The sequence below is a fragment of the Gilliamella sp. B3172 genome (assembly GCF_026536465.1).
Classification (GTDB): Bacteria; Pseudomonadota; Gammaproteobacteria; order Enterobacterales; family Orbaceae; genus Gilliamella.
The window spans coordinates 346,030-403,700 of sequence record NZ_JAFNOA010000001.1 but is presented as its reverse complement, the minus strand read 5'-3'; the positions used below and the strand labels follow the sequence as shown (position 1 = coordinate 403,700).

Here is a 57,671-nt window from a genome sequence, read left to right as displayed (position 1 = left end):
TTCTTAACATGATCTTTTTAAAGATCTTTTAATTTAATAAAAGGATCTCTCGACAACCGTCATCATTATATATGATCTGATAAAATTGAGGTAAATTGAAATTTACCGAACTGCTAGTGGTAAAAGTAAAACGATCATCAGATAAAACGTAAAAATCATTAATCGCTTTTACCATGTTTTCTTTGGTACCATTACAATTACGATATATTTCAACTTGATTATGTTCATTGAGAATATAAAGGTCAAATCCTGTATCAGTATCTTCAAAAAAGAACTGAATAATCCCTACATATGCGACAGTATCTATCTCTTTTGGCAATTCATTAGTTTCATCGAGCATATTTAGAGGTCGTCCCTGAACTTTATTATTGGATACTGCACCATAAAAATCAATAGCGTTTTCAAATTGATGAAACGAAACCCCAAGCCGTTCAAAAAATAGATACCAAGATTGACCATCGATTCTAAGCGGTTTAACTTGCGTTAGGTTATTTTGAGTTGTTGTCAAACGCAAATCAATACACTCATCCATTAATTTTTTTACCTGCGTTTTAATTTCATCACTTAAAAATTTGCTATAACAAAAGATTTCGATTGAATCAGGTAAATCAGCATCTTTATGCATGCGATTAAGTAGCGCTTTAATTGCTTCAAGTACACACAGTGCACCATTAAAATGTAGTACCCGTATTTCATTCCATGAATTTCGATATAATAAATCAATCGAACCAATCAAGCTTAATTCTTCGGTGCCATAATTTAACACATTTGTGCCGATCTCATTTTCAAATGCAAGATTTGAAGTTGGATCATTTTCAAGATTTAACATAATGGCTAAATGGCGGATTTCACAAGGCCCGTAAAGCTGCTCTTCGGTTGCTGCCGGCACATCAATTGGAAAATAAGCTTTTAGATCTGCAATTAATTGGGTAATTTTTCCATTATCTCGCTCATCACCGTCGTAATAATAAAACTCAGTCGAGTCAGAGATTAAACCATTGAAATAGCACCAGCCGACAAGCTTAACTAAATACTTGCTATACTCTAAATATTGATGCCCAATAATCGATTCTAAAACAGGCTGTTGCTTAAAAATATACCAACCCGCTCGATTTATTCTATCTTCTTTAACATGAATAAAGGTTAAAACATTTTCTTGCAAATTATCAGAAATATTGAGTTTTAACGCTGTAATTTTACCCGGCAATACCTCAAATGATGCATACAGTTTGCGAGTAAGTATGGCCAAATCTTGCGGGCTTATGCGTGAATCTAAATTATTTCGACGACCAAAATTGAGTAAGTTACGATACCCTGTCATCATTGTGTGTAAAAGCACTTCATGGACTTCACGCACTTGCTCGATTTTCCACGATTGATAAGCATCTAATTTAGCAATAAGCGGTTTTCCCCAGCCCCATTGTTTGACTAAATCATCGAGCACTTTTCGCCGCCAAGATGCCGTTTGCGTTAGAACGGATAAACTTTCATTCACTTTTAAATAAAAGCACTGTCTTACTAGTTCCAATCGTTCGAAATCTTTCAGTTCAATCAAATAATCAGAGATCCTTTCTAACAGCAATAAGTAAGAATCTAAGTAATTCCCTTTATGGGTTTGAGACTGTTGTATACACTCTCGCATTTGAAAGGCAATAGGTCTATTTTCGGGATAAATCCAAGAATAGGCTTCAAGTAATAACGTTTTCAACACCGCTTTGAACGGCGAATCAATACTTTTATAAAGTTGCCATAAGCTAGCACCAAAATACTCTTCGGCTGATAATCCGGTTAATGGTCCAAAATCAATCCACTCTTCACGTTGAATAATTTTAGAATCAATTAAGCCTTGCACGCAGGCTTCATAAGTTGGGTATTTTGTATCATTGATCGTAAAATTAGCAGGAACAGCAAACCATAATAAAAATTTACCCGCAAGCAAATTGGCAGAGCGGTAAAACTCTTCAAGCAGTAATATATGTTGTGCTGATCCACAATTTTCACCCATTAAACATTCATGATGCTTATTAATAAAACGATCAACATCAACCACAAAGAGTGTCAATTTCACATCAAGTTCTTGAGCCCATTGCTCTATCAAACGACATTTTTGGATTAAAACTTGCTTTCTTTTTTCAGATAAATTATTTTCTACACAAACCCAAATATCGAGATCAGATGTAACTGATTGACCTATTGAGCAAGTACTGCCCATTGAATATAAAGCCGATATGTCAGAGCGTGGATTTATTTCAGTTGCAGTAAAATTGAAATCAACTTCAAGTTGCTCAGCCGTCTTATCAGGAATTTGATAGTAAGTAATGCCGGACGGTACTTCTTGATTAATGTAGCCGGGTAAATTTGGATGATGATAATGAAAAAGAGCCGGTAGTAAAGAAAATACTCGTTGGAATTCCACCGACATACCACTTCGTGCTCGTTCGTGTTTCAGTAAAGCAAGATCTTTAAGTTCTTTTTTTATGTTTTTAATATAGTATTGCATAGCATTATTCAGGTGAAACACATTTACTACTAACGAACAACTTCAATCTAATATTTGCCTATTATAACGTAAAAACAATGTAAAATTAAAAATAAAACAAAATAAATATTATGATCTCAATCGAAAAAATAGCTCACATTTTAAAAAACACCAATTTTCAAAAAGAAATCAATCATAAAGCAGCAATATTGATTCCAATTGTTGAGATCGATGATCAATTACAATTGCTGTTTCAAATTCGATCCAAAACGCTAAAATGGCAGCCGGGCGATATCTGTTTTCCGGGTGGAAAAGTGGAAAAAAACGACTTAACACCCCAAGATACCGCAATTAGAGAAACCAATGAAGAGCTCGGCATTAGTACCAATCAGATCACAATTTTAGGTCAATTACCAAAATTTATAGCCAGTTTAGGAATGGTTATCTATCCCTTTGTTGGTAAAATCGATTCTATAAATAATTTACAGCTCAATACAGATGAAGTTGAAGATATTTTCACTGTACCTATTCAATGGTTTATTAATAATTCCCCGAAACAAGCAACCATGTTAGTCGGTCATAAGCCGGCTAATGATTTTCCTTTTGACTTATTACCTAATCGATCAACTGATTGGCAAAAAAGATCTGAACATCGAGTCTATTTTTATCAATTCCATAATCACGTTATTTGGGGATTAACTGCTCAGATCATCCAAAATTTTATTCAAACAATTAACACTAATCGATAAAATTTGGTTGATTATTAGACAGTATTTTTCCTTGAAAATCACTTAAATTATCTGTAATTTTTTTGCAATTTATGCGAAAAAACATTTTTTTAATATAAATATCTTGATTTTTAGCCTAATAATCATATATATATAATATAAGTTGTTTAACAATTCCCTCATGGACAACTTATTGTCTAACGCTTTTTATAAGTAGACAAAGACAAAATCCGAGAGTACTTAAAGTAAATCTCTCTCCTTTTTATGCCGTAATATCTGCCATTAAGTAAGCGTTAAAGATTGATTATAATTTTAACCTAAATATGAAGGATACTAACATGAAGCATCTTAATAAATCATCTATCGCTCTAGCCTTATTATTATCTTTACCTGTTGCAAATCTTTATGCCGCAGAGCCTTTAACTGAGCAACAAAGTGAAAACTTAATTCCATTAAAAGAAATTTCAGTGACAGGTTCTTATTTACAAGCACAAAACGCAGCTGATGACATTTCTAGAGCAGCTGATGAAGCAGGCGCAAAATATTATCATATCAAAGCGATCGAAAGCGCATCTGCTGGCGATTCATCTGATCGAGCCATTGTTTATGCCGACATCTATTTACAAAATGCCCCTATTGCCGTTAGTAAAGAGCCAATTACACATAATAATGTCGTAGTTTATTCTCGCTCTAAAGCCCTTTATTACCTTCCATTTGAAGTTGTCAAATTCAAAGGCAATTACAACAATACATCTGAAATTATGGATGAAGCAAGTAAGCTTGCAACTGAAAAAGGTGCTTACGCATTTTATGTAGATTCAATTTCAGCGGCGGATACCAAAAACCGTGCACAAGATGTTGATGTATTACTTTATAAAAAAGATGCACCAGTAAGAAACTTCATCGTAACTAAAGCAATTGCAGGTCAAGATGCTTACGAAATTAGCAGTGATGCATTTAAAACAATGCAACCTTATGAAACCATTACTTTCCATGGTGTCTTTAATAACACCAGTGAAATAAGCGCTGCTGCTCAAAAACATGCTATTGCTAACGGTGCCCATTTCTATTATGTCAAAGAAGTTTCAGCCAACCGCGCAGGAACTGCACAAACAGTATATTTAAATTTATATAAATAAGTTTAAATAAACAAACTCCACAAGCGACATCAATAAATATCGCTTGTGGACTTTTTTAACGCAATTTAGGTTTATCTATCAAATCCGCTCGTATATTCCTACTCACAAAGCTTCTTCATTAATTAACTTTCATCTGTCAGCCTATAAACTCAGTCCGATCATGCATCAAATCCAGATAAGTAATAATGAACTTATTCGATACCTAAGTTATTTGAACTATGCTTAGTTTGCCTAAAATTAGCGATATCCTATTCGGACCAATACAGAAATATAAAAAGAAGGTTGAGTAATAATTGTATATTGAGAGATTCAAAGCAGATTAGAAAATATTTGCATGTGGTAAAAATGGCTGGGGTACCAGGATTCGAACCTGGGCATGGCGGGATCAAAACCCGCTGCCTTACCGCTTGGCTATACCCCAATTATAATGGAGAAGAGATATCTGGTACGGGTAGTGAGATTTGAACTCGCACACCTTTCGGAACTAGAATCTGAATCTAGCGCGTCTACCAATTCCGCCATACCCGTAAAGGAATAACCAAGAATGTATAAAGCAAAGACAAAACAGATTAGCTAATAGATATCAAAATATGCAGATTGGAATGGCTGGGGTACCAGGATTCGAACCTGGGCGTGGCGGGATCAAAACCCGCTGCCTTACCGCTTGGCTATACCCCAATAAGGATAAACATTAAGATTAAAATGGTGCGGGTGAAGGGACTTGAACCCCCACGCCTCGCGGCGCCAGAACCTAAATCTGGTGCGTCTACCAATTTCGCCACACCCGCATTATATACTTTTAATAAAGTAAACTTAATCTTAATGGTGGCTACGACGGGATTCGAACCTGTGACCCCATCATTATGAGTGATGTGCTCTAACCAACTGAGCTACGTAGCCATTTCATTCGCAACGTCATAACCAACACTGCGAGGCGCATTATGCTTGTGTTAAGCCAAATCGTCAACCCTTTTTTTTAGATATTTTAAAAAAAAGTCGCAACTGATTAAGATGCAATCAAATCCAGTTTAATAACGCTTCAATTCGTCTTTTTTGTAACTCAACTTGAATAAACTTTCCTGCAAAGCCTTCTGCAATAATATCTTGCACATTGACACTACTAGCGATTTTATAAGCGTCTTTAAGATATCGAGCTTGAGTAAACTCCTTGCTGGTTGCATAAGCTTGGCCAGCAGCAATCAGTTGATTAAGATGCGCCGGATTTCGCCAAACATCAATACTATTGAATAAATCATTAAGTTGTTGCGCTGTCAGTTTGTCAGCACAAACGGCACGATTAATGTTTTGTTGCACCATAATAGCTGTCTTAGAAAAGTTATTTGGCGCTTTAATGTGTGAACATAATGCCTCAACAGATTGACGTGTTGGCATCTTGGCACATAACACAGCAAAACGCACCACAAGTTCGTCAGTAATTATAGCTGATTGTTTCAATGCCGCTAAATTCGCTTCAGAGAGTGTTAAAGGTGTAAACAAGATTGATAGCGCCCCACACTGTTTTAGAACTTCAAAATAGATTTGTGGATTTTGGGTCGCTAAAGCCTTTTCGGTCTCTTTCCAAACACGTTCGGGTGTGAGGGAATTAACCTCGCCCCCCTGCACCATCTCAACCATTAAATCTTTAGTCTCTTGAGCAATGGTAAAACCTAAATGAGCATAACGAGCAGCAAAACGAGCAACACGTAAGATACGCAAAGGATCTTCTCGAAAAGCGGGGGAAACATGGCGTAATAATTTATGATTGAGATCTTCAACACCATGGTAAGGATCAACTATATTGCCGTTTTCGTCCATTGCAATAGCATTAATGGTCAAATCCCGACGAATAAGATCTTGTTCTAGGGTAATTGTTTTATTGAAATCACAGATAAATCCGGTATAACCTTTACCGGATTTTCTTTCGGTGCGAGCTAAAGCATACTCTTCTTTTGTGACAGGATGTAAAAAGACAGGAAAGTCTTTACCCACTTGCTGGTAACCTAATGATAAAAGCTCATCGGGTGTTGCACCTACAACCACCCAATCACGATCCGTCACCGGTAGATTTAACAATCTATCCCGTACAGAGCCACCAACAAGATAGATTTTACTCATTTAGCGCATCCACCGATCTTTATTGCGTCGACGAGGAATAATATGAGGTAAAATAAGCCCCAAAATTAAACCGCCACCGGCAACAAGCCCACCATAAGTGAACCATGTGACAATCAGATCACGGCGCTTGTCATCAACTTGATTTAACATTGATTCAAGTTGACTTTCAAGCTGTTTTGATTTTGCTTCAAGTGCTTTATTTTTATTTTGCAACGTCTCAACTAATTCATCAGAAACTTGCAGTTTTTCAACATAGCTTTTAACCATATCTTGTTGATGTTTCTCTGCATTTTCGACTTTATCTTTATATTCAGCAAGTTGGGCTTCTAATTCAGGAAAACGCTCTTTATAACTAGGATTTTCGCTCAATTTTGCTGACTCGATCCAAGCAGAACCACCATTACGAGTCTGAATTCGTGTATATTTACCGTCAGCACTTTTTTCTAATTCAACAACTTTATCGCCAGCTTTAACCGAACCTGAGAAAGCATAATTAGAGCTCGGTCCTCGACGTAAATAAACATCCACATTGTCAGATACATATTTATCGACAGCATTGGCACTAAACACTAATGTTAAAAGCGAAGCAAAAGTAATAATATTCTGTTTTTTCATGATATTTCTGCTATTTATTCATAATTGTTACATAATAACATAAAAAATAGGCTTTTCGCATAACCATTTAGAATAATTATGAATAAATAGATAATAAGTTTTCACTTAAAAAATGAAACCGATTACATTTTATGAGATCTTAATCACAAAATTAACAATTAATAATACTATTTTAGTTCAATTTTCATTATCTTATACCCGTGATGTGATTAACTTTGGGAGAAGACATGAACTATCATCTTAGAAATAATAATATCGATATTATCTTACGCACTAAACCTTATGCAGAACTTTGTTATTTTGGTAAACGGTTACATGACATGTCACCGGATGCGATAGATATGTTTATACCTGCGGTGCCTAATGCGCGTATTGATGTTGACGTACCTTTTACGCTTAGCCCAGAAGAAGGCTTAGGTAATTTTAGTACTCCCGGGCTTGAAGGACATCGAAATGGTCAAGATTGGTCCCCTGTTTTTGTCACCAAAGAAGTTAAAACATCCGGTAATGACATCACCATAATCAGTGAGGATAATATTGCAAAACTCCGGTTAACTAGCAGATTAATTTTGGATGATAGCGGCGTTTTGCAGTGTCAAAATAGTCTGACTAATTTAGCAGATGAACCCTATCAAGTTAGCCGTCTATCAGTAACACTACCTATTCCGGAACGAGCGCAGGAGCTAATGGCATTTAGTGGGCGGTGGATTAAAGAGTTTTTCCCACATCGAACAAAAATAGAACATTGTGGATATTTACAGGAAAACCGTCGTGGGCGCACATCGCACGAATATTTTCCGGGAATGGTTGTAGGCGCAGAAGGATTTAAAGAACAGACTGGCGAAGTTTGGGGAATTCATTTGGGTTGGAGTGGTAATCACCGAATTCAAGTCGCCGTAAAAAGTAATGGTAAACGTTTTATTCAAGCAGAAGCTCTCTACTATTCAGGTGAGATATCTTTAGCTAAAGGAGAAACACTCAGCACGCCTTGGCTATATGCGACTTATAGCGATGAAGGCTTAAATAAAATGAGCCAAAATTTTCATCAATTTTTACGCCAAAATATCATTAAATTTGTACAAAATAAACCACGTCCGGTGCATCTTAATACTTGGGAAGGGATCTTTTTTGACCATAACCCGGATTATATTATGCAAATGGCAACCAAAGCAGCTCAAATGGGCGTGGAACGCTTTATTATTGACGACGGTTGGTTTGGTAAACGAGACGATGACTATCAAGCATTAGGTGATTGGTATTTAGATGAACGAAAATACCCAAATGGTTTAGAGCCTGTAATCAAACATGTGAAAGATCTCGGTATGGAATTTGGTATCTGGGTCGAACCGGAGATGATCAATAAAAATTCTGATCTTTATCGGGCTCATCCGGATTGGTTACTCGAGTTACGAGGTTACAATCAACCAGAAGGGCGACATCAATATTTACTCGATTTACAAAATCCAGCCGTTTTTGATTACCTATTGGAAAGATTGACTTGGTTGCTCAGTAGTTATGATATTGATTACATTAAATGGGATATGAATCGTGAAATCGTTCAAGCTGGTCATGAAGGCTACCCGGCAATTGTCGGACAAACAAAAGCACTTTATCGATTGATTGATATCTTACAACAAAAATTCCCTCATGTTGAAATTGAATCGTGTTCATCAGGTGGTGGGCGTATTGATTATGAGATTTTAAAACGAACTCAACGTTTCTGGACTTCAGACTCTAACGATGCCTTAGATCGACAAATTATTCAACGTGGTATGAGTTATTTCTTCCCTCCAGAGGTAATGGGGGCGCATATTGGTGGTGCATTATGCCATACAACTTTCCGTCAATTACACATGAATTTACGGGGCTTAACAGCGTTATTCGGACATATGGGCGTTGAACTAGACCCGGTTAAAGAGTCAGACGCTGAGCAACAAGGTTTTGCGCACTATATCAAATTACATAAACAACTTCGGCCATTACTGCATAATGGTAACAGCGTTCGTTTAGATGTGGACGATGCGCCAGCTATGCAAAGTTATGGGGTTGTCAGCCAAGACCAAAAACAAGCCGCTTTCATTGTCGCACAATTAGCACTACCAACTTATGCATTAAGTGGTAATTTACGTTTAACAGGTTTATTACCGGATAAACAATATCACATTGAAGTGTTAGATATGCCGGATAATATTGATCCAAAAATTAGTGGTCATGCAATGAAAGTATTACCAAAATGGATGGAGCAACAAACCATATTATCTGGAGATTGGTTAATGAATATCGGATTACCATTGCCAGTTCTAGATCCTGCTACGGCAATGCTGATAAAAGTAACAGCTAAATAATATGACTTAAAATCCATAACTTAGCATTTATGAAAAAAAGGGGAAAAGGTGAAAATATCCACGTCCCCTTTAATAACTTATTTTTACTGAAACGATTCAGGATTAGATAGGGTTTGGCAAACTTAACGTTTTGCCTTATCATGCATAGTGAAGTCACATATTTGGAGTAATATGTTTTACAAACAGAATCAACTTTAGGATGCAAGTAAAATGATTCAAGTGCAGGTTCCCCTTCCGCTTTACTAGCCCTTTTTGTTTTTAATCGTTGGTAGTCTACAAGCTCTATATTGACAAATAATATACATAAAAACATAATTTTATAAGAAGTAATTAAATAAAGGGTCTTTTTTATGGCGACAATAAAAGATGTTGCACAATTAGCTAAAGTATCTGTTGCAACAGTATCAAGAGTGATCAATAACGCAGACAATGTCAGTGATAAAACACGTGAAATTGTGAAAAAAGCCATGGAAAAATTAGACTATTATCCAGATGCTAATGCACGTGCATTATCCCAGCAAAATTCAAATACAATCGGTATTGTCGTTGCGGATGTCTCTGATCCTTTTTTTGGCGCTATGGTCACAACAATTGAGAAAGTGGCCAAACGAACAGGAAACTTTTTATTAATTGGTAATGGATATCACCAAGAAGAACAAGAATACAATGCTATCACACAGCTCATTGAACACCGATGCTCATCACTGGTTGTCCATGCTAAAGTTTTGCCAGATTCTAGATTAATAAAGTTAATGCAACAAGTGCCGGGCATGGTTTTAATTAACCGAATAGTTAAAGGTTTTGAAAAACGTTGTATCGCTCTTGATGATCGCTATGGGTCATATTTAGCGGTTAAACATTTGATCCAAAATGGTCATCGTCAAATTGGTTATTTATGTTCTAATCATGAAATATCTGACTCATCAGATCGATTACAAGGTTATAAAGAGGCATTAGCTGAACATAATATAAAAGTTGATGAAAATTTAATTACTTTTGCATCACCAAATGAAGTCGGTGGCGAGCAAGCAATGATGTCATTACTTGAACGCAATCGTCAGATTACCGCTATAGCTTGCTACAACGACTCCATGGCAGCTGGTGCAATGTCCGTACTTTATGACAACGATATTAAGATCCCTAACGAAGTTTCGATTATTGGTTTTGATGATTTATTACTGGCAAGGTACTTACATCCCAAATTAACCACTGTTCGCTATCCGTTACAAACTATGGCTGAGCAAGCTGCTGAACTTGCCTTGTTATTAGCTAAAGGCGAAGAGCCTCCGACTAATCTAGTTAATGTATTTGTACCAACATTAACCAAACGCTATTCAGTTAATTTTATACAAGAATAAGTTTAAATTTTCCTATTTCCTAAAATATAAATATCATCTGAACAATTTGAGCAAAGCAAATTAACCTTGTCATTGTTCAGATGAAATTTTTTTGATTTTAGCCGTAATGACTAAAACCAAACTTCAGTTTGAACACCAAAACTCAATTGATGATCTTTACCGTTAAAATCAAACTTACTTATATCATTTTGCAACGATTCAATATAAGAGACATAAAAACGGATATCCGGTCTGGAAGATAAAATACTTTTTCCAACTTTAAAAGAGTGATAAAGCGTTGTTTTATATCCTTCCTCTCGATAAGTGTTGTTACCCGCTTTATTCTTCTGTTTGAAATAACCAATCTCTACACCACTTTGATTATAATTATCCCAGATATAAGCAGGTCGAATTGCGGATTTGAAGCTGCTAAAATCGGTGTGCGGTAGGTTAAGATCATAAGAATAAACATCATTACCTGTGGTTAATGCTATTGCATGAGCAACAATAACATCATCACTTAAATAAGCCTCGCCTTCAGAGACTAAACGGTACGCTTTACCGCCCGTATGTGTACCAATATAGTCATTATCGGCATTAGCTGCAAACTCAGGGTTATTCGTATTAATATTAGCAAAATGCGAAGCAACCGAATTGGTAGCCGTTTGTAAAGTAAACTGATTAAACCCACCAAAGAATTGATTTTGGCGTAAAACTAAACTTGCTAACCAAGCATTTTTGACAGACACACTATCTTGAATTTTTGATTTATTCGGCGCTGAATAACGTGCATTAACACCGAGCGTTGCATCATTCCACAGCGGGATATCACGGTAACGAATCTCTATTTCATTCAAATCAACTTCTTCTTTTTTATATTGGGTTAATTCATTCCCCTCACTATCAGTTCCAATTACTTCTTTTTTGCCATTTCTAACATTCACATCCGCTCGAACTAATGCTAAATCAAGTGCGCCGACACCCACTTTGAGATTTTCGATACCGATACCACCACCGGCAGGGGTTTTTTGTGTTTTCCAGTCTAACATCTGGATTTCGTTATAAGGTAGAGAGTGTTTACCCACCCAAAGTTTTGCTTCAGGAAAGAAAGGGACAAATCCTGTAGTTTCCAAATAAATATCAGAAAACTGCATAATATTATCATCTTGAGTATTAAATAGCCCTGCTGCTTTATTCGTTGCCACATTTCCGTCAATCATAACAATGGCATCAACTCGCCTTGAATCTTGATCATACACTTTTTGCTTAAAGATAAGATCATACCAACCACCATACTCATTACCAAATCGACCTAATGCCCCTTCAGCATAGTTTTTAGGTTTTCCGTTTCTGGAAGTTGACCATCCACCACGAAAATAGCCGTTATAAGAAAAACCAATTTCTTCTTTAATATAATCTTTAAATTCGTCTAGAGTGAAAGTAGTTTTCACTGGTTGATCTACTTGTTGTGTAGCTTCGCCATTGTTACTTACAATAATAACTTGATTGTTATCAATAACCTGTTTGGGTGGGTTAACTGGCGTTTGTTGTTTGACAATCTCTGTTGATTGGCTATTTTTAAGGGCTTTTTTCTGATTGTTTATCACTACTTGTTGTTTTTGTAGATCGCTATTTAATTTTGCAATTTGTTTATTTGATGCTATTACTTGTTTTTTTAAATCATTAGACTCTTCACTAAGTGCTAATAATTTCTGCTCTAATACAGCAAGCCTTGCTTCTAACTCATCTTGAGTAGCAGCCATAGCATTTGGCAAATAACACAAACTAAGCAAAGTCACTAAAACGATTCGTTTAAGTTTTACTTTACATACTGTTTTTGTTGAATTTTTCATTTTTCCCTACTCATTTATTTTGCTGAACAATTAAAAGCCCCGTAAATTTGGGACAAAAAAAAACCTAAAGAACAGTTTTCGCTGTTCTTTAGGTTTTGCCCGATAATATATGCTCGGTAACAATCCAAATCCATTTATGGACGCTTTTTAATATAACGAATAAAAATGGTTATTCAAAAACTTATTGCCAATATTGTGAACTATATCACAGTAATAATTTTTTTGTTGTTAGCAAAAACCGGAGGTGTAATCGCATATTAATTTTTAAGATAAAAAACAACTAATAATCTTATTTAATAAATATGTATGCGATTACATAAATGTTAAGTTGATCACTGTTTTTGAACGTTGGTTATTTATAATTAAAGAGATTTAAAAACGTATATGAATTAACCCAAAATTGATAGCTTAAGAATAAGTGGAGAATATATGAATCCGTCTTTTAATGAAATTATAAACCGACATGATTGGAATAATTTATCCGTTTTGAGTATTAACAAACTTGATACGCACCCCTTATTCCATAGCTGGCGAGACAAACAAAGTGCGAAAAACAATAGCCATAGTGATGCAATAATATCGTTAAATGACGATTGGTTTTTTAGCTATTTTACTAGTCCAAAACTTGTCCCCGAATCGTGGTTAAAAAAAGAGCTCGATACCACAACCATACCTGTACCCTCTAATTGGCAATTACAGGGTTATGATTCACCGGTTTATACTAACATTCGTTACCCTTTTACTTATAATCCTCCCTTTGTGCCCGAGGACAACCCAACAGGCTGCTATTCAACCTATGTTGATATAACAAAACAGTGGCTAGGTGAAGGTGAAACAAGAATCATCTTTGACGGTGTGAGTTCAGCTTTTCACCTTTGGTGTAATGGTCATTGGGTTGGTTATTCACAAGATAGTCGAATTGCCGCTGAATTTGATTTAACACCATTTTTAAAAGCAGGTAAAAACCGCATTGCGGTATTAGTTTTAAAATGGTGTGACGGTAGTTATCTTGAAGATCAAGATATGTGGCGATTAAGTGGTATCTTTCGTGGCGTTTCATTACTTAATAAACCAAAATCGCATCTTCGAAATATTGAAATTCAAACTCAATTTGATGATTGTTATCAAAATGCTAATTTATCACTACAAATTGATGTTAAACATCACGGTGATAGCGAGTTATTAAAGGTCGATATTGAATTATGGCAAAAAAATACTTTAATTGCCGAACATCAGCAATCAATCGGTACACCGTCGATCGATGAAAAAGGCGGATATAATGACCGTTTATATTGCCGCATCCCCGTTACCAAACCGCAGATATGGAGTGCTGAAACGCCCAATCTTTACCGTGTGGTTGTCAGCTTATATCACAAAAAGAACGGATTAATCGAGTCAGAAGCTTATAATGTTGGTTTTCGCACTATTGAAATTAAGCATGGGCAACTTTGTATAAACGGTAAACCATTACTGATAAAAGGAACTAATCGACACGAATTTTTTCCGGATATGGGTTATGCACTCACCGAAGAAGCCATGTTGCAAGATATTAAACTCATTAAACAGCACAATTTTAACGCTGTTCGCTGTAGCCATTATCCCAACGATCCTCGCTGGTATGAACTTTGTGATCAATATGGCCTGTATTTAGTAGACGAAGCAAACATTGAAACGCATGGTATGTTTCCAATGTCCCGCTTATCTGATGACCCAAGGTGGCTTGCCGCTTACAGTGAAAGAGTCACTCGCATGGTACAGCGAGATCGCAATCATCCATCTATAATCATTTGGTCGTTAGGTAATGAATCGGGACATGGAGCCAATCACGATGCACTTTATGCTTGGATAAAAAGTCATGATCCCACTCGTCCGGTTCAGTACGAAGGCGGTGGTGCGAATACAGCTGCTACCGATATTATTTGCCCGATGTATGCAAGAGTCGATCAAGATCAACCACACCCTTACGTCCCTAAATGGGCGATAAAAAAATGGATTTCAATGCCTAATGAAAAACGCCCTTTAATACTCTGTGAATATGCCCATGCTATGGGTAATAGCTTAGGCGGATTTTTTAAATATTGGCAAGCATTCAGACAATACCCTCGATTACAAGGTGGTTTTATCTGGGAATGGGCTGATCATGGTATTCGTTGTCATACTCAATCTGGTGACAGCTACTGGGCTTATGGCGGTGATTTTGGCGAAGCATACCATGACAGACAATTTTGCTTAGACGGTTTAGTTTTTCCCGATCGCAAATTACACCCAAGTGTCATCGAGGCAAAAAAAATACAACAACCTTTTCAATTTAAATTAATTAATCAAGAACCACTAATAATTGAAATTACCAGCGAATACCTATTCCAACATAGCAATAATGAAGTTTTGCACTGGGAATTATCGCTAAATGGCAAGAAAAAAATAAGTAACAAAATTAAACTCGATATTAAACCAACTGCCAGCGTATCGATCACTTTATTAGATAAATTACCTCATGATCTTAATGATGAAGACTTACATTTAACCGTACAGGTGATACAAAGCAAAGCGACATCTTGGTCACCCGCTAAACATATTGTTGCATGGGAGCAGTGGAAATTAAAGAATAACTACATTGCACCGATCGCATTTGTACCGAATAAAAATCAACTCAAATTGAGCGAAAATCAAGATCAGTATGTGATCAATTTTCAAAATCAAGTTTGGCAATTTGATAAACAAACCGGGCAATTAAGTCAATGGTTAAAAGCCAATAAACCATTATTAGCCTCCCCTTTTGCTGACCAATTTATACGAGCTCCGATTGATAATGATATTGGTATTAGTGGTGATTTTGACAGTAACAATAACCCGTTTGCTTGGGTTGAGCAATGGAAAGCTTCGGGTTACTACAATCTTTCCCACCAATGCTTAGGTATTGATGTTACTCAATCAATTGATAAAATTGTTATTGAAGCTTTGCACGGCTACTATGTCAAAAACCAGCGAGTCATCCAAAGTAGGTGGTTACATCAATTTGATTCACAAGGTAACTTAACAATATCGGTGCATGTTGATATAAACAATGATATGCCGGCACCTGCCCGTATCGGTCTGACCTATCAATTAAGACAGATACCAAAACAGGTGAAATGGCTAGGTTTAGGACCTCATGAAAATTACCCTGACCGTAAAAGTTCGGCTATTTTTGCCCAGTGGTCATTACCATTTTCAGCACTCTACACCCCATATATTTATCCATGCGAAAACGGTTTACGTTGCGATGTGAAGAAATTGCAACTTAATGACATGATTATCACCGGTCAAAAGTTCAAATTTAATATTAACCAATACGGTACCAAACAACTAATGGAAACATCACATCGCCATTTACTCGAACCGCAAACCACCGCTTATGTGAGTATCGATGCTTATCATATGGGTATTGGCGGGGATGACTCGTGGACACCTAATGTTCATCAAGAATATTTACTCACGGATAAACATTATAGTTATCAACTGGTATTTAGATGTTGAGATAAGCCGATTTTGACCAAATAAAAAGGCACAATTTTTGTGCCTTCTAACTACCTTTTACAAATCTACCACTTGATCATAACGAAGAGCAAACTATAAAAGATATTGGGAAAAATAAAAGGATATTGGTTATGTCAGCACTAAAATAATAAGTGAAAATTAGTGCATACACTCAGTTTTTTTAACAATGCGAATCTTGACCGTCAAATAGCTCATCAAGCTTTTCAATAAACTGTTGATGAGGTAAATGGAAGAAAACACCGTGTTCAGGCATTCCACGCAAAAAGAGATAATAAACACCACCAAAATGGTCTTGATAGCGATAATTCGGTAAACGGCTTTTTAAAAAACGGTGTAGCGCCAAACAGTAAAGTTGGTATTGCAAATCATAGCGATGTTCACACATCACTTGTTTGATAGCATTTTGATCATACGCTTGTTCGTTTTCACCCAACCAATTTGATTTATAATCGATGATATAGTATTTCCCTTCGAACTCAAACACTAAATCAATAAAACCTTTTAGCATGCCTTTAATGGTTTCAAAATCAAGTTCGGGGCACTGCAATGATAACTCGTCATACTGTTTACATAAGTTATCAAATTGCTGGCTGGTTACGGCTTGACGTATCGGCAAATAGAACTGTAATTCATTGATGCATTTACCATTTAATAGATTCATTAAAGTAGCACCTTTTTGATGAAGTTCAGTGGTTAACATTCGTTCAATCCAAGTGGTTATGACCGGCAACCAGTTGTCTTCTAAATTAAGTTTTTTGAGCATATCACCGCACAATTGGTTGATATTAGTGGGTGAAATATTTTCCATGATTTTATGTAACAAAGTACCAACATAGGCACCCTTAGGAAAATGGTGAATATCCAACTGCATCTCTTCGTAGGTAAGATTGTCGATTGATTGTTCTTGATCTAAATCCCAATTACTAATCACATCTGAATTATATGGTAAAACCGTATAGTGTTTTTGCAACTCGCTATAGCTAGTCACTCGCCAGTTAGTTGTAAATTTACGCTCAAAAACATTTGCGGATAATGATTCATTCAATGGTTGAGTTGAAATAAATTGCTCAGTTGAAATTGGCAGTTCAACATTAACCAAATGAGCAAAATTACCTACTGCATTTAAGTCATCTTTCAATAGATAATTGATTGCAGATTGGCTTTTTTTCAAAGGGGCTAAACCAATACTACAATGATAAACCGATCTTGTCATAGCAACATATAACAGTCGTAAATCTTCAGCTAAGCGCTCATCTTCTATCTGCTGTTTAATTTCATCGGTCAACTGCCAGGCATAGGTTGCTCGATAGTCGTTAGATTTATCATGATAAAAGCGACTGTCAGAGACTCGAAATTGCGCAATAAACGGTAACCATACAAGCGGAAATTCTAAACCTTTAGACTTATGAATGGTAATAATTTTGACCAGATTTTCATCACTTTCCAAACGCTGTTCATGATTTTCGATATTAAAATCCGGATTAACAATTTGTTTAGTCAGCCAACGTACTAAGGCGTAAGGGCTGTCTAATTCATCTGCGGCTTCTTGCAATAATTCGCCCAAATGCATAAAGTTAGTTAATATTCGTTCACCACCTTCACTTGCCAAAATATTTTCAGCCAAATGGCGTTTTTTCATCATACGGCGTAACATAACTAAGACGCCATAATAGTGCCAAATAATCTGGTATTGCTTAAACTCCTCAATTAAGCTTTCCCATTTATCTTGATCATCGCTAATTTGCTCAAGTTCAGCCATGGATTGCCCGAGTAATTTGGTCATTAATGCTAAGCGTAACGCTGATTCATTTTCAGGCATGAGCACTGCTTGTAATAAGCATAGAACTTGTTGCGCTTCATCGGATAGAAAAACGCTAGTGCGATTTGATAAATAGACACTTTTGACACCACTTTGATGCAACTTTTGTTGAATAATTTCAGCTTCTCGCCCGGTACGAACTAAAATAGCAATATCAGCTGTCGATACTCTACGTGGTGCAGTTCCATCATGAATTGATATCGATTGATCAGTTAACCACGCCACAATTTGCTTAGCACAGCACGATGCCATATATTCCTGATATTCGGTTTTCGTTGTCACTTGTTCAGGCAATAAATAGGCAGTTAACGCATTGGTTGGTTGACTATCGATAAGTAGCGCTTTTTGCCTATTACGCTCAGCACTATCCATGTTTAGAAATGGGATATTTTCAAAAATAAAAGGATTATCATGATTGGCAAACAGCTGATTTACCGCTTCAACCATTGATGCTGATGAGCGATGATTGATGTGCATTGTAAAATGATTTTCACCAGTGGATTGCTTCGCTTTGAGATAGGTAAAAATATCAGCCCCCCTAAAGCTATAAATCGCTTGTTTAGGATCGCCAATAAACAGTAAACCAGTATCTGAACTATGTTTAGGATAGATATAATCAAAAATTTTGTATTGCACCGGATCGGTATCTTGAAACTCATCAATCAAGGCAACACAATATTTGCTGGCAATACTTAATGCTAATCGCTTACCATTTTTAGCGCGTAAAGCTCGATGAAGTTGCCATAGCAGATCATCAAAACTCATTTCTCCACGTTTAATCTTTTGGTAATAGATCCCTTTTTGAACAATTTTTACTATATCCATTAAGATTAAACTACGTAAATTAAGCACACTATTGCACAGCGCTTCAATCTGTTCAAAAATTGGATGGGTCGGTGCTGTTTGGCCTTGATTGGTTTTTTCTAACAAAACAGATTGGCAAAATTTTGAAAGCTCTGTTGGTAAGCCAAAGGTTTGTGTAGCTATTTGTGCCCAAGATGTGATCTTATTTAACCAATTAGGTAAATATCGACTACTGTAAGATTTCTTATTTACCCCGGATTGGGTAATAATATCCGACAATTGGTTAACCGAAGTAAGCCACGCTTTTTTAATAGCATCAATTTTTGCAAAATTTTGCTGATAAAACGCTTTGATCTTCTCAATTAGTTCCAGTTCTTCATCATTTGAATCATCAAACTCAACATTTAAATAAGGCGTTAAATCGGTTAATAGTGCCGTTGGATCTTGCCATGTTTCAAGCACTAAATAAGCTAGCGATTTATCTAGTGGTATAAAATATTGGCGCCAAAAATCTTGAATTACATTTAATTTTAGTTCGTATTCATCGGCAATCAAAGATTGTTCAAAAAGAACACCCGATTCAAAAGCATGGCTGGTTAATATACGTTGACAGAAGCTATGAATAGTATAAATAGCCGCATCATCCATCGATTGTTGCGCTTGAGTCAACTTTTCGATAGCAATATGTTTATTTTCAATAAGATCGATTAATTGTTGATAAATCGGATCTTGATGCTTGCCTTCAATTATGGCTAGTTTTAATTCCTGAATATTTTGTCTGATACGTGAGCGTAGTTCTTGTGTTGCCGCTTTGGTAAAAGTCACCACTAATATTTGACTAACATCGAGCGGTTTAGGATAACTGTTTTCCCCAATACCAAGCAACAATCGTAAATAGATGATTGCAAGCGAATAAGTTTTACCCGTACCAGCCGACGCTTCGATCAGCGTTCGACCAGTTAAGGGTAAATCAAATAGATTGAGTTTTTTTATTCCGGTTGATGAAACCATTCAAGTTTCCCTGCCGCATTTGAAGATAAATCAACGCAAGCAATAGCTGCTGTCGGGAACATCGGAGGCGATACTTCTGGACACAGTTCATTAACCAAATAGCCCACTAATGGCAAATGCGATACAACCATAACATTTTGGCATTGAGTCGATGCAAGAGCAGTTAATAAATCAGCGATATATGACGGATTACCTCCCGGCACTAAATTCTTTTCGGTTTCATTTTTTGCCACAAAAACTTGAGAAGACAATTGTGCAAAGGTCTGCTGAGCACGTAAATACGGGCTAACTAGTCCAAGATCAAAACTAAAGTCCTGCTGTTTAAGCCAAAGACCAGCTTGCTTTGCTTGCTTTTGACCAAACTCGGTAAGTGCACGGCTAGCATCTGATGAAGCAGAAAAACCTGCTTCACCATGTCTGATAATACAAACTTTCATTTATATCTGATTAGCGTAATTTTAATTGAAAAATTAAACACTCAGCGCCACAACAAAAGGTGAACTTAGCTGTTAATTTAAAACCATTTTCAACTTTATCAATGCTGCTATTGATTTCGCATGGTTCTGAGGCAACATCATTAGCAGCTTGAGTTAATGATGCCAATTTAGCTTCAGCTTCTGATTGCGTTGCAAAAACATGCTCGTACTCAGCGCTACAATCTTCATTATCAATGATTGTACCCACATCAACACAACAACACGCTGGCGTGTCGTTGGCTTTACATTTATTTAAAGAATCTGTCATGCTATACCTCTGTTATACCGATTAATTTGCTATTAGTATACTCTCAATCAAATCTAAGGGCAAAATTCTCAAGTATTTTACCCTATCAATTTGTTTGCTTATTAGCGTGGAAGATTGCCAAAAATTGGCTTAATCGTGCCAACCAAAAAATAGTCCAACTAAGCGCAATTAAATATCCTATCGTGTATAAAGAAATTAAAAATCTCGTTCTTATTACACAAATTTTTTGTACTATATAACGATAGTTATTTTTTATTAGTGAACATATGCAGCAAAATAATCATGTCCGAAAAATGGCGATTTTAGTCGCAGCAACATTTTTTATGGAAAACTTAGATGCCACCGTCATCACAACGGCTATACCGGATATGGCTAAATCTTTTTATGTTAACCCGCAAGCGCTTTCAATAGGCATTAGTGCTTACATGCTTGCTTTAGCTATTGGCCTACCCGCCAGTGGTTGGCTGGCAAATCGTTTTACCGCGCATCGAGTATTTTCCATTTCGATTGTTTTATTTATGTTAGCTTCATTATTTTGTGCCCTTTCAACTAACCTGACAATGTTCACCATAGCAAGGTTATTGCAGGGATTAGGCGGATCATTAATGGTACCGGTTGGGCGAACCGTTGTTTTAAGCCGTACCGAAAAAGACCAACTGGTTAATACTATTTCGATTTTAGTTTGGCCAGGTCTCATTGCGCCTGTTATGGGACCTTTGATTGGCGGATTTTTTGCCCAATATCTCACATGGCATTGGATTTTTATTCTTAATATTCCGCTAGGGGTTATCGCACTATTTTTTGCAAGGAAATTAATTCCTAAAGAGCGACCACAAAAGCGGGCGTTTGACGGAATCGGTTTTATATTGTGCGGTTTAGGTTTACTGCTTTTTGTTTACGGGCTGGAGATGATTTCACACACCGAAAACAGTATCTGGCTGTGCTTATCGATTGTTTTTTCCGGCAGTATGATATTGACCATAGCTTGTTATCATTTAACCCACTCAAATAACCCATTAATTAGCTTGCATGCATTTTCAAAACGAACTTTTCGAACCAATTTTTTGGGTGGATCATTAATCCGCATTGCCTTAAGCAGTGCACCTTTTCTGTTACCGCTTATGTTTCAAGTTGCATTTGGCTGGTCACCATTATTGGCCGGATCGCTATTATTGGTTTTATTTGCTGGTAACATCACACTTAAATTAGTCAATACAAGTTTGATCCGTCGCTATAGCTTTCGTCATATCTTAATTATAAACGGCCTATTGTTATCACTCAGTTTTTTCTTATGCGCCTTTTTTACGGCACAAACGCCAATGATATGGATGATAGCCGTATTGTTTTTATCCGGAGGAACAAGATCAATTCAATTTACAACGCTAAATACTTTAGGCTTTTCGCAAATTGATAAAAGTGAAGTACAAAGCGCTAATATACTTTCAACTATTGCGCAACAAATCAACAATGTTTTGGGGGTAGTATTAGGGGCATTATTCTTGTTTATCGCAGCTTGTTTTCATGGGCATAATAATACCAATTTAACAGTTGAAGATTTTCGTTGGGCATTATTAATGGTTGCCGGGTTAACTCTTATCGCTATGATTGATTTTATGACACTTCCTAAAAGTGCCGGTGAAAACATTCGAGGTAATCATTGATAAAAAAAACCTCTGCCATTAAGCAGAGGTTTTGACAATTAAAACTTAGGTGCCGGCGCACGACCACGTTTTTTTGTAAAGCCTTTCTCTTTCGATTCAACTTTACTACTACCACGACGACCACGCTTAGCATCAGAAGATGCGCCATTGACTAAACTCATCTTCATTGGTTGATTAAGGACTCTCACTTTTTCAAAGTGTTTTAAGATATCCTTAGGCATCCCTTTTGGTAATTCAACGGTTGAATAAGTATCATAAAGTTTGATATTACCAATATAACGGCTACTAATATCCGCTTCATTGGCAATCGCTCCCACAATGTGGCGAACTTCAATACCGTTTTCTTTACCAACTTCGATACGATACATATCCATTTCACCAACATCACGACGTTCACGGCGTTTCGGTGATTCTCGATTATCGCCACGTAAACGACGCTCGCCATTACGTCCATCACGATCACGCATATCGCGAGAAGGTTTGAACACCGGATCAGGTGGTAAAATTAATGGGCGTTCACCTTGAGCTAATTTAAGTATAGCCGTCGAAATAGTTTGAAGATCAGCGCCACATTCTGTTTGAATCTGGTTTAATAGTGCTTGATACTGATCCAAATCACTACTTTCAAGCTGTGCTTGTACTTGTTGAGTAAACTTAGCTAAACGACGTTTTTCTAACAACTCTTTTGACGGTAAACCCACTTCCGGAATTGGTTTTTTAATCGTTTGTTCTATATTTTTAAGTAATCGACGTTCACGGCTATCAACAAATAAAATTGCACGGCCGGCACGCCCTGCTCGACCAGTACGACCAATACGGTGAACATAAGATTCAGAATCTAAAGTAATATCATAGTTAATCACTAAGCTAATACGTTCAACATCAAGACCTCGTGCCGCAACATCCGTTGCAATAAGGATATCTAATCGACCATTACGCAAACGATCAAGTGTTTGTTCACGTAACTGTTGCGTCATATCCCCATTTAATGCTGCACAACTATAACCGTGTTTTTCAAGGACTTCAGCAACATCTAAAGTTGCAGTTTTAGTACGAACAAAAATAATGGCAGCATCAAAATCTTCTGCCTCTAAGAAACGAATAATCGCTTCATTTTTACGCATACCACGAACTAACCAGTAACTTTGATCAATATCAGGAGCGGTTTGATTCGTACCCTTGATTTGTACCTCTTTAGGGTTATGCATAAAACGCTTAGTGATACGACGAATTGGCGCTGGCATCGTCGCTGAAAATAGTGCTGTTTGATGATCTTCCGGAATGGTTGCCATGATACTTTCAACATCATCGATAAAGCCCATTCTTAACATTTCATCGGCTTCATCGAGTACTAATCCTTTAAGATTTGAAAGATCAAGCGTTTTACGATTTAAATGATCAAGTAAACGACCTGGCGTACCAACGACAATTTGAGGTCCTTGTTTTAAAGCACGTAATTGCACATCATAACGTTGACCACCGTACAGTGGTAATACTTTAACGCCTTTCATATATTTAGCGTACTCTGCACAAGCATCGGCAACTTGAATGGCTAATTCACGAGTTGGCGCTAAAACTAAAAGTTGTGGTGCCTTTAAATTGACATCAATATTCATCAAAAAAGGAATTGAGAAAGCGGCGGTTTTACCACTACCTGTTTGTGCCATCCCTAAAACATCATTTCCAGCTAATAAAAGTGGAATACATTCAGATTGAATAGGTGATGGTTTAGTAAAACCTAGATCATTTAATGCATTAAGTATATCTTCGGATAAACCAAGATCAGTAAAAGAAACTTCTGTTGTCATGTAAACTCGCTTTGAAAATTTGAAAACCAAAACTGACTTTTTATGCAATAACAATTCCGATGATTATCAATAACGATAACCCTCAGTCAGGTTTTTTAAAGATGTATTGCTTTTAAAAAAAGAAAGTTTAATCAATTTATGCCAGCTCACTAAATGGAAAATTTACAACTCACCCCAATAACTAACTGCCGATACGCTTTAAGGCTATTCGAATTTTTGCAACATAGTTATATCGGTACAATCTTTATGAAAGATAAAACGGATTAACAGCATCATCAAATAGTTGTGTATATAATTGGCAAATCAGAACTACGCTATAACAATATTTTCACTTTTAAACTGGCATGACCCTTGTTACTTTTCATCAAGTAACTTTAATTCGTAAAGTGCCTGTTGATGTTCAACAAAGTTATAAATATTATTGGCTAAAGCATATTTAAATAACATTTTGGCACGCTCGTTGTCACCTTTACTCTGATAATATTTACCTAAGTAAAAGTATGTTTCACAAAGGCGCTCAGCTAACTGCCGATTATTTTCAACGCCTTGTTGAAGATTTTGCATTAATTTAGATTGACTAATTTTACCTAAATAAAATGCAACGATATCGCTACTATAAACAGTTTTATCACTAATTTGATCGTAACGTTTTTGTAGCATTTTTTGTGCGGCTTGTTTATCTGCCTCTTTTTCAATCAGATATAGCCACAAAATTCGGATTGGTTCATTCACATCATATTGATGGAATTTTATTGCATCTCGTTGAGCTGTTTGATAATGTCCGGTACGATACAACGCAATAGCACGATTGAAATAAGCAAAAGCATAAGCAGGATCGAGCTCTAAAGTCGTATTAAACAACATTATCGCAGTATCAAATTCCCCATCTCTTAAGGCATAAGTACCTAAAAAGTTATAGAGATCTGCAACATCAGAGTTCATACTTAATAAATGATTAAAATCACTTTGTGCAAACGCTTTAAAACCTAATGAATCGTAAACAATACCCCGTTCAAAAATAAGCTGCATTCGTGTCACAGGGTCAATATCTTTTCGTGATAACTGTTGGCTGAGCTGAGCAATTTTCAATTCGTCATCATAAGAAATTTGCTCCGGAACAGCCAATACAGTAAAAGAACTACTACAACCTGATAAAATAGCAACTGCCAATAAACAGGCTATAATTTTCAGGTTGAATAGTCTCATATTGAACTCCTGATGAATAATCTTTTATTCTGCTGTCGTCGGAGCAACGTCTGGTGTTGATTCGACGGCGTCTTTCATACTTAAACGAATGCGCCCTTGGCGATCTATTTCAAGAACTTTTACATTCACTTCCTGCCCAACTTTCAAATAATCTGCCACTTTTTCAACTCGGTGGTCAGCAATTTGTGAGACATGAACAAGACCTTCTTTGCCACCGATAACAGAAACAAACGCACCAAAATCAACAATACGTGTCACTTTACCGGTGTAGATTTTGCCAATTTCGACATCAGCAACCAGATTATTAATGCGAGCCATAGCATCTTTGGCTTTATTGCCGTCAGAAGCTGCAATTTTCACTGTACCGTCGTCCGATATCTCAATTGTTGTACCTGTTTCTTCGGTTAATGCACGAATAGTTGCGCCACCTTTACCAATGATGTCACGGATCTTATCAGGATTGACATTCATAGTGTAAATACGTGGTGCAAATTCAGAAATTTCTTGACGAGGCTTGTTAATCGCTTGCTCCATTACGCTTAAGATGTGTAAACGAGCACCTTTTGCTTGGTTTAGCGCAACTTGCATAATCTCTTTAGTGATACCTTCAATTTTGATATCCATTTGTAAAGCACTCACACCTTCACGGGTACCAGCTACTTTAAAATCCATATCACCAAGATGATCTTCATCACCTAAAATATCAGAAAGCACAACAAAGTTATCACCTTCTTTCACTAATCCCATTGCAATACCGGCAACAGAAGATTTGATTGGCACACCTGCATCCATAAGCGCTAATGAAGCACCACAAACAGAAGCCATTGAAGATGATCCGTTTGATTCAGTAATCTCAGAAACCACACGAACAGTATATGGGAACTCTTCTTTACTTGGCATTACAGCAGCAACACCACGTTTAGCTAAACGACCATGACCAATTTCACGACGTTTCGGCGAACCAACCATACCAGTTTCACCTACTGAGTAAGGCGGGAAGTTATAGTGTAATAAGAATCGTTCAGTATACTCACCGGTTAACTCATCAATAATTTGAGCGTCACGTTCAGTCCCCAATGTTGCTGTCACGAGTGCTTGAGTTTCACCACGTGTAAATAAAGCACTACCATGCGTTCTTGGTAATACATTGGTACGAATATCCAGCGCTCGAATCATATCTTTTTCACGACCGTCGATACGTGGTTCACCGGCAATAACACGTTGGCGAACAATTTGGCTTTCTAAATCAACAATAATATTGAAAACTTCGTTTTCATCAAGCTCTTCATCTTGAGCCTGTAAAGTTGCTAAAACCTCTTCTTTAATCAGATCGATTTGTGCATAACGTGCTTGTTTTTCAGTAATACGATAAGCTTCACCTAAACGGGCTTTAGCCAATTGTGAAACGGCGTCATATAAAGCTTCGTTTTTAGCTGGTGCAACCCAATCCCATTTTTCACGATTTGCTTTAGCAACAAATTCGTTAATATTATCAATTACAACTTGTTGTTGCTCATGACCAAATACCACTGCCGCCAACATTTGATCTTCAGTTAAAATATCCGCTTCTGATTCAACCATGAGAACAGCGCTTTTAGTTCCTGCTACCACTAAATCTAAACGACTGCTGGCAAGCTCTTTTACTGAAGGGTTTAAGACAAATTCATCGTTGATAAATCCAACTCGTGCAGCACCAATTGGACCATGAAATGGTACACCAGATAGACAAAGCGCAGCAGATGCACCAATCATAGCAACTAAATCAGGGCTTACTTCAGGATTAACTGAAACAACGGTTGCAATAATTTGAATTTCGTTAACAAATCCTTCCGGAAATAACGGGCGTAATGGACGGTCAATTAAGCGTGCAATTAAGGTTTCACCTTCACTTGGGCGTCCTTCACGTTTAAAAAATCCACCCGGAATACGACCAGCGGCATATGTACGCTCTTGGTAGTTAACCGTTAACGGGAAAAAGTCTTGACCTTCTTTAACTTTTTTATTCGCAACAACGGTTACAAATACAGCAGTATCATCCATATTAACCATAACGGCAGCTGTTGCTTGACGTGCCATAATTCCTGTTTCTAAAGTAACAGTATGGCGACCATATTGGAATTTTTGATATGTCGGATTAAACAAAATAATGTCCTCTTGTTATATATGCTGAAGTTTGATATCTCGACAGGAAGCAGCATCAAGCTGAACTTAGGGATATTCACTTCAACAATGTGGGGGTATTCAACAAAAGATTATTTCACTGTCACGACTAATGACAAATCTATAAATTATAGAGCTCTCATTAGTCGCGCGAAACATGGAGACAATCTTTTACCTTATTGATTTACTCTTAAAAAAATTAACTTAATTTTTTGCGCTCAGTATTATATCAGAGCCCAAACTTTTCACAACGAAAAAGAGGCCTAAGCCTCTTTTCAAGTAGATTAGTAATTAGCGACGTAAACCTAGTCTTTGAATTAATTGGTTATAACGATCGAAATCTTTACGACGTAAATAATCTAATAATTTACGACGGCTAGAAACCATACGTAATAAACCACGACGGCTGTGGTGATCTTTTTTATGCTCAGAAAAATGACCTTGTAAATCATTGATACGTGCAGTTAAAAGAGCAACTTGAACTTCAGTTGAACCAGTGTCGTTAGTTCCACGACCATATTCAGCAACGATTTTCGCTTTAGCTTCTACAGTTAGAGACATAATAAACCTCTTAAAATTAAAATAAAAAATGGAATGACCGATCTCTAATTCAGACACTCCTCGGCATTCATATAATCAATATATGAATTGTGCGCAATTATACTTGAAATTATTGAAATAGCAATGCGATTTATTCCTTTAATAGCAAGCTTATTTAAGTTTAAAACCGTACTCTTCTTGAATCAATTTTTTAAGTGCTTGTATATAATTTTGCGCCGACTGACTTAATTGCGCTTTTTGAGAGGTTATCCAACCTATTAATATCTTTTCTTCAACATCAAGCGGAATCGATAAAATATCAGAACCATTTAAATCAGTACTTAAAACACCGGTACTAATTGTATAACCATTTAACCCATGCAATAGGTTAAACAACGTCGCTCGGTCACTGACATGAATGCTTTTTTTATGATAGACGGTACTTAAAATTTCTTCTGAAAAATAGAAAGAGTTATATTCTCCTTGCTCAAAAGAGAGATAAGGATAATCTTCTAAATCGTTAAGCGTGAGCAATTTCATTGCAGCTAAAGGATGATGAGTACTAATGAAGACATGAGGATCAGCTTCAAAAAGCGGATTAAAAGTTAAACGATGCTCTTTAAGCAAACGTAAAATCACTTTTTGGTTAAAATCGGTTAAATATAAAATGCCTACTTCGCTACGCAAATTAGCGACATCGGTAATAATATCATAAGTTCGGGTTTCTCTAAGGGTAAATTCATATTCATCGGTATGATTTTTTTTGATGAGATTAACAAATGCATTAACCGCAAAAGCATAATGTTGAGTCGATATACTGCAAAGCTGTTTAGACGGCTCTTTTTTTGCATAGTGCTGTTCTAATAATTCAGCCTGATCCAAAACCTGTTTGGCATAACCCAAAAACTCAACACCGTCGGTTGATAGCGAAACGCCTTTTGAAGTTCGCACAAAAATCTCAATGCCAAATTCAGCCTCCAACTCCTTGACCGCAGTAGATAAACTGGGTTGGGTAATATACAAATTTTTAGCCGCTTCATTAATCGAGCCTGAGCGGGCTATTTCTAAAATGTAACGTAATTGTTGAAGTTTCATAATATTACAAGCGACCGAAACTAATCTTAATTCAAAATATAAGCTACTATAAACATTGTAATAATAATTGTACAGAAAAAGCAAAATAGCATTTTTGTGCTATCGAGCACAGAGATTTTAGAGCTTTAAAAAACTTATAACTCAACTTTTGGGGCTTTACAGCCCTAAGGTTACTTCACTAATTTACTGTGCTACAGCGATGTTTTTAAACGGCTTGTGCGGCTGTAAAGCGTCTTGCTGGGTTTTAGCGACAACCCCGACCTTTCTAAACAGCCTATGCGGCTGTAAAGCCCACATTCTGGACATATTATAAGTGGTGTTCTTTCTAAACAGCCTATGCGGCTGCAAAGTAGAATCTTACATACTATAAACATCGTTTATAAAAACACAAAGGGCAATTTTAGGTTTAAAAACCCTTTTTTTAACGCTTATGCAATACATTGATTTTTAATGTTTTTATTTTTAGCTAAAAAAAGGGTTTATAAAGTTTGCATTACAAACCCCACGACTATTTCTAAACGACTTACCATTACCTTTCACAAAAACAAACAAGTGCCCCAGATTGCACCTTAACAAAGCGCCGACAACTGAGTGAGGTTAGCACGCCAAAAAAGGATGTTTGGCGAGGCGCTGCTTTGTTCGGAACAAATCAGCGCCGGTGCGTTAAGACCAAACGAAGGCGGAGGGCAGTCGAAGACCGCTTTGGGTGGTGCTGCGAGGGGGTATAGGGGGATTTCGCATAAAATCCCCCTATTCGGACGCAGACACCGAAATAAAAATATCAACCAATTCACAGCGTCCGAAACCTACAAACCAAAAACCCGCAACTTTCAAAGAAAGTAAAAAACCTTGTCAAAAAGTTTCAGAAAATATAGGTGTTTAAGCAAAAAACACAAACCCTTGCCAAAAACTTTCAGAAAACACCTACGTTTTAGTATAAAAACAAAAGTTTTACATATTTCAAAAATATCCTAAACCCCTTATGCAGCTGTAAAGATGATAGATAAAGCTTTTGGTAAGAGTTCTGATTTTTAAACGGCTTATACAGCTTTAAAGCGAGCCCCAGCCGATCGGCGGAGCTATTCTACTTTCTAAACAGCTTATACAGCTGTAAAGGCGCAGATACCAACGCGCTATTAATCATGATATTTCTAAACAGCTTATACAGCTGTAAAGTAGAATCTTACATACTATAAACATCGTTTATAAAAACATAAAGGGCAATTTTAGGTTTAAAAACCCTTTTTTTTAACGGTTTTGCAATATATTGATTTTTAATGTTTTTATTTTTAGCTAAAAAAAAGGGTTTATAAAGTTTGCATTTTAAACTCCACGACTATTTCTAAACGACTCACCATTACCTTTCACAAAAACAAACAAGTGCCCCAGACCGCACCTTCACAAAGCGCCGACAACTGAGCGAGGTTAGCACGCCAAACAGGGATGTTTGGCGAGGCGCTGCTTTGTCCGGAACAAATCAGCGCCGGTGCGTTAAGACCGAACGAAGGCGGAGGGCAGTCGAAGACCGCTTTGGGTGGTGCTGCGAGGGGGTATAGGGGGATTTCGCATAAAATCCCCCTATTCGGACGCAGACACCGAAATAAAAATATCGACAAATTAACAGCGTCCGAAACCTAGAAACCAAAAACCCGCAACTTTCAAAGAAAGTAAAAAAACTTGTCAAAAAGTTTCAGAAAATATAGGTGTTTAAGCAAAAAACACCCCCACCTTGACAAGAACTTTCAGAAAACACCCACATTTTAGTATAAAAATAAAAGTGTAAGATATTTCCAAAATATCCTAACTCCCTTATGCAACTGCAAAGGAAAAGGTTATAAGCCCGATTTTATGAGCGTATTTCTAAACAGCCTATGCGGCTGCAAAGAGCTGGTTGTCGTTGGTGCGGCGGCGCTGCTGTTTCTAAACAGCCTATGCGGCTGCAAAGGCCCAAGTCGCATCAGCTATCTATCGCTCACATTTCTAAACAGCCTATGCGGCTGCAAAGGCATTGATATGATTTTATGCGATCTGCCGTATTTTCTAAACAGCCTATGCGGCTGCAAAGTTTTTGCAGCTAACGCCTTTACTGCTTCTTCCTTTCTAAACAGCCTATGCGGCTGCAAAGTAGAATCTTACATACTATAAACATCGTTTATAAAAACATAAAGGACAATTTTAGGTTTAAAAACCCTTTTTAACAATTTCACAATATATTGATTTTTAATCATTTTATTTTAAGCTAAAAAAGAGTTATTAAAGTTTGTATTTTGAACTCCACAAAATCCCATTCCTCAACTTTTTTGCTATGAAACAGCCCCAAAAAACTGCTTAGTTTAAAGTAAATTTACGGCAACATACCAAGGTATTTTTTGTATTTGAAAAAAAGCTTTCTTCAAAAAATTTTGAAGCTTATCTTACTGAGCATCATAAAAAGATTTAAGGGCATTATGAAAATACCCTTAATACTTAATTAAAAATCAGGAATGGTTGCTGTTTTGCTTAGTCCATAACTGTTAAATATACCCTGCACAGGTGTTGTACATTTTTCTTGTTTTATCCACATGATAAAGTTTTGACCAGTGCTTTTGCTAATGAAATGAAGATGAGGATAATTCAATTGAACGCTACCCCACTTTTCAATCATTTTATTTTTTACTTCATCTGACCATTTACCTTGTGCGGTTAAACGTTTTTCAGCTCGTCTTAAAGCGCTTTGCCCTTTAGGATTAACGCGAATTAAACGTAGGTAACCTTTAATATTAGTTGGAACCGGGGTTATTGGTAAGGCGATAGTATAATCACTAACCACCGTCTGCAAGGCAGTTTTAAATTGTTGTAACTGAACTTCATCACCAAATAATCGAATAATTCCGCCTAATGTGCGATTAACATTATAACAAGGAAAACTGACCGCAATATTACCTTGATAATTAACCAAAACTTGATGAAGTGATTGCATAACTTGATTAATCACTTCTGTTTCGGTTATCTCAAGTTGTGGGATTGCTCTTAGTTCAAAATAGTGAGTGAGCATAATAATTACTCCTTACCACTTGCACCAAATACACCACCGCGAATCAGTACTGCTATGACATAATGTTGTTGTTCAAGTGATGGCTTTTCCCCTTTTAGTACCCAGTTATCAAATAGCGTGTAAAAGTCATGTTTTTGTTTAGGTTGACGGAAAGCATGCCCCATAGTTGTGACGGCACCATAAGGCTCGATAGCAATCGGAAACTCAGCTTTGTCATCATACCAGGTATCAATGGTTCGAATAGCATTGCTGATTTTTTGCGAGTGCATTGCTGCTTGTTCATTTTTTTCATAAAGAACTTTGCTCTTTTCTTTACCGGTATCCAATATTAATTCTTGTGATGGATAAACTTCTTGCCCAAGTCCCATTTTTAATTTGGCTTGAATATTGAAAATAACAAACTCTTCGCCTAAAAGCCCTGCTTCAATAAGAGAAGTAAGCTCATTTACCGATTTATCATCATAATCAAATGAATTAAGTTGATATTGTTTAATATCATTAATTTCAATAATTGGCTTATCATTATCTTTACGATAGATTGCAATACTGATTTGCTCCGCAGCCATACGGTTACGCCATAACCAACGGCCGTTTAGTATGTTGATAGCATAGCGTTTAGCTAATGTTTTCATCCCTACTGATTTAATATAGCTTTGCGTAATTTTTGTTAACTCTTCTTGGTAATTAATATCATTACAAACTGATGGCGCCCCTAAAAAAGGTAATACTTTGCAACTCCATTTAACCACTAGGGTATCTTTATCCGCATCCAGTGCTGCTACATCTACAGTTTGTAAATTAGGTTTTTGAATTTCAGTGTCTAATTTAGCTGGATCATTTGCTGTCGCATTTTTAAGCCGATTTGAAATAGTACCTCGTACTGATTTTTGTGATAGTAGCACAGGGGTTAATTTTTTGTCATCCTGGCTATTTTGCTGGGCAAAAATAGCGTCGGAAATATCTAAACTACGTTCAAATGCTAATACTGATGCGGTAGTGATTTTATCTTTACTCATAATTAATTCCTTTTTAATGCTAACCTTGTTTAATTAATCTTGATTAATAATATAAATATCTGCGCCATTGGATTGCAGTTCACTGCAATTATAATGCCAAAACGCTTGTGAGAAGTTATCTTGTAACTTTAATGGAAAAACCCACTTGCCTAATCCATAAATACACTCAACAAATTGTGCCGGATGTTCATTATTACGTGCATGTTCTACCTTTCCTGGCTCAAATAGAGGGGAAATAGCTTGATAACCAAGGGGTATCGGAACTAACCATCCTCTACCTTGTTTGACCGACCTAGTTTGCCAATGATCTTTTTCTTGAGGTTGATGATGCAACATGGCCATTTCAACTAAAGCATCAAGCATAGTTGCATCAGGATCATGTTGCTGTAGCTCGGCGGTAATATCATGTAAATCTTGCTGCGCTTCAACTAAGACAAAAGCAGGTAATAATGCTTTAATTAAATCATCGTGAGATTCTGAGGCTGAAAATAAGCCTACAGATTCAATATCAATAACTTGACCACCGGCAATACGCTGTTGATAAAACTTTTTCGTTATTTGTTCAATAAATCTTTTTTTATCATCAGCATCATCAAGTGTTTCGCGATCTTCTATTTTTACTTCAACAACCAAGGAAATATCTAGATGTACACGCCCTTCTTCAATAATTGAACGTGTATCGCCATTTTTACCGAGTGGGTTACGAGTTAATCGAAAAGTATAATCGCTAAAAGCGTTAGAACGATAGATCTGTGGGTCACATTCATGGCAAGCGATCAATACGCCATCTAGGTAAATAGGTGTATCTGATTCAATTTTTCGATTTAAAGCATGAATTGCACCTAAAAATCCTGATATTGCTGGAAATCCATAAGTTAATGGGCTCGATATGGTATTAGCATTATGGATTATGACATGATCAAAAAATAAATAATAACGTAACGATGCCATTAGAAAATCCCCTCTTTATTGCGCTTACTTGCTTTAACTACTGCACAAAATTCTCGACGCCACTCACGATATTCCGCATCGGAAAAATGTTTATTACCGTTTTTGAACTTTTCTTTCAGTGCATTTTGAATCCACGAAGCGAAATCAAGCTCTAACTCGACTAGCCAGTTACCTAGCTCGTATTGAAGTTTGAAGGATTCTTCACCTTCAAGTTCAGCCCGATTCGGATCAAGCCAGAGTTTTTGTGACATTGGTAATGAATAATCACGACTCCAACCAGTAGGCAAGGTCGTTTGAATATGCCTAGCAAATTTAAGCAACAATGTTAAAATTATCGAGATAGCCTCTTTGCGATTATTTCGTTCTTCAACAACATTTTTGGGTTCGACAACCATATCGAATAGTAAACGAAAACCAAATCGACAAAAATATTGGAGGGCATTATTAAAAATCGTTTCTTGCCTAATACTTATTGATGGATATCTGGATTTTATAAATTTAGGCGGCATTGAAGGTAATAGATAATTTTTACCATTTTGCGATTGAACTAATTTACTTACATTAAGAGGTTTAGTTCCTCCAAGTTTTAATATAGCTAAATCTTTGAAAGAAAAATAAGGTTGATGTTCAACATCTTTGGTTTTTCGCAATTCACGGGCTTTTTTATTCTCTTGCGAATATCGTCTTTGGATCTTTTCATAAACTAGATAACAAAGTGAATTAGGATACAGTGGAATAAGTAAGCGATAGTTATGTTCTGAATGTGATAGATACGAACCATCACTATTTGGCCAAAAAATTTGTTTATTGAGTTGGGAAGCGTTAGGTTTCTGGAAATCATCAAAAATTGCTTTTTCCAAACATTGCAAATAATGATTTGCCATTTCGTTATCATCTGATAAAGCTCGCAAAATTTCAGGATGATTATCAATAATGAGTTGTGATACGGTAATATCATCTTTAACTATCTGATTAAGAAAAGCATAAACACTTCCAACTCTAGCAGCGTTATTAGTACAATCAAATGGTAAAATATTAGGCGTGGCAGACGAGACAAATTGATAATTTTCAGGTTTAGCTTGTAAGTTATAGTTAATGTTACAATCTCTAATTCCCGAATGAATCCCCTTTGCGGAGTGAGTAACAACTGCAACACCTTCTAATTTTTGGCTAATAAAATTTTCAATCCACGTGTCAAATTCAAAGTGTTTAGTTAACTCTTGAATTTTAATATTAATCAGGTTAATTGCAGCGCTATCATCTAAAGAAATTGCTTTTTCTAGGTTTAGTAGTTCATTTGCATATTCCGAACTATACATAGTTGCAAGACTATGTGTCATCCCCTTTCTAATATCTTGCCAAGAAATATTATTCATTGGCCCTCCTTGTACACATTTTTACTCTATTGCGATTATCGGTTTTTATATTTAAATTTTTTAAATATAATTAGTAATATCTAATTTGAACTATACAATTTAATATAAATTATATTAACAATAGTCACTATATATGAAAAAAACAAAAAGTCAAAGTCGCTTAATCAGAATATGGATGATATTTAATATTTTATTTACAAAATTTTTAACCACTGAAAGATTTTTAAAAAATAAATATTATTTTCTGAACCGCCTATACGGCGGTTAATTAAATCGATAACATTTAATCAGAATATTTTTTAAACTGCCTACACGGCAGAGCAACCAAGTATAAAGTAAATACCTAGACATTACTAGCATGGAGATAGCTAAACTAATTACCTTTGCTCTTAAAAGCTATCTTTATAAAAACCAAAATAAGGGTGGAAGCACCACCGTGTTTCGCTATTTAAGTTCACAGTACAAAATTCATTGGCCAATCGATAATGATTTTTATACGGAATATATTCAGCTATTTGCGCAAGCGCTTGTTCAACAGTATTGGTTAACCAAGGCTGAATCAAAGGATTATTAAACTGCCAATTTTTATAGTTAAAATTACTATTTTGCAGATCACAACTGAGTTCATTTGGTGTTTGCCAAGCTATTTCAGCATAACTAAATTGATGTTCGCCTTCTTCATCTAATTGGCAAATATATTCATCTTGTGATTGTTCTTGCATTCTAAATGGCGAAATTAATTGAAGGTGAACACAATGATGATGAGCTAAATTGGGTTGCCAATAGCTAGTGACATAATTACATTTTTGAGCATTAACTGGAAACAAGTTAGCCATAACATAATGTTCTAATCCAGCAAGAGTTAACTCATTTTGATTATCTGAGATAATACGGGGAACAGCATTAATATTCATTAATTGATCGGATGTTATCAATTGGTCAGTTTTATGCGTTTTTAATAAAAAAAGTGATTTTTGTTCAAAACCTGGCTTTGTGAAACAAGGATTATGAATACCTAAATTATTTCCATACTTTATCGATTTTAAATTGCTACCTAATATAGCCACATTCGCTTTTTGGGCTATTTTTTCTGGTCTGTGGCGCCATACTCGGCCGACTAATTGAATAATTGAACGCATTGAAGATGGCTCTATAATTGCCCAATCATAATCATGATCACGCCCAACTTCAGTAACTGGAGTACCTATTACAATAAAAATTTGATTCTTTTTATCACTGTTTGCTATAGCGGTACGGATTTCAAGTTGTTCAAATAATTGGTTAGGATCAGTCCGGTTTAATATTCTATCCAGCTTTTCCTCTAATTGGCTACGTAACAATAATAATTGTCTAGCATGATAGACTACCAAATGAAATTTGACATCTGCCGGTAACTCGGTTTGATTATAGAATTGTTTAGTCAGCAACATTACATCATCTATATGCGCAAAGCGCATTAAACCTATACTGATTTTCTTGCTTGATTTCTCATCTTGTTGATGATGATCTAAATGAAAGTGGTAGGCTTGTTCTAGTAACTGTTTTGCCAATAAAGCATATCCCTGATCTAAATTTTCTTTTTTATCTAATGAATAATTTAATAATTCCAAAATCTGCCCTTGACGACGACAAACTCCTTTTTCAAGTTTTTTTACTCTTTGTTCAACAAATTGATTATGATGATCTCTAAAATTATTAGTATCTAATATTTGTTCAATTGATTGTTGATATTCATCAAACCACCCGCAGACAATGCTACTATCATGTTTTCCATTATTTTGATTAAATATTTTCCTTCCGGCTTGATAGGCATCAAACAAGCCAACAATTAAATCAGGCGTTAAAGTAGCCGATGAAAGAAGTACTTTACTGCCATAAAGGCCAGCTAAATGAACTAATCTTGCTAAAGCAGGTAAATCTTGCTGATCAAAATCATCGGGTTCATCTAAAATCAAATCAGAAGTAAGCAGTCTTAAAGTAGGTGCAATATATTTGCCACCTCGAACACATTCGCTCGCTTGCATCAGATGATCAACGGTACATGTGACAATTGGCGTATAAATTAATTTACGAGCTTTACTATTTTCGATAATCGTACCTAATTCATTATCAGCAATACCGCTTTCTGCCACATCAATAAATTCATCGACTAATGATTCTATCGACTCACAACCAAGGCTATCTAGATTAGCTTTTCGTTTATTATCTGAAGTTTTGTTTTGATTTTCTAAATCAAATAAGGTTTGGATTGCTTTGCCACCAACTAAAATAGCCAAATGTTCATCGGTCAAATGCAATCTTTCACGTAATGCATTGCCAGTTTGTAGCGTCAATACCCTTAAACCTAAGGCAATGGTAAAACGCACTCCACGTTGGGGGCTTGACAACGCATACATAATACGCCCATTAGCTAAGGTTTTACCACAACCGGTAGATGCCATATTAACGCCAAAAAAACCATTATTATCGCTCAATTGTTGATAACTTCTGGACAAATCAAAAGCATGGTTTTGCCATTGAAAGCGTTTATTTGTCGTTCGTTTGGTAAATGGCTTATGCTGATTGATTGCCGGTAATTCTTCACTCAATTTGGGTAATAGGCGAGCAAACCTTGCTGTAAGATTAGCAACACCAATTAGATGATCATCTAAACGTTGTTTTGTTTTTGGACCTTTATTGGTATTAGCAATAAGTATTGCAGTATCTTCATCTGCTTCTTTATCATAACATGGTAAACTAGAATAGTTATGATCTGCAACCATAAGGCTTAATCGGGATAGGTGTAATAATAATGTATCAACTTCTGTGAGTTGCATTAAAGGGGCGTGATTAAATGCTTTACTTGCATAGCGACTTAATTTTTTTAGCCAAGTTTGACTTAAGGTGATATCACTTTTCAATTGCCAAAAGTGCTCAGGGAATGGATGTTGACTATCGCTATTTTTAACCCATTTTTCAACGGCTTTGAATGTTTTAAAAAAGCTTTTTGTTGTTAGCTGAGAAATATCAAAGTCATCTTTTTGTTTTTCTTGACAATCTTTGTATTTAATAGGCATTAAGAAAGGCATACGATGATGTGATACAATTAACCAACCAATCCATTGTGCGAATAATGGCAATTGAGAAAGATCACATTTTTCAATCTTCGATAATTTCAGATACCAATCTGGCTTTTGCTGTTGATAATCGGCAAAATTAGCTAAACGTGTTAGTACCTCTTGATTTGTACTACAATCGTGAATCATCAGTAAAAATAACTGTAATGAAATCCACTCATGTCGATATGGATCTCCAGTTATTGAAGCTTTACGTAATTTATCTTGAAAACCAACTGTCGCTTTACCTAAATCATGCAATAATGCAGCAATAGTTGCAATAAGTTGTATGGATATAGCATGTTGCCAAGAATTTTCGTTATCACTTCGTAAAATATTTCGTTTTGTACGATTAGTCGGCACTCGTCCTTGCTGGTTAAATTGGCTTTTATCGCCGACAATCCAAAGGAGATCAGTTAGATTTTTTCCATGTGTCCAGTAGCAAGCAACAGCAGTATTTTTTCGAGCGGTTTTACGTAATAATTTATAAAGCGTTTGTAAACCGGCTGAAGTCATCGGTGTTTGCCAAGTTCGTTCACCACAACGCTCAGCAAATTGATCGATGATTCGACGGGTTTCTGTTAATGCTCTTTTTTTGCATTGGCTCACAAGTAAAATATTCATGTTTTATCCGCAATTTGTTTTAACGTATCAATAATCATATCGAGCGCGCCTAATTGCGCGAATTGTGAAATACAAGATTGACGAAATGTTTTCTCATCATCACCTTGCATAGCAGATATAAAAGCTTGAGGTAAAACCATGCCATCTTTAATAATATCAGCAGCATCAAAAACTAAGCCGCCACGTCGAGTTTTGCCATGTAAAATAGCTAAACCATGTGGCAAACCCAATACCCAACAAGCCGTAGCACCTAAACCATAAGCTAAATAATTACCATGATCTAAAAATTGATTAGCAGGATCATGGCTTTTATTTCGAGTGGCATGCTCTCTTTTAAATTTGTCATCTTGCAACGTTAATTGATTTGCCATTGCATACAATCTTTTGCTAAATCGTCCTTCTGCTGTTAACAGAGATTGGCTATTTTCAGCCGTATTAAACTGTTCTTTAGCATCGTTGATAATGTTAGTTAATTGATTTTGATCTACTGTCCAATCAAATTCTAACCAACTCGATTGAATGATGTTAAGTCGATGCTGTTGTAACATTTTAGCGGCTTGTAATCGGCGCTGATCATCAAACCAAAATTGGCACCAACTTTGTAAGTATTCAGTTGCACGATACTCACTTTGAGGTGAAAAAAATTGACAAGCAAACTCTGACTCGGTCGAAGCAAATAGTGGTGTTCCGCCGCCACCACAAAATCCAATCATTACCCCGGCTCTTGAAAGTTCACGGACAGCAGCTTGCGTTAATGAAGTACCGGTATTAAGCAAAATGCAGGTGGTGTTAGCTATCGGAATGTTCCAATACAATGATTGCTGCCCTTGATCGGTGACATACTCAACTCGACCACCATTGACTAAAACCCGGCAGTGTTCTAAATAATAAATATTAGCACGCTTGGAATGTAAAATGGTTTTAAGATCAGAAGAGTGAATCAAATCCATGATTATAAGAAAATAAATTCAATTTTTACATAATGACAAATTAACACTGTTTTATGTAAAAAACGAGCTTTTTTAAATAACAATTTTTATAAAAGCTAATTCAATAAATCGCTTTACTAATTATAAGATGATAAATTATTAACCAGTTTAAGATGATCGTTGTTTAAATAAAATACAATGACAATTCCAGCCATTAAAATCAGAGCATTTTAAAACGCAAAAACCCCGCTCCTCAAAAAATTTTCAGGAGCGGGGTTTTGTGATTAATCGTAAGTATCTTTTTATTCTCTAAGAGAAGAAGTTTTCATAGATGAGTTTGATACTCATAATAGTGGAAACGGTAATAAGCATTGGCCTTATCAATTTTCGTCCTTTAGCGATAACCATTTTTGCCCCTAATCTTGCGCCAATAAATTGACCAACAAGCATAACAAGACCAATTGACCATACCACTTCTCCACCAACAATAAAAAAGATTAAGCCCGCTAAGTTAGAGGTAAAATTGAGTACTTTGGTATGTGCAGTGGCTTTGGTTAAATTAAAACCGGCAAGGGTGATATAGGCTACTGCGTAAAATGAGCCAGCTCCGGGCCCAAAAAAACCGTCATAAAATCCGATAGCTAATGCTGGTAATAAGGCGAATTGGATTATGGTTAGGCGACTTTTACGGTCATTTTCCCCAATGGTCGGGGAGAGTAAGAAATAGAGCCCAACACTAATAGTTAAGATCGGTAAGAGTAATTTTAAGAAGTCAGCTTGTATATGCATGACGGATAATGTGCCAAGCGCCGAGCCAATAAAGGCACAGGTAATTGCGAATTTTTGCTGTTTTAAATCAACCATGCGTTCACGAATAAAGTAAAGGCTGGCAGAGAAAGATCCCCCAGTACTTTGTAATTTATTGGTGGCTAAAGCGCTGGCTGGCGGTAAGCCTACCGCCAAAAGAGCCGGTACCGTTAATAGCCCACCGCCACCAGCGATAGAATCAATAAAACCAGCCAACATGGCTATAAAAAAAAGTAAAGCCAGTAATTCGTAACTCATGATTATTTTACATCACTACATTGTGCAAGGTGTCGAAGATAATGATCCATTAAAACAATTGCAACCATTGCTTCAGCAATTGGTACTGCTCGGATCCCCACACAAGGATCATGTCGACCATGCGTCGATACTTCAACGCTATCACCATAAACATTAATCGACTGCCCGGCAATTTCAATACTTGGCGTAGGTTTTAAAGCAATACTTGCCAAAATGGTTTGCCCGGAGCTAATACCGCCTAAAATACCGCCAGCGTGATTAGATAAAAAGCCTTCAGGGGTAATTTCATCACGATTTTCACTGCCTCGCTTATTAATTACCGCAAAGCCGTCACCTATTTCAACGCCTTTAACCGCATTAATGCTCATTAAAGCATGGGCAAGTTCTGCATCTAATTTGTCGAACACAGGTTCACCCAGCCCAACAGGAACATTTTGCGCAACCACACACACTTTTGCGCCGATTGAATCACCCTCTTTTTTAAGCTTTCTCAGTAAACTGTCAAGCGCTTCAAGTTTGCTTTCATCAGCACAAAAAAACGGATTTTGTTCAACTTGTTGCCAGTCTTTAAGCTCACACTCAATATCACCCATTTGCGCTAAATAGCCTCGAATTTGTATACCAAGTTTTTCGTATAGATACTTTTTAGCAATAGCACCAGCAGCAACTCGCATAGCAGTTTCACGAGCAGAAGCACGACCGCCGCCACGGTAATCACGGATACCATATTTTTTTTGGTAGGTGAAATCAGCATGACTTGGTCTAAAAATATCTTTTATTTGACTATAATCTTGTGAACGCTGATCGGTATTTTCAATTAATAAACCAATACTGGTACCGGTTGTGATGCCTTGAAAAACACCAGACAAAATTTTCACCTGATCAGGCTCGCGTCGCTGAGTAGTGTAACGGGAGGTGCCCGGCCGGCGACGATCAAGATCGTGTTGCATATCCGCTTCGGTTAAGCTAAGACCAGGAGGCACGCCGTCAACTATGCAGCCTAATGCAGTACCATGCGACTCACCAAAAGTCGTCACTTTAAATAATTTTCCGATTGAGTTTCCTGACATAATATTTTTATTCCGATTAGAGAAAAACTTATTTAAAAATAGTGATGATATTTAATCAGCTCTTCACGTGTTATGGAAAAAACACCCAGTCCTCCACGTTCAAATTCAATCCAATTAAACGGCACATCGGGATATTGTTGTTGTAAACTGACCCAACTATTACCAACTTCACAAACTAACACGCCGTTTGGTGCTAAATAATTAACGGCATCACGTAATATTCTTTTTGCTAAATCCAAACCATCATCACCAGCTTCAAGCGCGAGTTTAGGCTCATACTCAAACTCTTCCGGCAGATCATTCATATCTTCATCATCCACATAAGGTGGGTTTGACACAATAAGATCGTATTGTTTAGTTGGAATATCGTTAAACAGATCGGACAAAATAGGCGTGACTTGAAACATCATTTGATGCAAATCAATATTGGTTTGGGCAACATCGAGTGCCTCTAAAGAGATATCTGTTATATCAACATGTGCTTGTGGAAAAGCATACGCACAAGCAATACCGATACAACCACTTCCGGTGCATAAGTCTAAAATATTTTGTGGCTGAGTTGTTAATAGGGTTTCAAATCGATTATCGATTAACTCGCCAATTGGCGATCTGGGTATTAATACTCGCTCATCGATATAAAAACTATGTCCGCAAAACCAAGCTTGATTGATCAAATAAGGCGTAGGTACCCGATCATTAATTCGTTTATTGACTAAATCAATGAGCTGAAGTTTTTCGTCATTAGTGAGATTAGCTGCGTAAAATTCAGGAGGAATAAATAATGATAAGCCTAAAGTAGATAAAATAAGTTGCTTCGCTTCATCAATAGGGTTATCTGTTCCATGCCCTAAATAGATATCTGACAGGCTAAATTGCGAAGTAGTCCAGCGAATAAAATCCTGAACAGTACGTAAGTTTTCCATATTGGCTCCGAATGATCAAGGAGAGGAAGGGTTTACTGGTTACTCGAGCTTATTTACCACAGAGGCTTTACCAAAGAAACGTCGAAAGTTCCAACTGGTAATTAAGTTTAAACCAGTGGTGCGCATCCTTCTGTGATTAAATCAATATAATGGCGGTGAGGAAGGGATTCGAACCCTTGATACGTTGCCGTATACACACTTTCCAGGCGTGCTCCTTCAACCACTCGGACACCTCACCTTAATTTAAGAGCCTGCATTTTGTAGCAGGCTGCATACTATAATGATCTCAGCACAATTAATCAAGTATTTTAATTCATACAAACAATCACGCCAAATGCGGCAATAATTGATAGAATAAGTACTGTCGCAATTAAACCGTATTTTAAATCTGTATTCATATTCTCTCTCCAATTAATTTCTTAATTCTAATTTATTCACTTTCAATTGGTCCATCAAGTGGCAGAAAACCCCTTAATGACTTATTTTCCTCTATTTCAGGATAGTTAGGCGCCAAATCAAGAAGCATTTCTACAGCTTCATCTAAAAAAGGATCGGGCTTTTTATAATCCTTAGGTAAATCACTTAATTTAGCAATCGGCTTGAGACCTTCACGACTTAATCGCTCATTCATGCGTTTCAAATCACGATCTTCATCTCTTTTTTGCTCGGTTTCCCGTTCTTTTCTATTTAAGGAAACGATATATTGACGATCTTTTTTATCATTCAATCGTTTAATATCTTCCTCGATATAGATAAACTCAGGATTCTTTTTAATACGAGCAATATGCTTCGATTTTAATTCCGGCAACAATGGTTTAATATTGGCAACCGTTAGATAATCTGCTGACGCAATTTTATCCCATGGCAATGCATTATCTAAATAACGCTCACCTGTTTCATCAATATATTTTGATTGAGTCATATCAATATCGGGATCAACCCCTTTTAGTTGGGTACTTCCGCCATTGATACGATAGAATTTTTGTACTGTGTACTGAGCGCCACCTAACTCTGGCCAATCAGGATGTAATCGTGCATCAGCCGGATAGGAGATATTACGAGAAGTCTGTACTGTACCTTTTCCGTAAGTTGTTTCACCAACGATTAAGGCTCGCCCATAATCTTGCATTGCTGCTGAAAAGATCTCAGAAGCCGATGCACTATAACGGTTGATCATCACAACAATTGGTTTACTAAAGCCAATGCCTCGATTTTTGTCATCATAGGTCGTCACTTTTTGCAAATTGTCGCGAACTTGAACAACTGGCCCAGTGTCGATAAATAGACCGGTTAATTCAATAACTTCGGCTAATGAACCGCCACCGTCATCACGTAAATCAATCACTAGTCCTTGAAGATTTTCTTGATTGGCAGTGATGAGTAATGATTCAACCTTTTTGGTTAAACCAATGTAGAAACTTGGTATTTCAAGCACACCAACTTTACCGCGTTCATTATTAATGATCTTTAATTTAGCTTCACGATCTTCAAAATGAATTTTATCACGAGTGATCTCAACAACTTTAGGTTTACCATTATTGTCTGCCGGTAAAATTTCTAATTTAACTACAGTGCCTTTAGGACCACGAATTTTATCTACAATGTCATCTAAACGCCAACCAACGACATCTTCGATAGGCGAATTACTTTGACCAACGCCAATAATTTTATCACCGACAGCGAGTGATTTGCTTTTTTCAGCTGGACCACCGGATACAAATGACATAATCTCAGTATAATCATCTTTTTGACCCAATGTCGCCCCTATTCCTTCAAGAGATAAGCTCATATCAGAGTCAAAATCACGCTTTTTACGTGGTGCTAAATAACTGGTGTGGGGATCAATTTCTCGAGCAAAGGCATTCATAAAGACTTGAAAGCCATCTTCATTATTCGATTGGATGATTGTTTTTATAACCCGATTATATCGTTTGGTTAATGCTTCGCGGATTTGCTCTTCATTTTTTCCGGTCAACGCCAAATTAAGCTCATCGTATTTGACACGTTTGTTCCAATATTCATCAAGCTCGCTTTCGGTTTTCGGCCAAGCTAAATCTTCACGTTTAAAGTTGATTTCATCTTTAGCAGAAAAGTCCATAGGACGTTTTAATACATCAAGCGCATACTTATAGCGGTTGTAGCGTTTTTGTAATGAAAGATTATAAATATCATAAGCTGTTTTTAGATCGCCATTGATTAGCTCTTCACCTAACAACTCTTGTCTGCTTCGAAAACTATCAATATCACTTTGTAAAAATATCGCTTTATTGCTATCTAATAGCTTAAAATAGCGATCAAAGATTTGAGCTGAAAAAGCTCCATTGAGTGCAAAATCACGATAATGTGATTGTGTAAAAAAGTTCGTCACACGTTTTGCGACAATTTGATGTATATCATCTTGTTTTAAAACAGGAACTTTTTCATAAACTGGCGATGTTGCCTGAACATTTGGACTTACAACAGATAAAATAAAGCTTAGACTAATAATACCTTTCAATAACTTATTCATTCAAATTCTCTACTTAGTAATGATATGTTCTGGTTTAACAGTTAACTCCATACCAGACCCAACTTTAACTTTGATATGTTCTTTCTCTAACTTAATAATCTGCCCTTTTACAGGTTTGTTACCCAAAGATAATTTAACAAAATCACCGATTTTTAAAGTTCTCGGTTTTTTGACAGGTGCTTTAGATGACTTACGTTTCTCTTTAGCTCGAGCTTTCGCTTTATCTTTGCTCTCTTTTAACTGTTGCTGCGCATGTTCCATCTGTTCTTTGGTGATAATGTCATTATTGTTTCCGTCCAAATCAACACGATATTCACCTTCTTTAATACAGTATAGATAACGCCAGCTCATGGTATAAGCACGCAAAGCTACACGTAATTTGGTTTTGCTTAAAAGTTCATTGCTATCAATTTGAGAAAGGATATCTTGGAAAATTCCAATCTTTAATGGTTTGGCTTCCCCTTCAATTGTAAAACAATTTGGAAACTGTTGGGCTAAATAAGCAATAATCTCTTTACTATTTGTTAATTGAAACTGATTTTCCATTAGTAATTCCATAGCATCTAAATTTCAGTGACGTTAAAGTATATATCAGCTTATACAATAACACTAACTATCTTTTTTGTGTTTGTTAATAAATGACATAAAATCTTTAATACCATTGCGCATTAACCACGCAGTAACAATTGCTTGCTCATCAGTAGATAATTGTTCAAAAGCCGTGATCCAAAGTTGTAAGGGTTCAATCGGTGAAACTAAATATGAGGCACTTACCTCTTCAATAGATAACGCTTTTTTAACCTCAACAGAAAAACTACTAATATGGTATTCCAGTGCTTTACCACGTACTCCAGCTCGTTTACGGGCAGTCCACTTTTCAGCTCTTGCTTTTCGATTGATACCTTGTATCGTTGACGGCATCCCTGCAATGCTTAATAGCTCTTTCGATGAGAACCACTCTTTCATTTTAATAATCCTACATTTAAGAAACAAGAAAAAAGTTATAGAAATTAAATAAACTTTGATACAATATTAAGAAACAAATTTTTACTGTAACTAAAGTTAAATTATAAACTTACTGGTTTTAATAACAGGAAAGAATAACATAGATATTAAAGGTTATAAACTAAGAAGGAATAAAAAAATGGAAATTAACTCGAAGGACTGGCATAAAGCAGATATTATCGCTGCATTGAAAAAGAATGGCACAACACTTGCAGCACTATCACGCCAATCAGGATTAAGCTCATCGACATTAAGTAATACGTTAGTTAGGCCATGGACAAAAGGTGAAAAAATTATAGCGGATGCTTTGAATGTTAAACCTTCAGAAATTTGGCCAAGTCGTTATATTAATCCATCTACCCAAAAACCGATCAAGCGTGTATTAAGAAAAAAAAATAATTTAAAAAAGATTCACAACTAAAATAACAAACAGATTTATCAACTCAATATCAACATATGGAAACATAGAGAAATTAATATCAATGTTTCCATATTTCGCCAATTCACCTTCACTGTCCCAAATCGATCTTATTTTAGAACGATACTTTTAACGCTATCTTGAACGATATCAAACATATGCTATTATCATTGGCTTCAATCAAGACTAATTTATTATGTAAGGGCTGTAACACAATGAAAAAAGTATCCAAAATTCTTATCGTTTTATGTTCACTTGTTGCATTATCTGCTTGTACTCAGAAAAATTTTTCTGAGCAAGGCACGCCATTGAGCCAACAAAAAGTCAATAAAATTATTGAGGGCTCGACTACTGAAATTCAACTATTGTCGCTTTTTGGTGAGCCAACCACCAAAGTAGCGCTTAAAAACAATGAAACCCAGTATACCTATGTGTATTGCAAAAAAAGTTCAACCAGTCACCCTATTATTGGCGAAACACAGTACGATATTTTAGAAGGAAAACTTGATGTTATCACTTCAAATGGTATGGTAATTTGGTTTAATTATAATGAGAATATTAAACAGAAAAAATGGTAATCGGCTTTTAACCTCAATTTGCTAGCACATAACTAAATTGTGCTGGCAACATATCTGACCCAATTCATTTAGCTCAAAACGTTTTCAAACGCCTATACTTTACCCGTCTATCGTTTAAACAATCAGACAACACTGGACAAAATTACACTTTCAGTTATACTCGTTTGCGAAATTAACCAGACAATCGCTGCTTTGTTGTTGTCTTTTGTAAAAGGGAGACAAACAGAGGGGAGGAAAGTCCGGGCTCCATAGGGCAGAGTGCCAGGTAACGCCTGGGGGGTGTTGGCGAGAGCGAACATTCACGACTAGTGCAACAGAGAGTATACCGCCGATGGCTTATTATATAAGATCAGGTAAGGGTGAAAGGGTGTGGTAAGAGCACACCGCGCAACTGGTAACAGTTGTGGCACGGTAAACTCCACTCGGAGCAAGGTCAAATAGGGATTCATTGGCGCGGCCCGCGTTGAATCCGGGTAGACTGCTTGAGCTAATGCGTGAGTATTAGCCTAGAGGAATGATTGTCCACGACAGAACCCGGCTTATCGGTTAATTTCACCTTTTACTTTTTGCTCGCCTCGTTTGCTATACTCTTAGCTTTCTTTTTGTTATTTAACCAGCGCTTAACTGCCAGTGCGATAGAGAAGATAAGGCCAATAACTAATAAAAACACCGGTATTAACATCAGTAAAGACATAATTTGTTTTTCATAGGCTTTAAATACTGGCGATAGACCAAATAAATAACCTAAGGTAACAATCAAAAATATCCATAAAGTTGCACTAATCCAATTATAGATATGGAACTTTTTGCTATGTAAACCCGATAGACCCGCCATCATAGGTAAGATTGTACGAACAAAGGCGATAAAGCGACCAATAAATAGCGCTTGTAAACCATATTTATGGAATAGTACTTCTGATTTTTTGTGGTATTTTTCCGGTATATGTGCCATCCAATTTTGTACAACTTTAGTATTACCTAGCCACAAACCTTGAATATAACCCAGCCAGGTACCTAATGCCGCTCCGGCAATCAAAATCAAGTTAATTAATCCAAAGTGAAAGACATTTTGACTAATTAATACACCGGTCAAGAATAATAAACTGTCACCAGGTAAAAACGCAGCCGGTAATACCCCATTTTCTAATAAAATGATGATAAATAGCATGCCATATAATATCCATAACACATTTGGATTTGAAAGTGTTGCTATATCCATGTTAACAAATGCTTGATAAAGAGTAATGATTGTATCCATCTATTTTAAATTCTCATTATGTTAAGTTATTAGCGGTTAACAGTACCACCGACGGTTAAATTATCGACTTTTAAAGTGGGTTGCCCAACACCAACCGGTACGCTTTGCCCGGCTTTACCACAAACACCGACACCTGAATCTAATTGCAAATCATTGCCGACCATTGAAATTTGTTGCATGGTTTCAATTCCGGAACCAATCAGCGTTGCCCCTTTTACCGGAGTGGTTATTTTTCCCTTTTCAATCAAATAGGCTTCGGAAGTTGAAAAGACAAACTTACCAGATGTAATATCCACTTGTCCACCAGCAAAATTAGGCGCATAAAGCCCGTAATCAACACTACTGATGATTTCATCAAAAGTCGAATCGCCCGGCAGCATATAAGTATTAGTCATTCTTGGCATAGGTAAACAAGCATAACTTTCCCGGCGTCCATTACCTGTTGAATGTGCATTCATTAATTTGGCATTGAGTTTATCAAATAAGTAACCTTTTAAAATGCCGTTTTCAATTAACACTGTTTTTTGGCTTTGTGTACCTTCGTCATCTATCGAAAGCGAACCACGACGATGATCAATCGTCCCATCATCAACAATGGTGCAGAGTGTTGAAGTGACTTGTTCACCAATTTTGCCGGAAAATACTGACGTATTTTTTCGGTTAAAGTCCCCTTCCAGTCCATGCCCTACTGCTTCGTGTAACAATACGCCTGGCCAGCCTGCACCTAACACAACAGGCATAGCGCCAGCCGGCGCATCTTTAGCTGACAAAGCCACTAACGCTTGGCGAACAGCTTCGCGGGTATAACTATCGACATAGCTATCACCTGTCTGAGGGTTTTTCGTCAGAAAATAGTCATAACCAAAGCGCCCACCGCCACCACTTGAGCCATGCTCACGTTTACCAGCTTGCTCAACAATTACAGAAACAGATAATCGCACTAATGGTCTGATATCAGCACACAATGTGCCGTCGGTTGCGGCAATTAAGATATCTTCATAACTACCGGTCAAACTAGCCGAAACTTCAATAACTCTAGGATCTATTGAGCGTGCTAGTTGATCAACTTGTCTCAATATTGCCACTTTCTGTTCTTGAGAAAACGAGTTGATCGGGTTAATGGATTGATACTTTGCGACAATGTCAGCAGATTTAAATGGCGTAACAGCAACAGGGGTTTGTTGTTTAGTTATTGAGTTTGCCGCTGAGACACTTTGTTCTAAACGATCTAAAGTGAGCTGATCGGTATAAGCAAATCCTGTTTTTTCGCCAACAATAGCGCGAACACCCACACCTTGATCCCGATGAAAAGAAGCACTTTTAATAATACGATCTTCGAGCGACCAACTTTCGTAATAGCCGGATAAAAAGTATAAATCACCAAAATCAATTTGCCTTGCACTTAACATATCAAGTAAATGCATAAGATCTTTCTGGCTTAGGTTATTAGGATTGAGTAACCTTTCACTCACTTGGTTGACTATCATAAATTCCTTAATTTCTATATTGCCTACTATTTATACTGTTATCCGAAGATTTCGTACATTTTTTACTAAAACGTATAGTATTTCTGAAACTTCTTGTCAAAAAATTACATCAACACTACATCATATTGCTCTTGAATATAGAGCGGCTCAACTTTAACTTCGACACGTTTGCCAACGAAAACTTCAACCTCAGCAAGCGCATGCGACTCATCATTGGTTAATGCGTTAGCCACTGCTGCTGATGCATAGACCAAAAAGTATTCGGAGCGGTGCGCTTTGTATATACGAACTATTTCACGTAAAATTTCGTTACAAATAGTTTCAACCGATTTCACAATCCCGCGCCCTTTACACGCCGGACACTGTTCACACAGAATATGCCCAATGCTCTCTCGGGTACGTTTTCGGGTCATTTCAACCAATCCTAATGCTGAAAACGAGTTAACCGTTGTTCTGGCACGGTCTTTAGCTAAAAAGTCTTGTAGCGATTGCAATACTCGTTCTCGGTGGATGGCTTCTTGCATATCAATAAAATCGATAATGATAATACCACCTAAGTTACGTAAACGTAACTGTCTGGCAATGGCAATCGTTGCTTCAATGTTAGTATTGAAGATCGTTTCTTCTAAATTTCGATGACCAACAAATGCACCGGTATTAATATCAATTGTGGTCATCGCTTCGGTTTGATCAATAATCAAATAACCGCCCGATTTCAATTTAACTTTACGATCAAGGGCTCGCTGAATCTCGTTTTCCGTGTCATAAAGATCGAAAATTGGAATATTGCCGCGATAGTGCGATAGTTTATCGGTAACTTCGGGCATAAATTCTTGGGTGAATTCGAGTAATAGATCATAAGTTTGCTTTGAATCCACTAAAATTCGTTCAATCGGATCACCAACAAAATCACGCAATACCCGCTGGGACAGGGCTAATTCGCCATAAACTAGGTTTTTACTGGTTGGGCGAGCCATTCGTTCTTGAATTTTCTTCCATAAGCGTTTTAAAAAGTTGGCGTCTTGTTCAAGCTCATGAGCATGTGCACCTTCAGCGGCCGTTCTGACAATGAATCCACCGTCATCTGTCACATACTGCTCAACGATTTTTTTAAGCCTTTCTCGCTCTTCTTCACTTTCAATACGTTGCGAAGTTGCTACATGGGCAGAATTTGGTCCCGGCATAAGAACTAAATAGCGGGAAGGCAAGGTAATATCGGTTGTCAACCTTGCGCCTTTGGTACCTAATGGATCTTTGACTACTTGTACCATTAAGTCTTGACCTTGACGCACCAGCTCTGAAATATCTTTCACCTGAAACTGTTCTTGTTCAGTATCTGATACACATTCAGTATGCGGCATGATATCTGAGGCATGTAAAAAAGCCGCTTTTTCTAAGCCAATATCAACAAATGCAGCTTGCATTCCCGGTAAAATACGAATCACTTTACCTTTGTAAATATTACCGACGATCCCTCGTCTTGATTCACGATCAACGTGGATCTCTTGTAATACGCCATCTTCGATGTAAGCAACACGAGTCTCCGACGGCGTGACATTCATCAATAGTTCAACAGACATAAAGATTCCTTTTAATTGATATTAAAGCTCCGTTCTATGAGTCGTAACATTAAATAAACAAATATCCATAATGCTCCATCAACACAACTAGAGAGTAAAATCAAAGGCGAAATCGTTATAGTGTGATAAATGACAACTTGGAATAAAAATATCAATAAATTATAACATAGCGATACGCCAAATATCACAATCGACTGTTGCCATAGTGCTAAATTGCGTATCAATTGAAACCTAAACATTAATAAATAAGCGATAATTGAAAAAATAAAAGCATGCACACCCAGTATTGAGCCGGAACAAAGATCCATAATGGCACCCAAAACAAAAGCCGTCCCCATACCAATTCGATGCGTAACCATAATGAGCCAATAAGCTAATACAAGTATCAATAAATGTGGTTTAAACATGTCATAAGCTGGTGGCCATGGGATGATTTGCAGGCACAAACCAATAAATAACGTTATCCAAATTATGACTATTTTATTATGACCCCTCATGTGTTGCTCCTTGATCTCCCCATAATAATAGTAGATAACGTAAACGTTTTATATCAGCTGTAGGCGTTGCAGAGATAATGGGGGTTGAATCACTAATATCAAGCTTAACTGAACTGACCACCGCCACCGGATAACCTTCTGGGAAGCGCCCATCTAAACCGGAAGTCACTAAAACATCTCCCACCTTAATATCGACATTGTTAGGTAAAAAATCGAGGGTTAGATCATTACTACACCCATTTCCTACTGCGACCATTGAAATATCATTTCTTAATACCTGTACTGGTATTGCATGTTGATAGTCACAAACTAAAATAGCCCGACTGGTGTTTTGTGCAGTCTCATAGATTTGACCCACAATGCCCTTTTCATCAACTACCGGTTGCCCAACATAAACACCGTTATCTTTACCTTTATTGATAACGACTTGATACACGTAAGGATCGGTATCAGTCAATAATACTTGTGCCGCCATTTTATGTTCATCATGGCGTAACGGGGAATCAAGCAAGCCTCTTAACCGATCATTTTCATGTTTCAAATGCTCCAATAATAGGAGTTCGCTTTTTTGTTGCATTAATGTTTGGTGCAATTTTTCGTTTTCATTAACCAATGTGTCACGTGTTTTGGACATTTCATATAGCAGATCAAACGATGATTTAGGCGCATTTGAAATATAATAAAGTGGCGAAATTAACGTATCTAAATAATAACGAATCTGTTTGAAAGGTCGATAATTTGAATCTACTACAATTAGCGTTAAGGCTAACGCAAGTGAAATAAATAACTGTACACTAAGAGGTGAACGTTTAGAAAAAAGTAATTTCATTGTCCGGTATTTACCTGTTATATACTCAAGATCTAATTATTTTAAGATATGATTCCGCCGACAAAGTCGGCGGAAAATAAATGAGATGTCTAAACTTCTAATCATATTGATCAACAAACAGATTAACAATAAATTATCAGTTAATCTTCACTAAACAGATCGCCACCATGCATATCAACCATATCTAAGGCTTTACCACCACCTCGAGCTACACATGTTAGTGGATCTTCAGCAACAACAACATGAATACCTGTCTCTGCTGATAATAATTTATCAATATTACGTAATAGCGCACCACCACCAGTTAACACCATTCCGTGTTCAGAAATATCTGATGCAAGCTCTGGTGGACATTGTTCTAAAGCAACTTTAACTGCGCTTACAATGCCACTTAATGGCTCTTGTAGTGCTTCTAAAATCTCGTTAGAGTTTAAGGTAAAACTGCGTGGTACACCTTCGGCAAGGTTACGTCCACGAACTTCAATCTCAAGGACTTCATCACCAGGATAAGCACTACCAATAAAATGTTTGATTTTTTCAGCAGTTGCTTCACCAATAAGTGCACCATAATTACGGCGAACATAATTGATAATCGCCTCATCAAAACGGTCACCACCAATACGAGCAGAGGCAGAATAAACCACACCGTTTAATGAAATAACCGCAACTTCAGTCGTACCACCACCAATATCAACCACCATTGAACCGGTAGGCGCAGAAACCGGTAAATCCGCACCAATAGCAGCAGCCATTGGCTCTTCAATCAAATACACTTCACGCGCACCGGCACCTAATGCCGATTCACGAATCGCACGGCGTTCAACTTGGGTGGCACCAACAGGTACACAAACAAGCACTCGTGGGCTTGGTCTTAAAAAACTGTGACTATGGACTTGACGAATAAAATATTGCAACATTCTTTCGGTCACTGAAAAGTCTGCAATCACACCATCTTTCATCGGTCTAATTGCAGCAATATTCCCCGGAGTACGACCTAGCATCTGTTTCGCAGCATGTCCAACAGCAGCGACACTTTTTGGCGTCCCAGTACGATCCTGACGAATAGCAACAACTGAGGGTTCGTTTAGTACAATACCTTGCCCTTTAACATAAATAAGGGTATTTGCTGTACCTAAATCGATCGATAAATCATTTGAAAACAAGCCGCGAACTTTTTTGAACATAATAAAAACTCTTCCTAGAATTAATCTTGTTAAAGTGTATGTATTAGAATATTGAGAAGGAAACCATAAAATGAAAATAAAATAATCGCCATTTCATGTCGCTAAATAATAGCTTATTTAGCACGTTAAGACCATAGTCCGCCTCAACAATTATTAAGTGTGACTATTGTATATCAAATATAAAATAATACCTAGAAAATAGTATATCAAGTGATCGTAAAAGAGATATATAATGACAAAAGTTCTTTTACAGTGTATCCTTCCGCGTTAATGTTGAGTTACTGCCTTATTATCATTAAAAGACTTCTTTTAAGATTCTAAGGATGCATTAAAATAATTGTTACTTATTATCAAATAAATACGGTGTAATTCATGGATATACGCAAAATCAAAAAATTAATTGAACTTGTTGAACAGTCAGGTATTTCTGAACTTGAAATTTCTGAAGGTGAAGAATCAGTTCGAATTAGTCGTTCTGTGCCTACTACAAGCTATTCTGCGCCAGTACAAAATATTCAAATTCCACAACCTGCGCCAGTTGTTGTTACTCCAACAGTTCAAGCCGAAGTGGTAAGCGACACAAATAGTGTTGAAATCAGCGGCACAACAATTAAATCGCCAATGGTTGGAACGTTTTATCGTACACCAAGCCCAGAATCAAAGGCTTTTGTAGAAGTTGGTCAGACAGTAAATGTTGGTGATGTGCTTTGCATTGTAGAGGCAATGAAAATGATGAACCAAATTGAATCAGAAAAAGCAGGCACAATTAAAGCTATTTTAGTCGAAAATGGTCAACCAGTTGAATTTGATCAACCGCTATTCATCATTGAATAATCTGAATTTATTTATTAACTTATACGATTAAGAGATTGAATATGCTTGATAAAATTCTTATTGCTAACCGCGGAGAAATCGCTCTTCGCATTTTAAGAGCATGTAAAGAACTTGGAATTAAAACTGTCGCTGTTCACTCTTCGGCAGATAAAGACTTAAAACATGTGTTACTTGCAGACGAAACAGTCTGTATTGGTCCTGCCGCTTCAGCCAAAAGCTATCTTAATATTCCGGCGTTAATTTCTGCTGCCGAAGTGACAGGTGCAGCAGCTATTCATCCGGGATATGGTTTTTTATCAGAAAATGCTGATTTTGCTGAACAAGTTGAACGTTCAGGCTTTATTTTTATTGGACCAAAACCGGATACTATCCGCCTAATGGGCGATAAAGTATCGGCTATTGAAGCGATGAAAAAAGCAGGTGTACCTTGTGTACCCGGCTCGGATGGTCCATTAAGCAGCAACATCGAAACCAATAAAGAGATCGCCAAAAAAATTGGCTACCCGGTGATTATCAAAGCATCCGGTGGCGGTGGCGGTCGTGGCATGCGTATTGTTCGGGAAGAGAAAGATCTTGAGCAATCAATTAAAATGACTAAGCTTGAAGCAAAAACCGCTTTCAATAATGACATGGTTTATATGGAAAAGTTCCTTGAAAACCCTCGTCATATTGAAATTCAAGTGTTATCAGACGGTCAAGGCAATGCTGTTTATTTAGGTGAGCGTGATTGTTCAATGCAAAGACGCCATCAAAAAGTCGTTGAAGAAGCGCCAGCCGTTGGTATTACACCAAAAATGCGTAAATTTATCGGTGAACGTTGCGTCAATGCTTGTATTGAAATCGGTTATCGTGGAGCAGGTACATTTGAGTTTCTATTTGAAAATGGCGAGTTCTATTTTATCGAAATGAATACCCGTATTCAGGTTGAACATCCTGTTACTGAAATGGTTACCGGTGTTGATCTTATTCGTGAACAAATTCTTATTGCGGCAGGTCAACCACTTTCAATTAAGCAAAGTGATATTCACATTCATGGTCATGCTATTGAGTGCCGAATTAATGCCGAAGATCCAAAAACATTTATGCCTTCACCGGGTAAAATCACCCGTTTCCATGCGCCGGGAGGGTTTGGTATTCGTTGGGAATCGCATATTTATGCCGGCTATACTGTGCCACCTTATTATGACTCAATGATTGGTAAACTCATTGCTTATGGTGAAACTCGTGAAGTAGCCATAGCAAGAATGAAAAACGCTCTGGCCGAATTAGTTATCGATGGCATAAAAACAAACATCGAACTTCACATTGAAATTATGAATGATGAAGGCTTCCAAAAAGGGGGCACCAATATTCATTATTTAGAGAAGAAATTAGGTATTTACGAGTAGCAAAATAATCCCCATTTATTGGGGATTATTGTTTTATTGAAGTATTAAATTAGTATAGGTAAAACGGATGAAAAATTGGAAAACAAGCGCTGAAGAAATTTTAACAATGGGTCCTGTTGTCCCGGTCATCGTTATTGAGCGTTTAGAAGATGCTGTACCACTAGCTAAAGCATTGATAGCAGGTGGCGTGAAAGTATTGGAAGTCACTTTAAGAACAGCATGTGCACTTGATGCAATTAAAAAAATTATTGAAGAAGTACCTGAAGCGGTCGTTGGTGCCGGTACCGTAACAACAGTTGAACAATTAAAACAAGTTACTCAAGCTGGCGTTAAATTTGTCATTACGCCGGGTATTACTGATTCTATCTTAAAAGAAGCGGTTGCCGGAACTGTGCCGGTGATTCCGGGTATAGCCACCATTTCGGAACTATTAACCGCGCAAGAATATGGGTTAACCGCATTAAAATTCTTCCCTGCCGAAATTAATGGCGGCGTTGCAGCACTAAAAGCTTTTGCTGGCCCATGTGGTTATATGAAATTTTGCCCTACTGGTGGGGTGAATCCAAAAAATTACCGTGACTATTTAGCACTTGATAATGTGCTTTGTGTTGGTGGGACTTGGTTTATTCCAACTGATGCTATTGCTCAAGGTGATTTTGCCAAAATTACGCAACTGGCGAAAGAAGCCGTCGCTGGCGCTAAATAATCATCAATCCGCCGATGACTCATCGGCGGTTTTCCACTTTTAATTAAGTGACTAACTTCTTAACCCTTTACCCTTTTCTATCAGCCGCCAAACCATGGCATATAGCACAATGACAAAAAGAAAAAGCATTGAAAAAGTAATCAATAACGATACATCGCTAACGCCCAAAAAACCGTAGCGAAAGCCATTAATCATATAAACAATTGGGTTAAGTTTAGAGACCCATTGCCAAAAAGTTGGTAGCATCGTAATTGAGTAAAAAACGCCACCGAGATAAGTTAACGGCGTTAAAACGAAAGTCGGAATAATACTAATATCA

General features: G+C 36.9%; 45 protein-coding genes, 6 tRNA genes, 1 other RNA gene and 1 CRISPR repeat array (1 of these 53 running past the window's edge). Of the genes, 14 read left to right on the top strand and 38 right to left on the bottom strand.

Annotated features, from left to right (window positions below; genetic code table 11):
• Positions 1-28: 28 nt before the first annotated feature.
• A complete protein-coding gene (locus J3U37_RS01790; protein WP_267373058.1) occupies positions 29-2,500 on the bottom strand; it encodes a class I adenylate cyclase in 2,472 nt (823 codons plus the stop codon).
• A 110-nt stretch (positions 2,501-2,610) separates the two neighbouring features.
• Here J3U37_RS01790 and J3U37_RS01785 point away from each other — a divergent pair, with 110 nt between their 5' ends.
• Positions 2,611-3,228 carry an NUDIX hydrolase gene (locus J3U37_RS01785; protein WP_267373057.1) on the top strand — a complete coding sequence of 206 codons (618 nt, stop codon included), beginning with the start codon at positions 2,611-2,613 and terminating at the stop codon, positions 3,226-3,228.
• Positions 3,229-3,545: 317 nt separating this feature from the next.
• Positions 3,546-4,346, top strand: coding sequence for a YdgH/BhsA/McbA-like domain containing protein (locus J3U37_RS01780; protein WP_267329760.1), 801 nt, complete (start codon positions 3,546-3,548; stop codon positions 4,344-4,346).
• Between the two features lie 346 nt (positions 4,347-4,692).
• Here the strand turns inward: J3U37_RS01780 and J3U37_RS01775 are convergent.
• The 7 genes from J3U37_RS01775 to J3U37_RS01745 form a co-directional block, all read right to left on the bottom strand.
• Positions 4,693-4,767 (bottom strand) — tRNA-Gln (locus J3U37_RS01775).
• Positions 4,768-4,789: 22 nt separating this feature from the next.
• Positions 4,790-4,874 (bottom strand) — tRNA-Leu (locus tag J3U37_RS01770).
• 75 nt (positions 4,875-4,949) lie between these two features.
• A tRNA-Gln gene (locus tag J3U37_RS01765) sits at positions 4,950-5,024 on the bottom strand.
• A gap of 25 nt (positions 5,025-5,049) precedes the next feature.
• Positions 5,050-5,134: transfer RNA gene (locus J3U37_RS01760), tRNA-Leu, on the bottom strand.
• A 35-nt stretch (positions 5,135-5,169) separates the two neighbouring features.
• Positions 5,170-5,246, bottom strand: a tRNA-Met gene (locus J3U37_RS01755).
• 117 nt (positions 5,247-5,363) lie between these two features.
• Positions 5,364-6,461, bottom strand: coding sequence for a hypothetical protein (locus J3U37_RS01750; protein WP_267373056.1), 1,098 nt, complete (start codon positions 6,459-6,461; stop codon positions 5,364-5,366).
• Entirely contained in the window at positions 6,462-7,076 is a 615-nt protein-coding gene (locus J3U37_RS01745) for a TIGR04211 family SH3 domain-containing protein (RefSeq protein ID WP_267373055.1), read from the bottom strand.
• 227 nt (positions 7,077-7,303) lie between these two features.
• Here J3U37_RS01745 and J3U37_RS01740 point away from each other — a divergent pair, with 227 nt between their 5' ends.
• Together J3U37_RS01740 and galR are read left to right on the top strand one after the other, a co-directional pair.
• On the top strand, positions 7,304-9,421 hold the full coding sequence (locus tag J3U37_RS01740) for an alpha-galactosidase (RefSeq protein WP_267373054.1): 2,118 nt from the start codon (positions 7,304-7,306) through the stop codon (positions 9,419-9,421).
• 350 nt (positions 9,422-9,771) lie between these two features.
• A complete protein-coding gene (galR, locus tag J3U37_RS01735) occupies positions 9,772-10,779 on the top strand; it encodes an HTH-type transcriptional regulator GalR (protein ID WP_267373053.1) in 1,008 nt (335 codons plus the stop codon).
• Between the two features lie 110 nt (positions 10,780-10,889).
• Here galR and J3U37_RS01730 read toward each other — a convergent pair whose 3' ends face one another.
• Positions 10,890-12,611, bottom strand: a complete 1,722-nt coding sequence (locus J3U37_RS01730; protein ID WP_267373052.1) for a carbohydrate porin — start codon at positions 12,609-12,611, stop codon at positions 10,890-10,892.
• A 429-nt stretch (positions 12,612-13,040) separates the two neighbouring features.
• Here J3U37_RS01730 and J3U37_RS01725 point away from each other — a divergent pair, with 429 nt between their 5' ends.
• On the top strand, positions 13,041-16,127 hold the full coding sequence (locus J3U37_RS01725) for a beta-galactosidase (RefSeq protein WP_267373051.1): 3,087 nt from the start codon (positions 13,041-13,043) through the stop codon (positions 16,125-16,127).
• Between the two features lie 181 nt (positions 16,128-16,308).
• Here J3U37_RS01725 and recB read toward each other — a convergent pair whose 3' ends face one another.
• The 3 genes from recB to J3U37_RS01710 are packed head-to-tail and all read right to left on the bottom strand — an operon-like array spanning position 16,309 to position 20,526.
• On the bottom strand, positions 16,309-19,782 hold the full coding sequence (gene recB, locus J3U37_RS01720; RefSeq protein WP_267373050.1) for an exodeoxyribonuclease V subunit beta: 3,474 nt from the start codon (positions 19,780-19,782) through the stop codon (positions 16,309-16,311).
• Positions 19,761-20,219 (bottom strand): phosphohistidine phosphatase SixA, encoded by a 459-nt coding sequence (sixA, locus tag J3U37_RS01715; RefSeq protein WP_220217863.1) that lies wholly within the window; start codon positions 20,217-20,219, stop codon positions 19,761-19,763. The genes recB and sixA overlap by 22 nt, the downstream gene beginning before the upstream one ends.
• 10 nt (positions 20,220-20,229) lie before the next feature.
• Positions 20,230-20,526: a YfcZ/YiiS family protein gene (locus tag J3U37_RS01710; protein WP_220217864.1), complete on the bottom strand. Its 297-nt coding sequence runs from the start codon at positions 20,524-20,526 to the stop codon at positions 20,230-20,232.
• Positions 20,527-20,792: 266 nt separating this feature from the next.
• Between J3U37_RS01710 and J3U37_RS01705 the strand changes: the two genes are divergently transcribed.
• Complete coding sequence (locus J3U37_RS01705; RefSeq protein ID WP_267373049.1) at positions 20,793-22,187, top strand: MFS transporter; 1,395 nt, start codon at positions 20,793-20,795, stop codon at positions 22,185-22,187.
• A gap of 38 nt (positions 22,188-22,225) precedes the next feature.
• On the opposite strand, the gene J3U37_RS01700 is transcribed toward J3U37_RS01705, so the two are convergent.
• The 5 genes from J3U37_RS01700 to J3U37_RS01680 all read right to left on the bottom strand — a co-directional run bounded on the left by J3U37_RS01700 (position 22,226) and on the right by J3U37_RS01680 (position 28,996).
• The gene (locus J3U37_RS01700) at positions 22,226-23,995 is read right to left on the bottom strand and encodes a DEAD/DEAH family ATP-dependent RNA helicase (protein WP_267373048.1); all 1,770 of its coding nucleotides are present in this window, start codon (positions 23,993-23,995) and stop codon (positions 22,226-22,228) included.
• 354 nt (positions 23,996-24,349) lie between these two features.
• Positions 24,350-25,201, bottom strand: a complete 852-nt coding sequence (gene nlpI, locus J3U37_RS01695) for a lipoprotein NlpI (RefSeq protein ID WP_220217867.1) — start codon at positions 25,199-25,201, stop codon at positions 24,350-24,352.
• 24 nt (positions 25,202-25,225) lie between these two features.
• Complete coding sequence (gene pnp, locus J3U37_RS01690) at positions 25,226-27,343, bottom strand: polyribonucleotide nucleotidyltransferase (protein WP_366518721.1); 2,118 nt, start codon at positions 27,341-27,343, stop codon at positions 25,226-25,228.
• Positions 27,344-27,652: 309 nt separating this feature from the next.
• A complete protein-coding gene (gene rpsO / locus J3U37_RS01685; protein ID WP_220217868.1) occupies positions 27,653-27,922 on the bottom strand; it encodes a 30S ribosomal protein S15 in 270 nt (89 codons plus the stop codon).
• A gap of 150 nt (positions 27,923-28,072) precedes the next feature.
• The gene (locus tag J3U37_RS01680; RefSeq protein ID WP_220217869.1) at positions 28,073-28,996 is read right to left on the bottom strand and encodes a LysR family transcriptional regulator; all 924 of its coding nucleotides are present in this window, start codon (positions 28,994-28,996) and stop codon (positions 28,073-28,075) included.
• Between the two features lie 591 nt (positions 28,997-29,587).
• On the opposite strand from J3U37_RS01680, the gene J3U37_RS01675 reads away from it, so the two are divergent.
• A complete protein-coding gene (locus J3U37_RS01675) occupies positions 29,588-29,839 on the top strand; it encodes a hypothetical protein (RefSeq protein ID WP_267373047.1) in 252 nt (83 codons plus the stop codon).
• Positions 29,840-30,439: 600 nt separating this feature from the next.
• Positions 30,440-30,634 carry a hypothetical protein gene (locus tag J3U37_RS01670; RefSeq protein WP_267373046.1) on the top strand — a complete coding sequence of 65 codons (195 nt, stop codon included), beginning with the start codon at positions 30,440-30,442 and terminating at the stop codon, positions 30,632-30,634.
• Between the two features lie 218 nt (positions 30,635-30,852).
• Positions 30,853-31,121: a CRISPR direct-repeat array (repeat unit 28 nt; unit sequence TTTCTAAACAGCCTATGCGGCTGCAAAG).
• Between the two features lie 345 nt (positions 31,122-31,466).
• On the opposite strand, the gene cas6f is transcribed toward J3U37_RS01670, so the two are convergent.
• The 14 genes from cas6f to J3U37_RS01600 all read right to left on the bottom strand — a co-directional run bounded on the left by cas6f (position 31,467) and on the right by J3U37_RS01600 (position 46,554).
• On the bottom strand, positions 31,467-32,030 hold the full coding sequence (cas6f, locus tag J3U37_RS01665; RefSeq protein ID WP_220217871.1) for a type I-F CRISPR-associated endoribonuclease Cas6/Csy4: 564 nt from the start codon (positions 32,028-32,030) through the stop codon (positions 31,467-31,469).
• 5 nt (positions 32,031-32,035) lie between these two features.
• Complete coding sequence (gene csy3 / locus J3U37_RS01660; protein ID WP_267373045.1) at positions 32,036-33,046, bottom strand: type I-F CRISPR-associated protein Csy3; 1,011 nt, start codon at positions 33,044-33,046, stop codon at positions 32,036-32,038.
• A gap of 33 nt (positions 33,047-33,079) precedes the next feature.
• Positions 33,080-33,997 (bottom strand): type I-F CRISPR-associated protein Csy2, encoded by a 918-nt coding sequence (gene csy2 / locus J3U37_RS01655; protein ID WP_267373044.1) that lies wholly within the window; start codon positions 33,995-33,997, stop codon positions 33,080-33,082.
• Positions 33,997-35,373: a type I-F CRISPR-associated protein Csy1 gene (csy1, locus tag J3U37_RS01650; protein ID WP_267373043.1), complete on the bottom strand. Its 1,377-nt coding sequence runs from the start codon at positions 35,371-35,373 to the stop codon at positions 33,997-33,999. The genes csy2 and csy1 overlap by 1 nt, the downstream gene beginning before the upstream one ends.
• Positions 35,374-35,762: 389 nt before the next feature.
• Complete coding sequence (gene cas3f / locus J3U37_RS01645) at positions 35,763-39,092, bottom strand: type I-F CRISPR-associated helicase Cas3f (RefSeq protein ID WP_267373042.1); 3,330 nt, start codon at positions 39,090-39,092, stop codon at positions 35,763-35,765.
• Positions 39,089-40,042 (bottom strand): type I-F CRISPR-associated endonuclease Cas1f, encoded by a 954-nt coding sequence (gene cas1f, locus J3U37_RS01640; protein ID WP_416379966.1) that lies wholly within the window; start codon positions 40,040-40,042, stop codon positions 39,089-39,091. Before cas1f ends, cas3f begins: the two co-directional genes overlap by 4 nt.
• A 288-nt stretch (positions 40,043-40,330) precedes the next feature.
• Positions 40,331-41,086: a TSUP family transporter gene (locus J3U37_RS01635; protein WP_267329556.1), complete on the bottom strand. Its 756-nt coding sequence runs from the start codon at positions 41,084-41,086 to the stop codon at positions 40,331-40,333.
• Between the two features lie 2 nt (positions 41,087-41,088).
• Entirely contained in the window at positions 41,089-42,156 is a 1,068-nt protein-coding gene (aroC, locus tag J3U37_RS01630; protein WP_267373040.1) for a chorismate synthase, read from the bottom strand.
• Between the two features lie 32 nt (positions 42,157-42,188).
• Positions 42,189-43,079 (bottom strand): 50S ribosomal protein L3 N(5)-glutamine methyltransferase, encoded by an 891-nt coding sequence (gene prmB / locus J3U37_RS01625; protein WP_220217880.1) that lies wholly within the window; start codon positions 43,077-43,079, stop codon positions 42,189-42,191.
• Between the two features lie 150 nt (positions 43,080-43,229).
• Positions 43,230-43,317 (bottom strand) — tRNA-Ser (locus tag J3U37_RS01620).
• Between the two features lie 70 nt (positions 43,318-43,387).
• Entirely contained in the window at positions 43,388-43,477 is a 90-nt protein-coding gene (locus J3U37_RS01615; protein ID WP_220217881.1) for a YnhF family membrane protein, read from the bottom strand.
• Between the two features lie 32 nt (positions 43,478-43,509).
• Positions 43,510-45,588: a carboxy terminal-processing peptidase gene (gene prc, locus J3U37_RS01610; RefSeq protein ID WP_267335142.1), complete on the bottom strand. Its 2,079-nt coding sequence runs from the start codon at positions 45,586-45,588 to the stop codon at positions 43,510-43,512.
• 9 nt (positions 45,589-45,597) lie between these two features.
• Positions 45,598-46,134: an RNA chaperone ProQ gene (proQ, locus tag J3U37_RS01605; protein ID WP_220217883.1), complete on the bottom strand. Its 537-nt coding sequence runs from the start codon at positions 46,132-46,134 to the stop codon at positions 45,598-45,600.
• Positions 46,135-46,197: 63 nt separating this feature from the next.
• Positions 46,198-46,554, bottom strand: a complete 357-nt coding sequence (locus J3U37_RS01600) for a DNA-binding protein (protein WP_267337929.1) — start codon at positions 46,552-46,554, stop codon at positions 46,198-46,200.
• Between the two features lie 178 nt (positions 46,555-46,732).
• Between J3U37_RS01600 and J3U37_RS01595 the strand changes: the two genes are divergently transcribed.
• The 3 genes from J3U37_RS01595 to rnpB all read left to right on the top strand — a co-directional run bounded on the left by J3U37_RS01595 (position 46,733) and on the right by rnpB (position 48,147).
• Positions 46,733-47,014: a helix-turn-helix domain-containing protein gene (locus J3U37_RS01595; RefSeq protein ID WP_294834198.1), complete on the top strand. Its 282-nt coding sequence runs from the start codon at positions 46,733-46,735 to the stop codon at positions 47,012-47,014.
• A 212-nt stretch (positions 47,015-47,226) separates the two neighbouring features.
• Positions 47,227-47,589: an outer membrane protein assembly factor BamE domain-containing protein gene (gene bamE / locus J3U37_RS01590; protein ID WP_267373039.1), complete on the top strand. Its 363-nt coding sequence runs from the start codon at positions 47,227-47,229 to the stop codon at positions 47,587-47,589.
• A gap of 168 nt (positions 47,590-47,757) precedes the next feature.
• An RNA gene (rnpB, locus tag J3U37_RS01585) (RNase P RNA component class A) lies at positions 47,758-48,147 on the top strand.
• A gap of 1 nt (position 48,148) precedes the next feature.
• Here the strand turns inward: rnpB and J3U37_RS01580 are convergent.
• The 6 genes from J3U37_RS01580 to J3U37_RS01555 form a co-directional block, all read right to left on the bottom strand.
• Positions 48,149-48,847 carry a DedA family protein gene (locus tag J3U37_RS01580; RefSeq protein ID WP_220217887.1) on the bottom strand — a complete coding sequence of 233 codons (699 nt, stop codon included), beginning with the start codon at positions 48,845-48,847 and terminating at the stop codon, positions 48,149-48,151.
• Positions 48,848-48,876: 29 nt separating this feature from the next.
• Positions 48,877-50,334, bottom strand: a complete 1,458-nt coding sequence (gene tldD, locus J3U37_RS01575) for a metalloprotease TldD (protein ID WP_267329560.1) — start codon at positions 50,332-50,334, stop codon at positions 48,877-48,879.
• Between the two features lie 104 nt (positions 50,335-50,438).
• On the bottom strand, positions 50,439-51,914 hold the full coding sequence (gene rng / locus J3U37_RS01570; protein WP_220217889.1) for a ribonuclease G: 1,476 nt from the start codon (positions 51,912-51,914) through the stop codon (positions 50,439-50,441).
• 11 nt (positions 51,915-51,925) lie between these two features.
• On the bottom strand, positions 51,926-52,411 hold the full coding sequence (gene mreD, locus J3U37_RS01565) for a rod shape-determining protein MreD (RefSeq protein ID WP_220217890.1): 486 nt from the start codon (positions 52,409-52,411) through the stop codon (positions 51,926-51,928).
• Positions 52,398-53,240, bottom strand: a complete 843-nt coding sequence (gene mreC / locus J3U37_RS01560; RefSeq protein ID WP_220217891.1) for a rod shape-determining protein MreC — start codon at positions 53,238-53,240, stop codon at positions 52,398-52,400. Before mreC ends, mreD begins: the two co-directional genes overlap by 14 nt.
• A gap of 140 nt (positions 53,241-53,380) precedes the next feature.
• On the bottom strand, positions 53,381-54,424 hold the full coding sequence (locus J3U37_RS01555) for a rod shape-determining protein (protein ID WP_220217892.1): 1,044 nt from the start codon (positions 54,422-54,424) through the stop codon (positions 53,381-53,383).
• Between the two features lie 372 nt (positions 54,425-54,796).
• Between J3U37_RS01555 and accB the strand changes: the two genes are divergently transcribed.
• The 3 genes from accB to J3U37_RS01540 all read left to right on the top strand — a co-directional run bounded on the left by accB (position 54,797) and on the right by J3U37_RS01540 (position 57,352).
• Positions 54,797-55,258 carry an acetyl-CoA carboxylase biotin carboxyl carrier protein gene (gene accB, locus J3U37_RS01550; RefSeq protein WP_220217893.1) on the top strand — a complete coding sequence of 154 codons (462 nt, stop codon included), beginning with the start codon at positions 54,797-54,799 and terminating at the stop codon, positions 55,256-55,258.
• A gap of 41 nt (positions 55,259-55,299) precedes the next feature.
• The gene (gene accC / locus J3U37_RS01545) at positions 55,300-56,646 is read left to right on the top strand and encodes an acetyl-CoA carboxylase biotin carboxylase subunit (RefSeq protein WP_220217894.1); all 1,347 of its coding nucleotides are present in this window, start codon (positions 55,300-55,302) and stop codon (positions 56,644-56,646) included.
• 67 nt (positions 56,647-56,713) lie between these two features.
• Entirely contained in the window at positions 56,714-57,352 is a 639-nt protein-coding gene (locus J3U37_RS01540) for a bifunctional 4-hydroxy-2-oxoglutarate aldolase/2-dehydro-3-deoxy-phosphogluconate aldolase (RefSeq protein WP_220217895.1), read from the top strand.
• A gap of 51 nt (positions 57,353-57,403) precedes the next feature.
• On the opposite strand, the gene J3U37_RS01535 is transcribed toward J3U37_RS01540, so the two are convergent.
• Positions 57,404-57,671: the end of an ABC transporter permease gene (locus J3U37_RS01535; RefSeq protein ID WP_267329562.1), read on the bottom strand. The gene runs 503 nt beyond the window's last position; the window shows 268 of its 771 coding nt (coding positions 504-771); the start codon falls outside the window, past its right edge; its stop codon occupies positions 57,404-57,406.

Bases quoted from the DNA above. Each gene is read 5' to 3' on its own strand.
- J3U37_RS01790 (WP_267373058.1), bottom strand. From the start codon at position 2,500: ATGCAATACTATATTAAAAACATAAAAAAAGAACTTAAAGATCTTGCT.
- J3U37_RS01785 (WP_267373057.1), top strand. From the start codon at position 2,611: ATGATCTCAATCGAAAAAATAGCTCACATTTTAAAAAACACCAATTTT.
- J3U37_RS01780 (WP_267329760.1), top strand. From the start codon at position 3,546: ATGAAGCATCTTAATAAATCATCTATCGCTCTAGCCTTATTATTATCT.
- J3U37_RS01750 (WP_267373056.1), bottom strand. From the start codon at position 6,461: ATGAGTAAAATCTATCTTGTTGGTGGCTCTGTACGGGATAGATTGTTA.
- J3U37_RS01745 (WP_267373055.1), bottom strand. From the start codon at position 7,076: ATGAAAAAACAGAATATTATTACTTTTGCTTCGCTTTTAACATTAGTG.
- J3U37_RS01740 (WP_267373054.1), top strand. From the start codon at position 7,304: ATGAACTATCATCTTAGAAATAATAATATCGATATTATCTTACGCACT.
- galR (WP_267373053.1), top strand. From the start codon at position 9,772: ATGGCGACAATAAAAGATGTTGCACAATTAGCTAAAGTATCTGTTGCA.
- J3U37_RS01730 (WP_267373052.1), bottom strand. From the start codon at position 12,611: ATGAAAAATTCAACAAAAACAGTATGTAAAGTAAAACTTAAACGAATC.
- J3U37_RS01725 (WP_267373051.1), top strand. From the start codon at position 13,041: ATGAATCCGTCTTTTAATGAAATTATAAACCGACATGATTGGAATAAT.
- recB (WP_267373050.1), bottom strand. From the start codon at position 19,782: ATGGTTTCATCAACCGGAATAAAAAAACTCAATCTATTTGATTTACCC.
- sixA (WP_220217863.1), bottom strand. From the start codon at position 20,219: ATGAAAGTTTGTATTATCAGACATGGTGAAGCAGGTTTTTCTGCTTCA.
- J3U37_RS01710 (WP_220217864.1), bottom strand. From the start codon at position 20,526: ATGACAGATTCTTTAAATAAATGTAAAGCCAACGACACGCCAGCGTGT.
- J3U37_RS01705 (WP_267373049.1), top strand. From the start codon at position 20,793: ATGCAGCAAAATAATCATGTCCGAAAAATGGCGATTTTAGTCGCAGCA.
- J3U37_RS01700 (WP_267373048.1), bottom strand. From the start codon at position 23,995: ATGACAACAGAAGTTTCTTTTACTGATCTTGGTTTATCCGAAGATATA.
- nlpI (WP_220217867.1), bottom strand. From the start codon at position 25,201: ATGAGACTATTCAACCTGAAAATTATAGCCTGTTTATTGGCAGTTGCT.
- rpsO (WP_220217868.1), bottom strand. From the start codon at position 27,922: ATGTCTCTAACTGTAGAAGCTAAAGCGAAAATCGTTGCTGAATATGGT.
- J3U37_RS01680 (WP_220217869.1), bottom strand. From the start codon at position 28,996: ATGAAACTTCAACAATTACGTTACATTTTAGAAATAGCCCGCTCAGGC.
- J3U37_RS01670 (WP_267373046.1), top strand. From the start codon at position 30,440: ATGTTTGGCGAGGCGCTGCTTTGTCCGGAACAAATCAGCGCCGGTGCG.
- cas6f (WP_220217871.1), bottom strand. From the start codon at position 32,030: ATGCTCACTCACTATTTTGAACTAAGAGCAATCCCACAACTTGAGATA.
- csy3 (WP_267373045.1), bottom strand. From the start codon at position 33,046: ATGAGTAAAGATAAAATCACTACCGCATCAGTATTAGCATTTGAACGT.
- csy2 (WP_267373044.1), bottom strand. From the start codon at position 33,997: ATGGCATCGTTACGTTATTATTTATTTTTTGATCATGTCATAATCCAT.
- csy1 (WP_267373043.1), bottom strand. From the start codon at position 35,373: ATGAATAATATTTCTTGGCAAGATATTAGAAAGGGGATGACACATAGT.
- cas3f (WP_267373042.1), bottom strand. From the start codon at position 39,092: ATGAATATTTTACTTGTGAGCCAATGCAAAAAAAGAGCATTAACAGAA.
- cas1f (WP_416379966.1), bottom strand. From the start codon at position 40,042: ATGGATTTGATTCACTCTTCTGATCTTAAAACCATTTTACATTCCAAG.
- J3U37_RS01635 (WP_267329556.1), bottom strand. From the start codon at position 41,086: ATGAGTTACGAATTACTGGCTTTACTTTTTTTTATAGCCATGTTGGCT.
- aroC (WP_267373040.1), bottom strand. From the start codon at position 42,156: ATGTCAGGAAACTCAATCGGAAAATTATTTAAAGTGACGACTTTTGGT.
- prmB (WP_220217880.1), bottom strand. From the start codon at position 43,079: ATGGAAAACTTACGTACTGTTCAGGATTTTATTCGCTGGACTACTTCG.
- J3U37_RS01615 (WP_220217881.1), bottom strand. From the start codon at position 43,477: ATGAATACAGATTTAAAATACGGTTTAATTGCGACAGTACTTATTCTA.
- prc (WP_267335142.1), bottom strand. From the start codon at position 45,588: ATGAATAAGTTATTGAAAGGTATTATTAGTCTAAGCTTTATTTTATCT.
- proQ (WP_220217883.1), bottom strand. From the start codon at position 46,134: ATGGAAAATCAGTTTCAATTAACAAATAGTAAAGAGATTATTGCTTAT.
- J3U37_RS01600 (WP_267337929.1), bottom strand. From the start codon at position 46,554: ATGAAAGAGTGGTTCTCATCGAAAGAGCTATTAAGCATTGCAGGGATG.
- J3U37_RS01595 (WP_294834198.1), top strand. From the start codon at position 46,733: ATGGAAATTAACTCGAAGGACTGGCATAAAGCAGATATTATCGCTGCA.
- bamE (WP_267373039.1), top strand. From the start codon at position 47,227: ATGAAAAAAGTATCCAAAATTCTTATCGTTTTATGTTCACTTGTTGCA.
- J3U37_RS01580 (WP_220217887.1), bottom strand. From the start codon at position 48,847: ATGGATACAATCATTACTCTTTATCAAGCATTTGTTAACATGGATATA.
- tldD (WP_267329560.1), bottom strand. From the start codon at position 50,334: ATGATAGTCAACCAAGTGAGTGAAAGGTTACTCAATCCTAATAACCTA.
- rng (WP_220217889.1), bottom strand. From the start codon at position 51,914: ATGTCTGTTGAACTATTGATGAATGTCACGCCGTCGGAGACTCGTGTT.
- mreD (WP_220217890.1), bottom strand. From the start codon at position 52,411: ATGAGGGGTCATAATAAAATAGTCATAATTTGGATAACGTTATTTATT.
- mreC (WP_220217891.1), bottom strand. From the start codon at position 53,240: ATGAAATTACTTTTTTCTAAACGTTCACCTCTTAGTGTACAGTTATTT.
- J3U37_RS01555 (WP_220217892.1), bottom strand. From the start codon at position 54,424: ATGTTCAAAAAAGTTCGCGGCTTGTTTTCAAATGATTTATCGATCGAT.
- accB (WP_220217893.1), top strand. From the start codon at position 54,797: ATGGATATACGCAAAATCAAAAAATTAATTGAACTTGTTGAACAGTCA.
- accC (WP_220217894.1), top strand. From the start codon at position 55,300: ATGCTTGATAAAATTCTTATTGCTAACCGCGGAGAAATCGCTCTTCGC.
- J3U37_RS01540 (WP_220217895.1), top strand. From the start codon at position 56,714: ATGAAAAATTGGAAAACAAGCGCTGAAGAAATTTTAACAATGGGTCCT.